This is a genomic window from Sphingobium sp. (assembly GCF_049304695.1).
Classification (GTDB): Bacteria; Pseudomonadota; Alphaproteobacteria; order Sphingomonadales; family Sphingomonadaceae; genus Sphingobium.
Genome location: NZ_JBAQOK010000087.1, coordinates 1 through 56,294, shown reverse-complemented (window position 1 = coordinate 56,294; position 56,294 = coordinate 1). Strand labels below are relative to the sequence as shown.

The 56,294-nt window shown below is 62.4% G+C and carries 54 protein-coding genes and 2 tRNA genes (1 of these 56 running past the window's edge); 26 read left to right on the top strand and 30 right to left on the bottom strand.

The annotated features are described in order from the left end of the window. From astD (WA070_RS16505) to WA070_RS16495, 3 genes are all read right to left on the bottom strand, one after another. Nucleotides 1–306 carry the 5' end (the start) of a succinylglutamate-semialdehyde dehydrogenase gene (gene astD / locus WA070_RS16505; RefSeq protein ID WP_422635016.1) on the bottom strand. 1,128 nt of this gene lie to the left of the window's left edge, so 306 of the gene's 1,434 nt are visible here — the first part of the coding sequence; its start codon is at nt 304–306; the stop codon falls past the left edge of the window. A gap of 71 nt (nt 307–377) precedes the next feature. Continuing rightward, entirely contained in the window at nt 378–755 is a 378-nt protein-coding gene (locus WA070_RS16500) for a hypothetical protein (protein ID WP_422635015.1), read from the bottom strand. Nucleotides 756–852: 97 nt separating this feature from the next. Continuing rightward, nucleotides 853–2,250 (bottom strand): protein adenylyltransferase SelO, encoded by a 1,398-nt coding sequence (locus WA070_RS16495; RefSeq protein WP_422635014.1) that lies wholly within the window; start codon nt 2,248–2,250, stop codon nt 853–855. Nucleotides 2,251–2,287: 37 nt separating this feature from the next. On the opposite strand from WA070_RS16495, the gene WA070_RS16490 reads away from it, so the two are divergent. From WA070_RS16490 to WA070_RS16470, 5 genes are all read left to right on the top strand, one after another. Continuing rightward, nucleotides 2,288–3,169, top strand: a complete 882-nt coding sequence (locus WA070_RS16490) for an alpha/beta fold hydrolase (RefSeq protein WP_422635013.1) — start codon at nt 2,288–2,290, stop codon at nt 3,167–3,169. Beyond that, on the top strand, nt 3,129–4,313 hold the full coding sequence (locus tag WA070_RS16485; RefSeq protein WP_422635012.1) for a glycosyltransferase: 1,185 nt from the start codon (nt 3,129–3,131) through the stop codon (nt 4,311–4,313). The genes WA070_RS16490 and WA070_RS16485 overlap by 41 nt, the downstream gene beginning before the upstream one ends. Nucleotides 4,314–4,405: 92 nt before the next feature. Then, nucleotides 4,406–5,809, top strand: coding sequence for an NAD(P)H-dependent flavin oxidoreductase (locus WA070_RS16480; protein WP_422635011.1), 1,404 nt, complete (start codon nt 4,406–4,408; stop codon nt 5,807–5,809). After that, nucleotides 5,809–6,021, top strand: a complete 213-nt coding sequence (locus tag WA070_RS16475; RefSeq protein ID WP_422635010.1) for a DUF2093 domain-containing protein — start codon at nt 5,809–5,811, stop codon at nt 6,019–6,021. Before WA070_RS16480 ends, WA070_RS16475 begins: the two co-directional genes overlap by 1 nt. A 449-nt stretch (nt 6,022–6,470) precedes the next feature. After that, the gene (locus WA070_RS16470; RefSeq protein WP_422635009.1) at nt 6,471–6,620 is read left to right on the top strand and encodes a hypothetical protein; all 150 of its coding nucleotides are present in this window, start codon (nt 6,471–6,473) and stop codon (nt 6,618–6,620) included. Between the two features lie 7 nt (nt 6,621–6,627). On the opposite strand, the gene astD (WA070_RS16465) is transcribed toward WA070_RS16470, so the two are convergent. From astD (WA070_RS16465) to WA070_RS16455, 3 genes are all read right to left on the bottom strand, one after another. Beyond that, nucleotides 6,628–8,034: a succinylglutamate-semialdehyde dehydrogenase gene (astD, locus tag WA070_RS16465; protein WP_422635008.1), complete on the bottom strand. Its 1,407-nt coding sequence runs from the start codon at nt 8,032–8,034 to the stop codon at nt 6,628–6,630. Beyond that, nucleotides 8,031–9,047, bottom strand: a complete 1,017-nt coding sequence (locus tag WA070_RS16460) for a 2-oxoadipate dioxygenase/decarboxylase family protein (RefSeq protein ID WP_422635007.1) — start codon at nt 9,045–9,047, stop codon at nt 8,031–8,033. Before WA070_RS16460 ends, astD (WA070_RS16465) begins: the two co-directional genes overlap by 4 nt. A 97-nt stretch (nt 9,048–9,144) precedes the next feature. Beyond that, nucleotides 9,145–10,125: an SPOR domain-containing protein gene (locus WA070_RS16455; RefSeq protein WP_422635006.1), complete on the bottom strand. Its 981-nt coding sequence runs from the start codon at nt 10,123–10,125 to the stop codon at nt 9,145–9,147. 192 nt (nt 10,126–10,317) lie between these two features. Between WA070_RS16455 and WA070_RS16450 the strand changes: the two genes are divergently transcribed. From WA070_RS16450 to WA070_RS16440, 3 genes are read left to right on the top strand one after another with little or no spacing between them, the layout of a single operon-like run. Continuing rightward, a complete protein-coding gene (locus tag WA070_RS16450; RefSeq protein WP_422635005.1) occupies nt 10,318–11,037 on the top strand; it encodes an AAA family ATPase in 720 nt (239 codons plus the stop codon). Nucleotides 11,038–11,052: 15 nt separating this feature from the next. Beyond that, nucleotides 11,053–11,541 carry a hypothetical protein gene (locus tag WA070_RS16445; RefSeq protein WP_422635004.1) on the top strand — a complete coding sequence of 163 codons (489 nt, stop codon included), beginning with the start codon at nt 11,053–11,055 and terminating at the stop codon, nt 11,539–11,541. A 16-nt stretch (nt 11,542–11,557) separates the two neighbouring features. Beyond that, complete coding sequence (locus WA070_RS16440) at nt 11,558–12,868, top strand: tetratricopeptide repeat protein (protein ID WP_422635003.1); 1,311 nt, start codon at nt 11,558–11,560, stop codon at nt 12,866–12,868. A gap of 64 nt (nt 12,869–12,932) precedes the next feature. On the opposite strand, the gene nhaA is transcribed toward WA070_RS16440, so the two are convergent. Both nhaA and WA070_RS16430 read right to left on the bottom strand, forming a co-directional pair. Next, nucleotides 12,933–14,096, bottom strand: a complete 1,164-nt coding sequence (gene nhaA / locus WA070_RS16435; protein WP_422635002.1) for a Na+/H+ antiporter NhaA — start codon at nt 14,094–14,096, stop codon at nt 12,933–12,935. After that, on the bottom strand, nt 14,093–16,147 hold the full coding sequence (locus tag WA070_RS16430; protein WP_422635001.1) for a transglycosylase domain-containing protein: 2,055 nt from the start codon (nt 16,145–16,147) through the stop codon (nt 14,093–14,095). The genes nhaA and WA070_RS16430 overlap by 4 nt, the downstream gene beginning before the upstream one ends. A 108-nt stretch (nt 16,148–16,255) precedes the next feature. On the opposite strand from WA070_RS16430, the gene WA070_RS16425 reads away from it, so the two are divergent. After that, the gene (locus WA070_RS16425) at nt 16,256–16,453 is read left to right on the top strand and encodes a hypothetical protein (RefSeq protein WP_422635000.1); all 198 of its coding nucleotides are present in this window, start codon (nt 16,256–16,258) and stop codon (nt 16,451–16,453) included. A gap of 20 nt (nt 16,454–16,473) precedes the next feature. Here WA070_RS16425 and WA070_RS16420 read toward each other — a convergent pair whose 3' ends face one another. Then, a complete protein-coding gene (locus WA070_RS16420; protein WP_422634999.1) occupies nt 16,474–17,784 on the bottom strand; it encodes an MFS transporter in 1,311 nt (436 codons plus the stop codon). Nucleotides 17,785–17,938: 154 nt separating this feature from the next. Here WA070_RS16420 and pgsA point away from each other — a divergent pair, with 154 nt between their 5' ends. From pgsA to WA070_RS16405, 3 genes are read left to right on the top strand one after another with little or no spacing between them, the layout of a single operon-like run. Further along, complete coding sequence (gene pgsA / locus WA070_RS16415) at nt 17,939–18,502, top strand: CDP-diacylglycerol--glycerol-3-phosphate 3-phosphatidyltransferase (protein ID WP_422635070.1); 564 nt, start codon at nt 17,939–17,941, stop codon at nt 18,500–18,502. Nucleotides 18,503–18,506: 4 nt separating this feature from the next. Further along, nucleotides 18,507–18,779, top strand: a complete 273-nt coding sequence (locus WA070_RS16410) for a MoaD/ThiS family protein (protein ID WP_422634998.1) — start codon at nt 18,507–18,509, stop codon at nt 18,777–18,779. Next, nucleotides 18,776–19,219, top strand: coding sequence for a molybdenum cofactor biosynthesis protein MoaE (locus tag WA070_RS16405; protein WP_422634997.1), 444 nt, complete (start codon nt 18,776–18,778; stop codon nt 19,217–19,219). Before WA070_RS16410 ends, WA070_RS16405 begins: the two co-directional genes overlap by 4 nt. 13 nt (nt 19,220–19,232) lie before the next feature. Here the strand turns inward: WA070_RS16405 and WA070_RS16400 are convergent, their stop codons facing one another. Both WA070_RS16400 and WA070_RS16395 read right to left on the bottom strand, forming a co-directional pair. Next, the gene (locus WA070_RS16400) at nt 19,233–20,159 is read right to left on the bottom strand and encodes a hydrogen peroxide-inducible genes activator (protein ID WP_422634996.1); all 927 of its coding nucleotides are present in this window, start codon (nt 20,157–20,159) and stop codon (nt 19,233–19,235) included. A 39-nt stretch (nt 20,160–20,198) separates the two neighbouring features. Beyond that, nucleotides 20,199–20,972 carry a sulfite exporter TauE/SafE family protein gene (locus WA070_RS16395; RefSeq protein ID WP_422634995.1) on the bottom strand — a complete coding sequence of 258 codons (774 nt, stop codon included), beginning with the start codon at nt 20,970–20,972 and terminating at the stop codon, nt 20,199–20,201. A gap of 185 nt (nt 20,973–21,157) precedes the next feature. Here WA070_RS16395 and epsC point away from each other — a divergent pair, with 185 nt between their 5' ends. Beyond that, entirely contained in the window at nt 21,158–21,874 is a 717-nt protein-coding gene (gene epsC / locus WA070_RS16390) for a serine O-acetyltransferase EpsC (protein WP_422634994.1), read from the top strand. Then, nucleotides 21,874–22,212, top strand: coding sequence for a DUF2794 domain-containing protein (locus WA070_RS16385; RefSeq protein ID WP_422634993.1), 339 nt, complete (start codon nt 21,874–21,876; stop codon nt 22,210–22,212). The genes epsC and WA070_RS16385 overlap by 1 nt, the downstream gene beginning before the upstream one ends. A gap of 128 nt (nt 22,213–22,340) precedes the next feature. On the opposite strand, the gene WA070_RS16380 is transcribed toward WA070_RS16385, so the two are convergent. After that, nucleotides 22,341–23,399, bottom strand: coding sequence for a hypothetical protein (locus WA070_RS16380; protein WP_422634992.1), 1,059 nt, complete (start codon nt 23,397–23,399; stop codon nt 22,341–22,343). A gap of 138 nt (nt 23,400–23,537) precedes the next feature. On the opposite strand from WA070_RS16380, the gene WA070_RS16375 reads away from it, so the two are divergent. After that, nucleotides 23,538–24,470 (top strand): NAD(P)H-dependent flavin oxidoreductase, encoded by a 933-nt coding sequence (locus tag WA070_RS16375; RefSeq protein WP_422634991.1) that lies wholly within the window; start codon nt 23,538–23,540, stop codon nt 24,468–24,470. A 112-nt stretch (nt 24,471–24,582) separates the two neighbouring features. Here WA070_RS16375 and WA070_RS16370 read toward each other — a convergent pair whose 3' ends face one another. Both WA070_RS16370 and WA070_RS16365 read right to left on the bottom strand, forming a co-directional pair. Next, on the bottom strand, nt 24,583–25,464 hold the full coding sequence (locus tag WA070_RS16370) for an alpha/beta fold hydrolase (protein WP_422634990.1): 882 nt from the start codon (nt 25,462–25,464) through the stop codon (nt 24,583–24,585). A gap of 144 nt (nt 25,465–25,608) precedes the next feature. After that, nucleotides 25,609–27,189, bottom strand: coding sequence for an ATP-binding protein (locus tag WA070_RS16365; RefSeq protein WP_422634989.1), 1,581 nt, complete (start codon nt 27,187–27,189; stop codon nt 25,609–25,611). A 164-nt stretch (nt 27,190–27,353) separates the two neighbouring features. Between WA070_RS16365 and WA070_RS16360 the strand changes: the two genes are divergently transcribed. Further along, nucleotides 27,354–28,268: a sugar kinase gene (locus WA070_RS16360; protein ID WP_422634988.1), complete on the top strand. Its 915-nt coding sequence runs from the start codon at nt 27,354–27,356 to the stop codon at nt 28,266–28,268. A gap of 12 nt (nt 28,269–28,280) precedes the next feature. Here WA070_RS16360 and WA070_RS16355 read toward each other — a convergent pair. The 8 genes from WA070_RS16355 to cyoA all read right to left on the bottom strand — a co-directional run bounded on the left by WA070_RS16355 (nt 28,281) and on the right by cyoA (nt 35,310). After that, nucleotides 28,281–28,354, bottom strand: a tRNA-Gly gene (locus WA070_RS16355). A 34-nt stretch (nt 28,355–28,388) separates the two neighbouring features. Beyond that, nucleotides 28,389–28,922, bottom strand: coding sequence for a response regulator transcription factor (locus tag WA070_RS16350; RefSeq protein ID WP_422634987.1), 534 nt, complete (start codon nt 28,920–28,922; stop codon nt 28,389–28,391). Beyond that, entirely contained in the window at nt 28,915–30,237 is a 1,323-nt protein-coding gene (locus WA070_RS16345) for an ATP-binding protein (RefSeq protein ID WP_422634986.1), read from the bottom strand. The genes WA070_RS16350 and WA070_RS16345 overlap by 8 nt, the downstream gene beginning before the upstream one ends. Then, nucleotides 30,234–30,944 carry an SURF1 family protein gene (locus tag WA070_RS16340; protein WP_422634985.1) on the bottom strand — a complete coding sequence of 237 codons (711 nt, stop codon included), beginning with the start codon at nt 30,942–30,944 and terminating at the stop codon, nt 30,234–30,236. The genes WA070_RS16345 and WA070_RS16340 overlap by 4 nt, the downstream gene beginning before the upstream one ends. After that, on the bottom strand, nt 30,941–31,378 hold the full coding sequence (gene cyoD, locus WA070_RS16335) for a cytochrome o ubiquinol oxidase subunit IV (RefSeq protein ID WP_422634984.1): 438 nt from the start codon (nt 31,376–31,378) through the stop codon (nt 30,941–30,943). Before cyoD ends, WA070_RS16340 begins: the two co-directional genes overlap by 4 nt. After that, nucleotides 31,375–32,019, bottom strand: coding sequence for a cytochrome o ubiquinol oxidase subunit III (cyoC, locus tag WA070_RS16330; protein WP_422634983.1), 645 nt, complete (start codon nt 32,017–32,019; stop codon nt 31,375–31,377). The genes cyoD and cyoC overlap by 4 nt, the downstream gene beginning before the upstream one ends. 6 nt (nt 32,020–32,025) lie before the next feature. Continuing rightward, entirely contained in the window at nt 32,026–34,056 is a 2,031-nt protein-coding gene (gene cyoB / locus WA070_RS16325; RefSeq protein ID WP_422634982.1) for a cytochrome o ubiquinol oxidase subunit I, read from the bottom strand. 123 nt (nt 34,057–34,179) lie between these two features. Then, nucleotides 34,180–35,310 (bottom strand): ubiquinol oxidase subunit II, encoded by a 1,131-nt coding sequence (gene cyoA / locus WA070_RS16320; RefSeq protein ID WP_422634981.1) that lies wholly within the window; start codon nt 35,308–35,310, stop codon nt 34,180–34,182. 164 nt (nt 35,311–35,474) lie between these two features. Between cyoA and WA070_RS16315 the strand changes: the two genes are divergently transcribed. Beyond that, nucleotides 35,475–36,827 carry an MFS transporter gene (locus tag WA070_RS16315; protein ID WP_422634980.1) on the top strand — a complete coding sequence of 451 codons (1,353 nt, stop codon included), beginning with the start codon at nt 35,475–35,477 and terminating at the stop codon, nt 36,825–36,827. Here WA070_RS16315 and WA070_RS16310 read toward each other — a convergent pair. Continuing rightward, nucleotides 36,824–37,669 (bottom strand): glycosyltransferase, encoded by an 846-nt coding sequence (locus WA070_RS16310; protein ID WP_422634979.1) that lies wholly within the window; start codon nt 37,667–37,669, stop codon nt 36,824–36,826. The genes WA070_RS16315 and WA070_RS16310 overlap by 4 nt on opposite strands. A gap of 5 nt (nt 37,670–37,674) precedes the next feature. Continuing rightward, on the bottom strand, nt 37,675–38,946 hold the full coding sequence (locus WA070_RS16305) for an ammonium transporter (RefSeq protein WP_422634978.1): 1,272 nt from the start codon (nt 38,944–38,946) through the stop codon (nt 37,675–37,677). A 1,321-nt stretch (nt 38,947–40,267) separates the two neighbouring features. On the opposite strand from WA070_RS16305, the gene WA070_RS16300 reads away from it, so the two are divergent. Further along, complete coding sequence (locus WA070_RS16300) at nt 40,268–40,969, top strand: NAD-dependent deacylase (protein WP_422634977.1); 702 nt, start codon at nt 40,268–40,270, stop codon at nt 40,967–40,969. Between the two features lie 3 nt (nt 40,970–40,972). Here WA070_RS16300 and WA070_RS16295 read toward each other — a convergent pair whose 3' ends face one another. The 3 genes from WA070_RS16295 to WA070_RS16285 form a co-directional block, all read right to left on the bottom strand. Beyond that, nucleotides 40,973–42,001, bottom strand: a complete 1,029-nt coding sequence (locus tag WA070_RS16295) for a FecR family protein (protein ID WP_422634976.1) — start codon at nt 41,999–42,001, stop codon at nt 40,973–40,975. Further along, a complete protein-coding gene (locus WA070_RS16290; protein WP_422634975.1) occupies nt 41,919–42,524 on the bottom strand; it encodes an RNA polymerase sigma factor in 606 nt (201 codons plus the stop codon). The genes WA070_RS16295 and WA070_RS16290 overlap by 83 nt, the downstream gene beginning before the upstream one ends. A 199-nt stretch (nt 42,525–42,723) precedes the next feature. Beyond that, nucleotides 42,724–42,915 carry a hypothetical protein gene (locus WA070_RS16285; protein WP_422634974.1) on the bottom strand — a complete coding sequence of 64 codons (192 nt, stop codon included), beginning with the start codon at nt 42,913–42,915 and terminating at the stop codon, nt 42,724–42,726. Nucleotides 42,916–43,038: 123 nt separating this feature from the next. Between WA070_RS16285 and WA070_RS16280 the strand changes: the two genes are divergently transcribed. The 6 genes from WA070_RS16280 (at nt 43,039) to WA070_RS16255 (ending at nt 52,099) form a co-directional block, all read left to right on the top strand. Then, nucleotides 43,039–43,123, top strand: a tRNA-Leu gene (locus WA070_RS16280). Nucleotides 43,124–43,182: 59 nt separating this feature from the next. Continuing rightward, nucleotides 43,183–44,799: a trigger factor gene (gene tig, locus WA070_RS16275; RefSeq protein WP_422634973.1), complete on the top strand. Its 1,617-nt coding sequence runs from the start codon at nt 43,183–43,185 to the stop codon at nt 44,797–44,799. A gap of 137 nt (nt 44,800–44,936) precedes the next feature. Further along, nucleotides 44,937–45,914, top strand: coding sequence for a glycosyltransferase family 2 protein (locus WA070_RS16270; protein ID WP_422635069.1), 978 nt, complete (start codon nt 44,937–44,939; stop codon nt 45,912–45,914). 88 nt (nt 45,915–46,002) lie between these two features. Continuing rightward, the gene (gene clpP / locus WA070_RS16265; protein WP_422634972.1) at nt 46,003–46,635 is read left to right on the top strand and encodes an ATP-dependent Clp endopeptidase proteolytic subunit ClpP; all 633 of its coding nucleotides are present in this window, start codon (nt 46,003–46,005) and stop codon (nt 46,633–46,635) included. A gap of 497 nt (nt 46,636–47,132) precedes the next feature. After that, entirely contained in the window at nt 47,133–48,401 is a 1,269-nt protein-coding gene (clpX, locus tag WA070_RS16260) for an ATP-dependent Clp protease ATP-binding subunit ClpX (RefSeq protein WP_422634971.1), read from the top strand. A 356-nt stretch (nt 48,402–48,757) separates the two neighbouring features. Continuing rightward, nucleotides 48,758–52,099, top strand: a complete 3,342-nt coding sequence (locus tag WA070_RS16255; RefSeq protein WP_422634970.1) for a TonB-dependent receptor — start codon at nt 48,758–48,760, stop codon at nt 52,097–52,099. 76 nt (nt 52,100–52,175) lie between these two features. Here the strand turns inward: WA070_RS16255 and mtgA are convergent, their stop codons facing one another. From mtgA to WA070_RS16240, 3 genes are all read right to left on the bottom strand, one after another. Further along, entirely contained in the window at nt 52,176–52,874 is a 699-nt protein-coding gene (gene mtgA, locus WA070_RS16250; RefSeq protein ID WP_422634969.1) for a monofunctional biosynthetic peptidoglycan transglycosylase, read from the bottom strand. A gap of 274 nt (nt 52,875–53,148) precedes the next feature. After that, a complete protein-coding gene (gene rpoH, locus WA070_RS16245; protein WP_422634968.1) occupies nt 53,149–54,063 on the bottom strand; it encodes an RNA polymerase sigma factor RpoH in 915 nt (304 codons plus the stop codon). Between the two features lie 77 nt (nt 54,064–54,140). Continuing rightward, complete coding sequence (locus WA070_RS16240; RefSeq protein ID WP_422634967.1) at nt 54,141–55,097, bottom strand: RluA family pseudouridine synthase; 957 nt, start codon at nt 55,095–55,097, stop codon at nt 54,141–54,143. 17 nt (nt 55,098–55,114) lie between these two features. Between WA070_RS16240 and WA070_RS16235 the strand changes: the two genes are divergently transcribed. After that, nucleotides 55,115–55,522, top strand: a complete 408-nt coding sequence (locus tag WA070_RS16235; protein ID WP_422634966.1) for a M67 family metallopeptidase — start codon at nt 55,115–55,117, stop codon at nt 55,520–55,522. Nucleotides 55,523–55,622: 100 nt separating this feature from the next. Continuing rightward, nucleotides 55,623–56,270: a histidine phosphotransferase family protein gene (locus WA070_RS16230; protein ID WP_422634965.1), complete on the top strand. Its 648-nt coding sequence runs from the start codon at nt 55,623–55,625 to the stop codon at nt 56,268–56,270. Nucleotides 56,271–56,294 lie beyond the last annotated feature (24 nt).

Sequence of the window (56,294 nt, the reverse complement as noted above, 5' to 3'; positions counted from 1 at the left end):
CCCCGTGCGTTCGGAATAGGCGGCGACGGATATGTCCACCTTGGCCATCACGCCCGCCACTTCCGCGCGTGCGTCCCATAATGGCTTGCCGGTTTCGCGCGCGATCAGATCGACCAGCGCATCTTCATGCCGCCGCACGACATTGACGAAGCGGCGCAGCGTTTCGATACGATAGGCGATCGGTTGCGCTGCCCATCGCGGCCAGGCCGCCTTGGCCAGCGCGACTTCCGCGTCGACGTCGCCAGCCTCGCCCTGCCAGAGCAGCGCGCCGGTGGCCGGTTCATGGGACGTCAGGGGAGCGGACATAGCGCTGTGATATGAAGAAAAAAGGTTAAGAAAGCCAGAGGCATGACAGGATGACCAACATGCCGCTACCGTCAGCGCGGGGGCGGCAGTCCGTCCGCCATCAACCACATTTCGGCGGGCAATCGGGATGAAAAGGCTGCGATATTAAAATCCTGCAACATCGCCCGCACCACCATTTTTACGTTTTCATTGGCGGTCAACATCGCGACCCGATCCTCGGGTCTATATGTCCGGCGAAACTGCGCCAGGATCAGCGCCCCCGTGCCCGCATCCTGCTCGCCAGCACCGGTTACGTCGGACAGGACGCGAATCTGTTCACCGGCCTGCCGCTTCTGCGCGATGATGGCGCGCAGCGCATCGAAATGCGCGTTTAATTCTGCTTCGGTCCAGCGATTGGTGGAAGTCACCGTAATGATGCCATCCGCGTCGGTCAGGTCACGCTCGATCATGTCACTACCGCCGACTAGTTGAATCCATCGACCGGGGTCGGCCTGTGTCCTGTTACCTGCGAAAAGCCCCATTCATCAATATAATTAACTATTCTATTCACGCAGCGGCGATGCATTCGCTATGCGCCGCCCCCATGCGCCGGATCGCTGCGACCTTGGCATGCAAAGGCGCCCAATCGTCGTCGGTGTCGATCGCGCTCCAGATCGCCTCGACCTCCTCAATGTGCATGGAGCAGGGGGCGGCATCCGTCCAATAGTCATGGCGTCTTGCATCCTCCACGCCTGCAAACCCCGCAATCGCGCCACGAAACGCGTCCCACGCCGCATCATCATAATCATGCCCCTCGCGCGCGACGCCGCCACGCCAGTCATGGAAAAACCGGTCGATCCCGGTCCCGCTCATGGCCATGCCCCGTACCGCCGCCGCGATCATCGCATCCGCCCCGTCGCCCGGCACCACGCCCAGCCGCCAGCAGAAACGCCGCGCCATCGCCTGCGCATAGAGCGCGGGAAACCGCTCCAACTGCTCGATCAACGGCGCCGCCTCCACCAATGCGCGCAGCGACACCGCCAGTTGCGCGACGTCCCAATGGATCGCCTCGGCCTGCCGCCCGAACGCATATAGCCCCTGATGATCGAAATAGGCGGCGGTGAAATTTGCGTCCCACAATGGCGTGAACCGCCACGGCCCATAATCGAAACTCTCACCCGTCACATTGATATTGTCGCTGTTCAACACGCCATGCACGAATCCCGCCACCATATAGCTGGCGGCCAGATCGGCGGTGCGCTCCACCACCCGGCCCAGCAATTGCGCAGGCGGATTATCCCCCGGCACCTCGCCGTACAGATGCGTCAGCGCATAGTCGGTCAGCTTTTCCAGCAGCGCCCTGTCCTCCAGAAACGCCGCTCGCTGGAACGATCCGATGCGGATATGCGAATGCGACAGGCGCACCATCGCCGCGCCGCGTGTGGGTGAAGGCTCGTCATTGCGCTCCAATGCCTCGCCGGTTTCGATGATCGACAGGGTCTTGCTCGTGTTGACGCCCAATGCCTCCAGCATCTCGGTCGCCAAAATCTCGCGCACCCCGCCTTTCAGCGTCAACCGCCCGTCGCCAAAGCGGCTATAGGGTGTCTGGCCTGAACCCTTGGTGCCCAGGTCCATCAATCGCCCATCGGAATCGCGCATCTGCGCGAACAGGAACCCGCGCCCATCGCCGATGTCGGGATTATAATGGCGGAACTGATGGCCATGATAGCGCAGCGCCAAAGGGCGGGGCAGGGTGCCGGGCAAGGGTTCGAACCGCCCGAAATGCGCGATCCACGCCTCGTCGCTCAGGCTGTCCAGCCCCACGCTGGCCGCTGCCCGGTCGTTGCGGAACCGCAGGATCGTCTGCGGAAAATCCGCCGCATCGACCGGCGCGGCGATGTCCGGCATCAATGCGTCGATTTGTGCGACGGGGCTGTAAATGGCGGCTTGCGGCGTCTGGTTCATACGGCGATATGGGGGACGCAGACCCAAAGGATCAAGCGTGAGCGGTTATAGCGACGGATATTGGTGGTCACCTGATGGGCTGCGGCTCCATTATCGGGACTATGCGGGTGGGGATGATGGTCGTCCGCCCTTGCTGTGCCTGCCGGGCCTGACGCGCAATGCGCGCGATTTCGAACCGCTCGCCGCGCGCCTGGCCGGGCAATGGCGTCTCATCTGTCCCGATATGCGGGGCCGGGCCGAAAGCGCCTATGCCAAGGATGCGATGACCTATGTGCCGCTGACCTATCTTCAGGATATCGGTCGCCTGCTCACCGATCTCGCGATCCCGCGCTTCGTCGCGATCGGCACCTCGCTGGGCGGCATCATCACCATGTTGATCGCCGCGACGCATCGCGAATGGCTCTCAGGGGCGCTGCTCAACGATGTCGGTCCGGTGGTGGACGACGCCGGCATGGCGCGCATCCGTTCTTATGTGGGCGTGGGCCAGTCGCACCCCAGTTGGGTCCATGCCGCCCGCTCCCTGTGCGAAGCCAATGGTGACGTCTATCCCGGCTATGATCTGGAAGCCTGGCTGGCGATGGCCAAGCGTTTGTATCGCCTGAACAATGCGGGCCGGATCGTCCTTGATTATGACATGCGTATCGCCGAACCCATCCGCGCCATGGCGCAGGACGGCGCGAGCGAAGCGGGCGTCGACATGTGGCCGGTCATGGCTGCCTTCCGCGACATTCCCACGCTGATCCTGCGTGGCGCGCAATCCGACATATTAAGCGCCCCGACCGCGCAGCGCATGGTCGCCGACATCGGCGACAGCGCGCAACTCGTCACCGTGCCGGACGTCGGCCACGCGCCCGTGCTGGACGAACCGACCAGCGCCGATGCGATCGACCGGCTGCTTGAAAGCGTGCTGCGTGGCTGACTCGGCCCGGTCCGCCCATCGACCCCATATCCTCCACGTCCATGGCAGCTTCACTCTGGGGGGCAAGGAAGCCCGCGCCGTACGCCTGATGAACCTGTGGGGCGATCGCGCCCGCCACAGCATCGTCAGTGCCGACCCGGTCGCGCTGGGCGCACGGGACGCCATCGACCCCCAGATCGACGTCGATTTCCCCGACAGCCCCTCCTTTGCCGGGAAACCGGGGCTTGTCCGCTATTGGGAAATAGCTAAGTTCCTGAAAAGGTTCGATTTAATACTGACCTACAATTGGGGCGCCATGGATGCGACGATGGCGCATCATGTCTATGTCTCACTCTGGAAATTACCCCCCCCCCTCATTCATCACGAAGACGGCTTCAACGCCGACGAAACCGCAGGTCTCAAAACCAAACGCAACCTCTTCCGCCGCGTCGCCCTGCGCAGCGCCCACGCCCTTGTCGTGCCCTCCGTCCGCCTCGAAACGATCGCCAGTCAGGTCTGGAAACAGCCCGCCAGCAAAATCCACCTGATCCGCAACGGCATCGACATCGCCCGCTATCAGGCCGCCCCCGAACCCGACGCCATCCCCAACCTGATCCGCTCCCCCGGCAAGCTGCTGGTCGGCACGCTGGCGGGCCTTCGCGGCGTCAAGAATATCCCCCGCCTCGTCCGCGCCGTCGCCGCCCATCGGGACCGGCTGCAACTGGTGGTCGTGGGGGAGGGGCCGGAACGCGACGCCATCCTCGCCGAAGCTGCCGCCCATGGCCTCGACGACCTCTGCATGGCAGGCTTCATGGACCGCCCATGGCGCTTCATCGGCCTGTTCGACATCTTCGCTTTGTCCTCGGACAGCGAACAATTCCCCATCTCCCTTGTCGAGGCGATGGCCGCTGGCTTGCCGGTCGCCTCGATGGATGTGGGCGACATCGCCAACATGGTCGCCCCCGCCAACCGCCCCTTCGTCGTCGCTGACGAAGGGGGCCTTGCCCAAGCCCTCGGCACGCTCGCCGACTCCTCCGAATTACGCGCCTCGCTGGGTGCCGCCAACCGCCAGCGCGCCAATCAGGATTTTGGCGAAGCGGCCATGGTCGATGCCTATGCCGCATTATATGGGCAGGCTATGGCCAGCCCATATATTTTGCGCTAGGGGGCGCGTCATTCGTCAACCAAGTCGAAAGCTGGTATAAGACGGCTTTCGTCTGGTCCGGGAAGGCCAGTGCTATTTTGCAGGAGACGTCGTTGTTCAAGGGGTTGAAGCCCATCGTCTATGGTGGCCGCGAAGTGTGGCCACTGGTCGAAGGCGGCAAGGGTGTTGCCGTGTCCAACCACGCCAGCTCAGGCGCCTGGGCGGCGGCTGGCGGCATCGGCACCATCTCGGCGGTGAACGCCGACAGCTATGACAGCTTCGGCAATGTCATCCCCCAAATCTATCATGGCCGCACCCGCCGCGACCGGCACGAAGAACTGGTCGCCTACGCCATCGACGGCGCGGTCGAACAGGTCAAACGCGCTTACGAAATCGCGGATGGCAAAGGCGCGATCAACATCAACGTCCTGTGGGAAATGGGCGGGGCGCAACGCGTTCTCCATGGCGTCCTTGAAAAGACCAAGGGCATGGTATCGGGCGTCACCTGCGGCGCTGGTATGCCCTACAAGCTGTCCGAAATCGCGGCCTCCTACAACGTCAGCTATCTGCCGATCGTCAGCTCCGGCCGCGCCTTCCGCGCGCTGTGGAAGCGCGCCTATTCCAAGGCATCGGAATGGCTGTCCGCCGTCGTCTATGAAGACCCCTGGCTGGCGGGTGGCCATAACGGCCTGTCCAATGCCGAAGACCCCCGCGTGCCGCAGGACCCCTATCCCCGTGTCAAAGCCTTGCGCGACACGATGCGCGAAGGCGGCATTTCCGATGAAGTCCCCATCGTCATGGCCGGCGGCGTCTGGGCGCTCAAGGACTGGAACGACTGGATCGACAATCCAGAACTCGGCACCATCGCCTTCCAGTTCGGCACCCGTCCGCTCCTGACGCAGGAAAGCCCCATTCCGCAGGAATGGAAAGATCGCCTGACGCAGATCAATCCCGGCGACATCCTGCTCCACAAATTCTCGCCTACTGGTTTCTACAGCTCGGCAGTACGCAATCCCTTCCTGCGCAGCCTGGAGGCGCGTTCGGAACGGCAGATCCCCTTCAGCACCGAACAGGCGGGCGACCACACCCACCGGCTCGACGTCGGCGTAAAGGGCAAGAATTTCTGGGTCACGCTGGGCGACCTCAACCGCGCTCGCGAATGGGTGGGCCTCGGCTTCACCGCCGCGCTCAAGACGCCCGACAACACGCTGGTGTTTGTCGGTGAGGAAGAAAAGGGCGTCATCCGCAAGGACCAGACGGACTGCATGGGCTGCCTTAGCCAATGTTCCTTCTCGTCCTGGATGGACAGCGAAACCAATTCGACCGGACGTCTGGCCGACCCGCGCAGCTTCTGCATCCAAAAGGCGTTGCAGGAAGCGGTCCATGGCGGCGACCTCGACCAGAATCTGCTCTTCGCGGGCCACGGCGCCTATAAGTTCAAGCAGGACCCTTTCTATTCGAACGGGTTCGTGCCGACCGTGAAGCAACTGGTCGACCGCATACTGACGGGCGACTGATGGCGGATATTCCGGGCCTGGCCGAACTGCGGTACGATACGCCACATTTCGACGTCGTGCGCATGGGCGAATTTGTCCTGTGCGCCATATCCGGCGCGCGCATCGCGCTGGAAGACCTGAAATATTGGAGTGCCGAATTTCAGGAGGCCTATAGCGGCCCGGAGGAGGCGACTCGCGCATTCCTCCAGCATCGCGGCGCAGATTTTCGTTAAAGCGGGCACGGCCGAGGAAATCCTGCCGAAATTTGCGCAGGTTGCTTCATAAATCGGTAACCTTGCAATTTTCTTGTTCCGATATGACGAAGGGTGATGTAATCTTACCCCAGAGAGCGGCCAAGATCGCTCCTTTGGGAAAGGATGTATATCATGTCGCGTATCGACATTTTTGGTGATCGAATTTGCATCGTGTCGAGCCTGCTGATAGTTGGCTGGTTCTTGTATAGCTCGATCTTCTAAACCCGGTTGACGGCTGCGCAAAGCGCGCCTCTCTAGCTTTCAAGCAAAGCTATATCGACAATCCCGACTGGAGGGATCAATAAAGTCGCGAGCGGAAACGCTCCGCGGCTTTTGAAGGATGTCAGCTTGCTCCGCGTCACCAACGGCTAAAGCGCACGGTGCTGAGGCGACCACGCCAGGTTTCGTGTTCCCGTAAGGAGAAGACGATGACCAAAAAACCCGTTCGTTCACAACAGGCGCGACGCGAAGCCCTGTTGCCGCCCATTCCCCATTCATCCTGGTCGCGCCCGGACCGGACACGCGGTCGCAGCGTCATCATAGGGCCTGACGACTTCTGGTTACGGCTGGGACTCTAACGCTGGGTCAGGCGAGGCCCGTCACCGGCACGGCATGGACCTCGCCTGCCTCGAAACTGGCGATGGGATAGGCGCAGTAATCGGCTGCATAATAGGCGCTGGGCCGATGATTGCCCGACGCACCCAATCCGCCAAAGGGCATATTGCCCGCAGCGCCGGTGGTGGGCCGGTTCCGGTTGACCACGCCAGCGCGACTTTCCTCCACGACCCGTGTCCAAAGCGCCTCATCCGATGAAATGAGGCCCGCCGACAACCCGAAAGCAGTCGCATTGGCGGCGCATATTGCCGCATCGAAATCGGGGACTCGTATGATCGTCAGCGCCGGCGCGAAAATCTCCGTGTCCGGCACATCGACGCCCGTAACGTCCAGCAGGGCGGGGGTGACAAATGCTGCACTTCGTCCATCGACGCCAGTAAAAGGCCGCACAATCCGCGCGCCCTGGGCGATCAGCTTGCCGACGGCCTGATGCGCGGCGGCGGCGGCTGCATCGGACACCAGTGGTCCCATGAAGGCGTCGCCCGGTTCATCCCATGCCGCAATCGGCAAACGCGCCGCCATAGCCTCGACCGCCTCCACGATCGCATCACCTGTCCTGCCTGTCGGCACGATCAGCCGTCGTGCGCACGAACAGCGCTGGCCCGTGGTGATAAAGGCGGAATTGACGATGATGGACGCCGCCTCATCCGGGCTGTCCCACGCGATCAGCGGATTGTTGCCACCCAGTTCGAGCGCCATGACGACATGCGGGCGATCGACCAGCGCCCGGCGCAGCGCCGCGCCAGCCCCCGCCGATCCCGTAAACAGCAGGCCGTCAATGTCGCCTGCGACCAGTGCCTCTCCGGTCGTCCGTCCGCCCTGCACAACGGACAGCACGCCGTCTGGTAATCCGGCCGCCGCCCATGCCTCATCCATCGCCGCGCCTGTTGCGGGCGCGATCTCGGATGGTTTGAACACCACCACATTGCCCGCGATCAGCGCTGGGACGATATGTCCGTTGGGCAGGTGGCCGGGGAAATTATAGGGACCAAGCACCGCCATGACGCCATGGCCACGATGGCGCAGCACCGCGCGCCCGAACGGCATATCGTTGGCGCGTTCGCCTGTGCGCTCGGCATGGGCGGCGATCGACACCTCCACTTTCGCGATCATCGAACCGATTTCCGCGTCGCTTTCCCACAAAAGTTTCCCGGTCTCCCGCGAAATCAGCGTGGCGAGCGCAACCCGGCGCTCGGCCAGAACCTGCGCATAGCGGCGCACGATGCCGATGCGATCCTCCACTGCCAGCACGCGCCAGCCGGGCAGGGCAGCGCGAGCGGTGGCGATCGCCCGATCACAGGCGGCGGCGTCGGCCACCGGCCCTTCCCAGACAAGCGCGCCCGATGCGGGATCGAAGGATTGCAGCGTTTCGGTCATGCCCCGGCGCTCGTCATCGCAAAAATGCCGGTCGCATTGCCTGTGTCGAAGGCCAGGTCGATGCGACCCGTCGCCGGATCGACATCCCGGCTGATGAATTCATAGAAGGAGCCGGGCACCTGGCGCACCGCGCCATCGGCAAAGCGCCGCTCGACGGAATCGGCCCTAAACGCTGTCTGACGCACACGGCCCGTTGCCGAAATTTCCAGCCTGTCCTTCATCGGCTGGCCATCCGCCTTCAGCCGGTCGGCCAGTGCCGCAACATCCGCCACCCGATCGGTCGCGTGGTTGAAGGCATTGCCCTCCGTCGCGATCCACGCCGCTTCGTTGGATCGCGACAGCAGTAGCTGGTAATCGTCAAAGTCGGGCACATCATGCTGACGATCGAAGGCGGCAACGATTGTCGGCAGGGCGTTTGCCGCAACGGCAAACGGCACGGTGTCTCCGGCAGCATAACGTGCCAGCACATCCTTTGCCGCATCGGTCAGCGGATCGCGCGACGTGCCGAACACCCTTGCCGCACAGTCGGCGAAGTCTGCGTCGAAGCGATCGACATGCAATTCGGACAGGAAGAATTGCGGCACCGCTTCGGGCCAGTCCGTATGGACATAGGCGCGTCCAGTCATACGCAGGCGGTCGAGCGGATAGAGCGCCGCCATCGTGTAACCCAGCGGCAAAAGGATGCGGGTAAAGGCATCTTCTCCCGCAGGCAGGGCGCCAGTCGGCCCGTCAGGAAAGCGAATTGTGCGCAATGCGCCATGATCGAACGTCACCCGCCCACCGCGCGACAGGGTGTCGGCGACATAATGCGCTCCACTGTAAACCCGTTCGAGCAAATCGTGAAACAGCACGACATTCATCGCCATCGCGAATGCGCCGCGCGATACGGTTTCGCCGCGCTGGTCCAGCAAAGCCGGATCGATCGCCAGTGCATCGAGCGCCTCTCGCCCGTCCGCCGCACCCAGCGCTGCAATGGTCAGCGCACCGACATGGCCGTCATTCTCAATCGACATCAACTGCTCCCATGATCGCGCCACTATCCCAGCCTGAGCCAGGAAAATCAAATGGTGCGGTCGATCATGGTCGTAGCAATGTCGGCGGGTGCCCCAACTACATTTTCTTGGGGATGCAGTCCGCGCCCGCCGCCTTGATCCGGCCGCACAGGCGGTTGGCCTCGTCGCTGCTGGCGACCGGGCCGGCCTGCAGGCGCGTCACCGCGCCCGCTTTGATCATATAGGGCTGGTAGGCAGACAGTCCGCTCACCCTGCCTTTAAGCTGCGCCCAAAGGCTGCGCGCGCGACCATCTTCGCCAAAAGCGCCCAACTGGACGCGCCATCCGCCCGATGCGGCAGGGACCGGGGCGGTCGCGGTGGGACGCGGCGCGGGCTTGGGCCGCGCCACGGCGACCTGTGGCGCTGGCTTTGGCGTTACTTCTGCGGGAGGCGTGCTAACACGGCTCGGAGTCGGCTGACGCACGGGCGCGGGGCGTGTCGGCGTGGCACTGGCCGATGCCAACTGCGGACGCTGCTGCGACTGCTCCAGATTCGCCGCCATCGCCAGACCCTGCTTGCGCTGGTCTTCGGGGATATATTTGTCCATCTGTTCCAGGCTGGCGGACGCCTGAGTCAGGCCCGATGCGGATGCGCGGGTCATCAATCCATAGGCGCGCACCCAATCCTTGCCGATCATGTCGCCGTTGAACAGTGCCGTGCCGATGATATACTGCGCACGCGGTTCGCCACGCGTGGCGGCGCGATCGAGATAGGGCATCGCTCCGGCGCGGTCGCCCTGCTGGAACATCAACAGCCCCAGATTATCTTCGGCCCGCAAATGCCCCTGCACCGCTGCCCGGCGATACCAGTCCATCGCGACGGTCAGGTCGCTCTGCACGCCCCGGCCCAGCTTATAGGCCTGCCCCATGTTGAACTGCGCGTCGGGATCGCCCTTCTGCGCCAGAGGACGCCATTCGTTGATTGCCCTGGCGTAATCGCCCTGCTGCCATGCATCGACGCCTGTCTTGACGTCGGCCAGCGCGGGAATGGCGATGCCCAGCAACGCCCCGGCCACGAGGGCACCCCATATCTGCTTCATGAAATGTCGGCTCCTGCACGAACGATTTTGAGGTTGTTATGGGGAAACAAGGTTAAACTCTTCTTAGCATAAGGTGTCAGGAAGACGAGATACTGTCGATGGATGCTCCCCGAACGAAAGGGCCGGTTAATCATTTTTTAGGCGTATCTGTGGCAATCCCTACCGCAACTGGATTTTCGTTAGGGAATTGGCGTGCGGATTTTGGCATTGGCGTCGCAGAAGGGTGGATCGGGCAAGACGACCTTGTCCGGCCATCTGGCCGTGCAGGCGGAGATGACCGGCGCCGGTCCCGTCGTCATCATCGATATCGATCCGCAAGGGTCGCTGTCGGACTGGTGGAACGAGCGGGCGGCTGAGTTTCCCGCCTTTGCACAGACCACCGTTGCGCGACTGGCCGCAGACCTTGAAATCCTGCGGCAACAGGGGTTCAAGCTGGCCGTCATCGACACACCGCCCGCCATCACCATGGCGATACAGAGCGTTATCTCCGTCGCCGAACTCATCATCGTGCCGACCCGGCCCAGCCCCCATGACCTGCGCGCCGTGGGTGCCACCGTCGATTTGTGCGAACGGGCTGGCAAGCCGCTGATCTTCGTCGTCAACGCCGCTACGCCCAAAGCGCGGATCACGTCCGAAGCTGCCGTTGCTTTGTCACAACATGGCACGGTCGCCCCTGTCACCCTTCACCACCGCACGGATTTCGCGGCGTCGATGATCGATGGCCGTACCGTGATGGAGGTCGATGCCAAAAGCCGCTCCGCTGCCGAAGTCGCCCAGCTATGGACCTATGTGTCCGATCGGCTCGAAAAGAATTTCCGCCGCACGGTTTTTTCCGTGCCGCAGGGCAGCAATGGCGTCGTTGGCACCGCCCGTCCGGTCGGCGGGGGCTTTGGCCGCCGCGTGATCCAGTAAGGGGGGCGCATAATCATGGCAGAACCCAAACCACTCGCCGCGCTGACATCCGGTCTGCTGGCGCGCAAAGGCATGGCCCAACCCGCCATGCGCCGCGCCTCGTTGGGCATAGCGCAGGACGATCTGGGCTGGAACGACATGGGCTTCGATGTCCATCCCGCGCCGCAGCCGGTGGAGGAGTTGCAGGCCGTCGTCGGACTGACGCCGATGGCCGTTCCAGACTCTGCACCGCCGGTGCCGCAGGTGGTCATCGATCGAGAACATCTGCTCGAACGACTGAGCGGGGAGGTGCAAAGCGTCATTGCTCCCGCTGCTGGACGCAAGACTGCTTTTACGCTGCGGCTGAACGCGGACAGGCATGTCCGGCTGCGACTGGCGTGCGCCGTGCATGGTCGTTCCGCGCAGCAGATCGTCACACAGGCGCTCGACACATATCTCGACAGCCTGCCGGAGATCGATCGGCTGGCCCGACAGTTGCCGCATAAGCGCGGCGAGAATGAATGAAGGGGTGGGTAAACATATGAAACGCACGACATTTGGAAAGGCGGCCTTGGCCTCGCTACTCGTCGCCACGACGATGGTGGGCTGTACCGGCGCCGCATTCCGCACCACGGCGACCGCCGTCCATCCGACGGGCGACGCCGCGAAATTCGCGACCGCCGCTGAAAAAGCGCTGGCAGGCCGCAACGGCGCGCAGGCGATCGCCTCAGCCGAAGCCGCCGTTCGCCTTGCGCCCGACAACGCGACCTATCGTCAGTTGCTTGGCCGTGCCTATGTGCAGTTGGGCCGGTTCGCATCGGCGGAAACGGCCCTGTCCGACGCCGTGACATTGGGCAGCAGCGACGCGCGCACCATCGTCAGCCTTGCGCTGGTGCAGGTCGCGCAAGGCCGCGCCGATGCCGCGCGCAGCTTGCTGACCGCTCATGCCGATACGGTCCCTGCCAGCGATTATGGTCTGGCCATGGCGATGGCTGGCGACACGGCCGAAGGCGTTCGCATCCTGTCTGAAGCGATCCAGGATCCATCAGCCAATGTCCGCACGCGTCAAAATCTGGCTTATGCCTATGCGCTCGCCGGGCGCTGGAAAGATGCGCGGATGGTGGTCGGCATGGACATGGACTCGCTCGCTGCGAACAAGCGTATCACCGATTGGGCGCAGGTCGCCGAACCCTCCTTGGCGCCGCAACGCGTCGCTGCGCTGATGGGTGTGGCCATTGACGGTGCGGATGCAGGACTGCCGGTCGCTCTGGCGCTCGCCCCAACCGGCGCGGCTGTGCCGGTGGAAATGGCCGCCGCCGCGCCCGAACCTGTCGAAGCATTGCAACCCGAAGCGCCGGTTGAAGTCGCTATCGTTGAACCGGCGCCAGTCGCGCCGACGGTCCAGCCTGCGCGCGTAGCCTTCGTACGGGAACATCGGGCCGCACCTGCCCCGGTCAAAGTTGCAAAGGCCCGTCTGGCCCCCGCAAGCGCGCCGGTCGCGCAGATGCGTCCGGCCGCCTTCATCAAGCCGGTAGGTGTCGGCGCAAGCAATTGGGTCGTTCAGTTGGGCGCCTTCGAAAGCGCCGCCGTCGCCAAGGACAAATGGATGAAGATGGCGGGGCGCAACGGTGCGATCGCCGCTTTTCCGGTCCTGACCAGCGAAGCCACCATCAAGGGTCGGGTCTATCATCGCCTTGCCATCAGCGGCTTTGCCAAGCGGGCCGACGCGATGACGGCATGCCATGCGATCAAGGCGAAAAGCGGCCAGTGCTTCGTGCGTGAAAGCGCGCCAGGCGCCACGCCGCAGCGCTGGGCCATCGCGACCCGTGGGCGTCAGTTCGCCTCGCGCTAACCTGCTACCCCCTTCTCCCAGAGCCTTGAGCGCGTGCGATCCTCCCCGGATCGCACGCGCTTTTTTATGCAGGCTCTGGACTGGTTCGTAGAATAAGATAGCCCACGACAGCCGACAGGATCGACCCGCCCAGCACGCCGATCTTCACCTCATCCACAAGCAGCGGATCGGTAAAGGCCAGCCCGCCGATGAACAGACTCATGGTAAAGCCGATGCCGCATAACATGCACACGCCGTAGATCTGCCGCCATGTCGCAGCAGCCGGTCTGGCGCTGATGCCCAGTTTGACGCAAAGCCACAGCGCGCCAAGAACGCCCGTCTGCTTGCCCAGGAACAGCCCCGCCGCAATGCCCAGTGGCAGCGGCGCGATCAGATGCTGGACGCCAATGCCGGCGAAGGACACGCCGGCATTGGCAAAGCCGAACAGCGGCACGATGAGAAACGCCACCCAGCCATGCAGGCCATGTTCCAGCCGATGAAGCGGCGATTGCACACTGTCTGGCGCACCGGGCGTCACGGTGATGGGGATCAAAGTTGCCGCCAGTACGCCAGCGATCGTGGCATGGACGCCCGATAACAATACGGCCAGCCACAGCAGTGCCGCCAGCAGGAGATAGGGCCACAGCCGCTTTACCCCGGCCCGGTTGAGCGCGAACATGATGCCCATGATGACAGCCGCCGCCAGCAGGGCCAGGCCCGCAATCTGGCTGGTATAGGCCAGCGCGATGATGGCGACAGCGCCCATGTCGTCCACGATCGCAACGGTCGTCAGGAACAGTTTGAGCGACGTCGGCACCCGCTTGCCCAGCAGCGCCATGACGCCGATGGCGAAGGCGATGTCGGTGGCGGCGGGGATCGCCCAGCCACGCGCCAGCCCCGGCGTCGATCCGGCGACGAACAGATAGACCATCGCGGGGATTGCCATGCCGCCCGCTGCCGCGATCATCGGCAGGGCGCGATCGGTCCAGCTCGACAAATGACCATCGACAAATTCGCGCTTTATTTCCAGCCCGACGAGCAGGAAGAAAATCGCCATCAGCCCGTCGTTGATCCAGTGCAGGAGCGACATCGGGCCGACCGGCATGTGCAGCCCGGCGAAATAGGCGCTGGCCAGAGGGCTGTTGGCGACCAGCATGGCGAGAGCGGCGGCCAGCATCAGCAGGATGCCGCCAGCAGCCTCGCTATGCAGGAATGCCCGAAGCGCCGATGGTGGGGGGCGTGTTGTCATGGTCCATTGTCCGGTTCGGTCTGCGTTGGTGCTATGCGAGGGGGCGGGACGTCCTGCGGCTGGTCTGGCGTCTGCGGATCGACGGGCAGGCGGATCTGATTGCCGCCGATATTCACCGTCAGCCCGTCTTCATTCATGCCCACACCGATATTGCCAATCCCGGTTTCGACCGAGACATTGGCGATGGCGTTGACCAGATCGGCGTCCTGTGTTTCCACTGGGGCGTCCTCGACCGCTTCGTTGATCGCGCCGCTCATGAAATTACGCCATATGCGCGCGGGAATGCCGCCGCCCGCCGCGCCGCCGGGCAGGGGGGCGTTATTGTCGTTGCCGATCCACACCGCTGTCACCAGCCCGCCCGCATAACCCACGAAGATCGCGTCGCGGCTGTCCTGCGTCGTGCCGGTCTTGCCAAATGTACTGGTGCGCAAGGCGGCGGCGCTGCCGGTGCCGCGATTGGCGGCGGAGGAAAGCAGATCGCGCATCATGTCGAGTTCGTCGATGTTGAACGACCGCTGGCGCTTCATCAGCCGCTCCAGCCAGCCCTGTTCTTCCGGCGGCAGGCCATGGGCGGTCACGGGGTAAGACCCCGCCGCGATCGACGCATAGGCTTCGGCCAGTTCGTACAGCGGGATTTCCGACGTGCCGAGCGCCAGGCTGAGGTCTTCCGTCAACGGAGCGGTGATGCCCAGATCGCGGGCGACCTTGATGACATTGTCGACGCCGACCTTTTGCGTCAGGCGGACAGCGGCGACATTGCTGGATGCGGCGAAGGCCTGGCGCAAGGAAATGCGGCCGCGATATTTGCCGCCATGATTGGCCGGACGGTAGGTGCCGGTGGTGATCGGCGTGTCGTCGATCATGTCGTCGGGCGTCATGCCCGCGCGGAAGGCGGCGAGATAGACGAACAGTTTGAAGGTCGATCCGGGCTGGCGTTTGGCCTGCACCGCGCGGTTGAAGGCGCTGTTCTGGTAATTTTTGCCACCGACCATCGCCACCACGCTGCCGTCGGGCTTCATCGCCACCAGCGCGACCTGCGCGCCGCCCAAGGGCGCGCGGCGGATAGCGGCTTCGGCCAGACGCTGGATGCGCCAGTCGAGTGTCGTGCGGACTTCCTGCGCGCCATAAACCGCGCCAGCACGCTCGCGCGCTTCGGGCAGCACCCAGTCGGCGAAATAGGTGCCGGTCGTGGCGTCCGGGGTCGCATGGACGTTGAGGCGGACCGGCGGCAGGGCGTTGCGTTCGGCCTGTGTAATATAGCCTGCATCCACCATCGCCTGCGTCACCAGCGCGGCGCGGGTGCGTGCGCCCTTCAGGTTGCTGGTGGGGGCGAGGCGTGAAGGGGCCTTGAGCAATCCCGCCAGCATCGCCGCCTGCCCGGTCGTCAGCCTTTCAGGCGACCGGTCGAAATAATGCCGGGCCGCCGCGCGCAGGCCATAGACGTTGTCGCCGAAATAGACGTTCGACAGATAGCGTTCCATGATCTGGTCTTTGGTCAGCCATGCCTCCAGCCACAGGGCGATCAGCGCCTCGCGCGCCTTGCGGCCGAAGGTGCGGTCGCTCGACAGGAACACGCCCTTGGCCAGTTGCTGCGTGATCGTGCTGCCGCCCTGCGACGATCCGTCCGACCGGATATTATGCCACATGGCGCGGGCGATGCCGCGCGGGTCGATACCCCAGTGGCTTTGAAAACGGCGGTCCTCGATCGCCATGAAGGCTTGGGGGACATGGGCGGGGAGTTCGCGCATGGTCACGGGCCGGTCGATCACCGCGCCGCGCCGCGCGATCAGATGACCGTCCGCCGACATCAGGCTGACGCTGGGCGGGGCGATGGGTTTGAGCGAGCGGGAAAGTGGCGCGGTGATCGCCAGCCAGGCGATGATTCCCATAGTGAGAGCCAGACATGCTGCAACTATCCAACCGACGACCTGTAGCCGTCGCCGCCAGGGCGTGGGCGGTGAAAAGGCGCTGGGCGGGCCTGCGCCGAAAGGGCGCGGGGACAGGGTTGCCGGGTCGGCGGGACTGGCGGAATCGTTCATGGGCACATTCATGCTGTATTATTCATATCATACAGTCAAGCCTGTCCCACGGCGGGACAGGGAATTGTTAACCATCTTTGCCGATGGGCCAAATAGTAAATTTTGCGTTAACACCTGACTATGCGAACACGACCCCTTGTCCTCACCACCGAATCCGCGCGCCATCCCTTTCGGCAGCGGCTGCCCGCTCATGTCCTGCGCGTCGTTGACGCCGTGCCTGCTGCCAGGCGGCGCATGACCGATGACGATAATGACTGGAAATTGTTCGGGCTGAGCTTCGCGGCCTTCTTCACGGCGTTTTACAGCTTCATTTTCTAAGCGCGCTATCGACGTGCCGATCAGTGGCACAGCGGGCCGTCGCATGCCTTGTGCAATTTCCACGCGAGCCACGCGCAGGGCAGCGTCAGGAAGGCGACGAGCAGCAATTGCATCACCACCGTCACGCCGATGATGCTAAGTCCGATTGCCAGCACTGACCCGATCACCATAGCGCCCGAGTTCACGATATTATTGGCCGCGACTGTCCGTGCCGCTTCGCATTTTTCGACGGTGGTGGTGAGGAAGGCGTAGAGCGGTACGACGAACATGCCGCCAAAGGTTGCGACGCCCAGTAAGCAGGCCGACAGCGCCAGCGCCATAGGATGCGCCAGAAAATCGCCCAGCAACAGCATCCGCCCGCCCGGAGCCGGGGTCCACAGACCGCACACGATGTGGAACGCGACGATGCACAGGCCCATGCCGATCACCGACGCGGGCGCATATTTCGCCGACACATGCCCCTGCAACAGGCGGTTGATCGCGATCGATCCGATGGCGATGCCGATCGAGAAGATTGCCAGAAACAGGCTGGCGACCGACTTGTCCGCCGTCAGCACATTCTTCACCAGCGGCGGGAATTGAATGAACAGTATCGATCCTACCGCCCAGAACAGGCTGATCGACATGATCGCCAGAAAAAGGCGGCGGATGTGCATCGTACCGCGCACCAGCTTCACCGAAGATCGGATGATGTGGTAATCGATCGGCTGCGCTTCGAGCATCGATGGCGCGGAGGGGACGGCGCGACCGGCGATATAGCCGATGATGGCGGTTATCACGATGCCGATCGCCGCGATTTCAACGGGGATCAGGCCGGCCAGGATCGTTCCGGCCAGAATCGCGATATAAGTGCCTGCTTCGACAAGGCCGGTGCCGCCCAGCACTTCGTCGTCATGCAAGTGCTGCGGCAGGATCGCATATTTGATCGGGCCAAAGAAGGTGGAGTGGATGCCCATCGCGAACAGCGCGACCAGCAGCAGGGGGATCGCCAGCGTATGGACCGCAATGCCGCTCCAGATCAGGCCAAGCCCCACTGCGCCCACGGCCATGATCGCGATTTCGGCCGCTTTTACGCATCGGATGATGACGGCCTTGTCCCGTTGGTCGGCCAACTGGCCTGACAGGGCAGACAGCAGAAAGAAGGGCAGGATGAACACGCCCGTCGCCAGTGCGCTGAACCATGTTTCCGACCGTTCGTCATTATAGACCTGATACACGACGAACAGGACCATCGCGTTCTTGAACAGGTTATCGTTGAACGCGCCGAGCAACTGGGTGACGAAAAGCGGCAGGAACCGCCGCTTGCTCAGTAGCCTGAGAGAGGCTTGCATAAGATGATGCGTCTTCTTTCCCGTTGGCGACCGGGGCGGGGTCTAGCGGTTGGCGGCGTCTGTGTCCAATGGGTTAGGGGCATGGGCAGGCCCGGTGCGGGACTGCTGCACGGGGATGCTTGTGCGCCGCGCCGGACTGTGGCAGTTCGCGGCGATGCTGACGCTGCCCAATCTGCTGACGCTTTCGCGTATCCTGACCGTGCCGCTGCTTGTCGCGCTGCTTTGGCCAGCGGACGCGGGTGCGCGCTGGACCACCGGTTATTCGCTGGCATTTGGTCTTTATTGCCTGATGGGCATCACCGATTATTTCGACGGCTATCTGGCGCGAGCGCAGGGGACCGTATCGAAACTGGGCGTGTTTCTGGACCCCATTGCCGACAAGATCATGGTCGGCGCCGTCATCCTGATGCTGGCGGCGACGCGCGATATTCACGGGCCGCATATCATTGCGGCGATGATTATCCTGCTGCGCGAAATCGCGGTGTCGGGCTTGCGGGAATTTCTGGCCGCGTTGCAGGTGTCCGTTCCGGTGTCGCGACTGGCAAAGTGGAAGACCACTTTTCAGATCATCGCGCTGGGCGCATTGATTCTGGCAGGTGCGGTCCCGCAATTCCCCTTCGTCCAGATGGTCGGGATCGTGACCCTGTGGGCCGCCGCGCTGCTGACGCTGATTACCGGATGGGATTATCTGCGCGTCGGCATCAAGCATATGGATTGATGCGATGGCCGACCTGACCCCGCATCTGACGATCGTCTATTTCGCCTGGGTGCGTGAAATGATCGGCCTGGACGAGGAGCGTGTTGCGCGCCCGGACGCCGACATGACGATCGCTGCATTGGTTGATGATCTGGCAAGGCGCGGCGGCGGTCATGCGCAGGCGATGGCCGATCCGTCCCGGTTGCGCGCGGCGCTGGACCAGCAGTTCGTGCCGCTGGACACCGTCATTGGCGATGCGCGCGAACTGGCGCTGTTCCCGCCGGTGACGGGCGGATGAAGCGCATCGCCGTCCAGACCGGCGATTTCGATGTTGCCGCCGAACTGGCTGCGCTGGAAGCGCTGGGCGGGGGTGGCGTGGCCAGCTTTACCGGGATCGTGCGGGGCGATGATGGTCTGACCGCGCTGGAACTGGAACATTATCCCGCCATGACGCAGGCGCAGATGGATCGCATCGCGCAGGACGCCACGGCGCGCTGGCCGCTGCTGGGCCTGACGCTGATCCATCGGGTCGGGCGGCTGGAACCGGGCGCGCGGATCGTGTTCGTGGGAACGGCTTCGCGCCATCGGGCTGCGGCGCTGGAAAGCTGCGCCTTCCTGATCGACTGGCTCAAATCCCATGCGCCTTTCTGGAAGAAGGAGCATTTTGCGCAGGGTAGCCCCCGCTGGGTCGCCGCGCGCGCGGAGGATGAGGCCAAGGCGCGGGGCTGGACCGCCTGATCCATTGGGCCGGTCAGGCCGGTTGGGTCAGATGATTCTCTGCCGCCGCGCTGCGCAATATGTCCGCGAGCAGATGAAATTCCTTCTCACGCGGGCTGTTCTTGCGCCAGACCAGCGCAATGTCGCGCCACGCCCGTTCGGATCGCAACGGACGCGCGGTGATGTTCGTATGCTCCAATATACCCCCGGCAATCGCCATTTCCGGCACCATGGTGACGCCCAGACCATTGTCGACCATCTGGATCAGCGTGTGCAGCGACGTGCCCATCATCGTCGTGCTGGCGCGCAGGTCGGGGCGATTGCAGGCGGCCAGCGCATGATCCTTCAGGCAATGGCCATCCTCCAGCAGCAGCAGCTTGCTTTCGTCGATCATGTCCGGGCCGATCCATTCGGGCGGATCGCGCGGGTCGTCGCGCGGAAAGGCGACATAGAGCCGGTCCTGAAACAGGATTTCGCTATCCAGTTCGCCGACTGGAAAGGGCAGGGCGAGGAGCACGCAATCGACATTGCCATGGCGCAGCGATTCGATGCCCGCCTGCGTCATTTCTTCCCGCAGATAGAGTTTGAGTTCGGGCCGGTCGGCGCGCAGCCGGGGCAACATGCGGGGCAGCAGGAAAGGGGCGATGGTGGGAATGACGCTCATGCGCAATTCGCCGGTCAGCGGCTTGCCCGATGCTTCGGCGATCGCGACCAGTTCCTCCGCCTCGCGCAGCACGCGGTGCGCCTTGTCCACGATGCGGTCGCCCAGCGCCGTGAAGCGGACGACGCGGCGGGTGCGCTCGACCAGCGTGACGCCGATCAGCGATTCCAGTTCGCGGATGCCAGCCGACAGGGTGGATTGGGTGACGTAACAACTGTCGGCCGCCTTGCCGAAATGGCCCTGTTCTTTCAGCGCCACCAGATATTGCAATTGTTTGAGCGTGGGCAGATAGCTGGACATTCATCGCCTTCTTCGATCAGAAAGGCAAATATAAGCGGCCTATCCGATAAATCCAAGCCATTTGACGACCCCGAACAGCGATGTCAGCGTCAGGATGATACCGACGGCGGTGAAAAGGACACGGGGGGCGACCCGCCGCGCCAACATTGCACCGAATTGGGCGGCGACCACGCCGCCGATCAGCAGGCCCACCGTGTAGGTCGTAAATGCCTGCCAGCCCAGATGGAGGAGGAAGGTCAGGCTGATCGCCATGGTCAGGATGAATTCGACGGTGTTGACCGTGCCGATCGTGTGGCGCGGGCTGGACCCCTGCAACAACAGGTTGGAGGTCACGACCGGACCCCAGCCACCACCGCCGGTCGCATCCATGAAGCCGCCGACAAGGCCCAAAGGCGTGACCCATTTGGGATCGCGCGGCTTGGGCGGCAGGTGGAAACCGCGCCAGATCAGATACAGGCCGATGGACGCGAGGTAGACCTGCACGAAGGGCTTGATGATGGCACCGTCGATGTTGGACAGCAGATAGGCACCGGTCACGCCGCCGATGACGCCGGGAATGATGAGTCTGGAAAAGAGTTTCCAGTCCACATTGCGATGCAGGATGTGGCTGATCGCGGACACGCCGGTGGTGAAGGTTTCGGCGACATGGACGCTGGCCGACGCGCGACTGGGCGGTACGCCGAGCGCCAGCAGCAGCGTGCTGGAGATGACGCCATAAGCCATGCCGAGCGCACCGTCGATCATCTGCGCGCCAAAGCCGATGAGGATGAAGGGCATGATTGCGCCGAAATTGGCGATAAAAGCGTCGATCATCCACGGCCTCTCATTGCATTCTCTACCGCCATGATTGGAATATCCGTCGTCGCCAAGCAAGTTTCTGTTTCGCCGATGGAAGGGCAGATAGCGCCCGGCTCTGGAAAAACCGGGCTTTTGCACTTATGTTGCGAGCATCAGGAAAAAGGTGCGCGGCAAGAGCGGCCTAGTTCAGGGACGTTTCGATGCTGCGTGATCTCATGGCCTATCTCGATTCGATCAGGGCGCGCGATCCTGCGCCGCGATCGCGTGCGGAAATCCTGCTCTATCCGGGGCTGTGGTCGCTGGCCTTTCACCGGGTCGCGCATCGCCTGTATCGTGCAAGGCTGTTTTTTCTGGCGCGGGCGGTCAATCATCTGTCGCGCTTCCTGACTGGCAACGACATTCATCCGGGCGCGCGGATTGGCCGCCGCTTCTTCATCGATCATGGGTTTACGGTGATTGGCGAGACGGCGGAGATTGGCGACGACGTGACGCTGTATCAGAATGTGACGCTGGGGGGTACGGATCCGGCGAACGGGATTGCGGGCAAGCGGCATCCCACTTTGGCCGACGGGGTGATCGTCGGATCAGGCGCGCAGGTGCTGGGGCCGATCCATGTCGGGGCGCGGGCGCGGGTCGGCGCAAACGCTGTCGTGACGAAGGACGTGGCCGATGGCGCGACCATGGTGGGGATTCCTGCGCGGGCGATGCTGGTCGATGTGACCGCCTATCAGCGCGATTTCATGCCCTATGGCACGCCCTGCACCGATTGCCCGGACCCTGAAAAACAGAAGCTGGAAGCGCTTCAGGGCGAGGTCGAGCGGCTGCAAAAGCGGCTGGCGGAGCTGATTGCGGAACGGGCGGCTCCTTCGCCGACGCCCGAAGATAGCGCGTTGTTCAGGGAGCGCGACCGGGCCTGATGTCGAACGTCACGCCGTTTCCTGCGCATGGTGTCATGCAGGTCGGGTTCGACCGGCTGGAACTGCAACGGATCATGGATTTATACGGGCGCATGGTGTCGGCGGGTCACTGGCGCGACTATGCGATGGATATGGGGCGGGACGCCGCGATATTCAGCGCATTCCGCCGCGCCGCCGAGCGCCCCGAATATCGTATCGAGAAGCGCCCGGCGCTGCGCCAGCGTCAGGGCATGTGGGCGCTGGTCGGCGAAGCGGGGCAGGTGCTCAAACGTGGGCAGGACCTGGCAGGCGTGCTGGCCCCCGTCGAGCGCAAGCTGCTGCGTATCGTCGAGGATTAGGGCGTGATCCCATCATACTAACCCGTTCGCTTCGAGCGAAGTCGAGAAGCCGATAGCGCTGTGCTTGGTTTCTCGACTTCGCTCGAAACGAACGGCGTAAGGTGTGAATAAGCGTCAGGACGTCAGAGTTAAGCCACGACCCGGTCCAGATAGGGCAGCCGGTCGGTCAGCGCCGGGGGCAGGCCGCCGACCACCATCGCGCGGGCGTGGTGCCACAGGGCGGAGAGCAGCAGCAGCGCCGACCCGATCACCAGTGCGGTGAAGGCGGCGGACAGTTCGACCGCGCCCGCCTGTTTGAACAGGGCGTAAAGCGCGAACAGCACATAGGCGAGGCTGGACACCAGCAGCGCGCGGCGATCGATGGCCAGTGCCACCACACCGAACACCATATAGAGCGCGATCACCACCACGGCCTTGACCACGGAAATCTCGCCGCCATCGAATACGCCCAGCAGGTGGAACAGCGAATGGGCGATCATCGGCGCGGCGGTCAGGTGCAGCCAGAAGGCGACGTCGGACCGGCGCGTCGTGCGGCTGCGGTCGCTGGTGTCCCAGCGCATGGCGAGCAGGAAGATGGCGATGCCGCCAGCCAGCAAGAGCAGATAGGGCAGGCGCTCGCTGTTCGGGAAAGCCGCCAGCACCAGTCCCGCCACCACGCCAGCCGCCGTCGCTGCGCCCGCAGCCACGGTGATCGGCACCATGAAGCGCCGCCAGTGCATGTAGGTCAGAAGCGTGCTGATCGCTGCGACGCCGGACAGGATCAGCGATCCGGCCTGTCCGCCAGCGTTCGGAAAAAGCTGCGACGCACAGGCGAACAGCGCGAAGGCGACACCGCCGACAAAGCCGCAGAGCAGCAGGATGGAGGGCAGGGCCATGCGGCGTTGCCGGGTGAAATATTCGGCCAGCCCCCAACTGGCGGCGGCGACCAGCAGGCCCGACATCAGCGAGGGTTGATGCGGGTTCGCGCCGAATCGGATGCTGTTGCCCAGCCAGCCGACCGCCACCAGCAGGATGATGCTGGCGATCGCGACGAAGATGTCGTTGAATCCGCTGAGCAGGCGAAAATGTTCTTCGTCCACCATCGGGGTGGCGCGCAGTCCTGCGACATGGTCGCGCAACGCCTGCGCGGCCTGCGGGGTCAGGACGCCAGCCGTTACGGCATCCTGCAAATCGCTCTCGCTATACATATGGTCTGCTCCGCAGGCGGGTTTATCGGGCCGTCATAGCACCACTGTATTATACTATCAATACAGCGCATATTGCCGCTTTGTCTGCGCGCAGAGCGATGATAGCGCGGGGAGGATAGAAGAGAGGATGATCCGCCCATGACCATGCCGCCACTGCTCGAAGGTCGCCTGACCCTGCCGCTGATCGCGTCGCCGATGTTCATCATATCGCAGCTCGATCTGGTGATGGCGCAGTGCCGCGCGGGAATCGTGGGCGCATTTCCCTCGCTCAATGCCCGCGCGCCGGGGCTGTTCGAAAACTGGCTGCAAAGGCTGGGCGCGGAACTGACGGAGGCGGACGCCCCCTTTGCCGTCAACCTGATCGTTCACCGGTCCAACAGTCGGCTGGACGAGGATCTGGCGCTGTGCGTCCAGTATCGCGTGCCCATCATCATCACCTCGCTGGGCGCGCAGGAACGAGTCAATGAGGCGGTGCATAGTTATGGCGGCATCGTGCTGCACGACATCATCAACGATCGCTTCGCGCGCAAGGCGATCGAGAAGGGCGCCGATGGCCTGATCGCCGTGGCGGCGGGAGCGGGCGGCCATGCGGGGACGTTGTCGCCCTTTGCGCTGGTGCAGGAAATCCGCCAATGGTTCGACGGGCCGCTCGCCCTGTCCGGGTCGATCGCAACGGGCCGGTCGATCGCTGCCGCGCGCATGATGGGTGCGGATCTGGCCTATATGGGGTCGCCCTTCATCGCGACGCGCGAAGCCCATGCGGACGCGGCCTATAAGCAGATGATCGTCGATAGCGGGGCCAGCGATATCGTCTATTCCGACGTATTCACCGGCGTCCATGGCAATTATCTGCGCCCAAGCATCGTCGCGGCAGGGATGGACCCGGATCATCTGCCCGAAGTGCAGGCGATGGATTTCGCCAGCGCGACCGGCGGCGACAAAAAAGCCTGGCGAGACATCTGGGGATGCGGGCAAGGCATTGGTGCGATCGAGCAGGTGCAGCCTGCCGGTGATTTCATTGCGCAGTTGAAGGCGGAGTATGGTGCGGCGGTGAGCGGGTTCAGGCCGTGATGGCCTAAAACGGATTTACACCCCATCCGTTCGTTTCGAGCCTGTCGAGAAACTTAGCGCCCCGCTGTCGGCTTCTCGACTTCGCTCGAAGAGAACGGCGAGGGGAGTGCTCTTAACCTAGAAAGCCGCGCAACTCGGTGATGAACCGATCGAACTGGTCATGGTGCAGCCAGTGGCCGGCATCGGCAAATTCCACGAGCCGCGCATCGCGGAAATGCGCCATGCGTCCATCTTTCTGCGGATTGGATGCCCAACTGTCGAGGCCGAGGCACAGAAGCGCGGGGCAGGTGATCCGCTCCCAAAACTCCGGCAGATCCATGTCTGTCGTGGTCTGGGGCGCCTCGCTCTTGAGATGCGGGTCGAATTTCCAGCTATAGCTGCCGTCTTCGTTCCGGTTCACGCCATGAACGGTCAGGTGCAGCGCCTGTTCGAGCGTGAGATGTTCGTTGCGTTCGCGCATCCGGCCGATCGCCGCCTCTATCGTCGGATAGCGGCTTTGCGTGCGCGCGGCGCGCGCACGGCGTTGTTCGATCCATGTGCGCCAGACGTCGGGCGCTGGCTCCGATGCCGTCTGGTTCAGTCGATCGGGCGACAGGCCCAATCCCTCGATCGCGACGATCCTGGCGACTTTTTCCGGGAAGATGCCAGCATAACGCAGGCTGATCGCGCCGCCGAGCGAATGGCCCACGATCGTCACGGGCGACCGGTCGAGCAGTTCGACCAGTTGCGCCAGATCATAGACGAAATTGTTCATCATATAGCTGCTGTCGGTCGACCAGCCGCTGTCGCCATGGCCGCGCAGGTCCGGCACCACGACATGAAAATCCTGCGCCAGTGCGCGCGCCGTCCAGTCCCAGCTATGCCCATGATCGAACCCGCCATGGATCAGGATCAGCAACGGCGCCGAACTGTTACCCCAATCGAGATAATGAAGGCGGGTTCGTAACGACGTGAAGAAATGGGAAGTGGGCGTGCGCGCGGCGAGCGTATCCATGCGATCCTGCGTGCTGGAATGAGGTCGCAGCCTCCTTGGCCAAGCCAGACCGCCTTGCCAAGCGCTTAACGGCCGTGAATTGCCGAATTTGCCGAATATATCCTAAAAAGGGGCTGTATGAGATCAACCGGGCAAAATCGGCGGCTATTTTGGATCGGGCAACGTGGTGATCTGGATCAGGTCGTCGGCGGGATGGCTGTGCATGACGTTAGATAACATGCGGGCCAGTTCGGCCTGACGGAATGGTTTGTCGAGCCGGGGACGGGCGCTGCTGTGCGAGGGCAGTTCGGCAAAACCGGTGGCGATGATGACGGGCAGGCCGGGCAGGCGCTGCTGGATGATGTCGGCGAGTTGCGCGCCTGTCATGCCGGGCATCGCATGATCGGTGACGACCAGATCGACGCGGCTTTCTTCCAGCATCTGTAGTGCGTCCGCCGCGCTCGACGCCTGGAATACCGTGTGGCCCAATTCCTCCAGCATGCCAGCGGTGTTCATCAGGACGAGGTCGTCATCGTCCACAGCGAGGATGACCAGTGGCAGGTCCGCCTGCACGGCCGGGCGTGCAGCCTGCTGTGGCGCATGACTTGCCAAGTCGGGTGGCGCGACAGGCAGCCAGAGCGAAACGACGGTGCCATGGCCCGGTTCGCTGCTGATCGTCAGCGATCCGCCGCATTGCTGTGCAAAGCCGTGGACCATCGACAGGCCCAGGCCAGTGCCCTTGCCCACGCCCTTGGTCGTAAAGAAAGGTTCGAGCGCGCGTTGCAACGTCGCGGTGTCCATCCCTTCACCTTCGTCCGTGACGGACAGGCGGATATAGCCGCCCGGCGACAGGTCGGGGCGCTCACCCGGCGCAATGCTGCTTTCCGTCGCGTCGATCAGGATGCGGCCGCCGTCGGGCATGGCATCGCGGGCATTGACGGCCAGATTGAGCACCGCGAGTTCCAGTTGTACGGGGTCGGCATGGACGAGCGAAAGCGTCAGCGGGAAATGCGTATTGATCGCCACGCCGCCGCCCAGCGTATTTTGCAGCATGTTCGCCATGTCGCCGACCAGCGCGATGCAATCGACGCTTTGCAGCTTCAATTCCTGTTTGCGCGCGAAAGCCAGCATCCGCTGCGTCAACATCGCGCCGCGCTCCGCCGCCGCCATGGCGTTGTCCAGATAGCGGGTAATGTCACCGCCATTGGCGATACGGTGCCGGGCAAGGTCCAGGCTGCCGACGATCACCGCCAGCAGGTTGTTGAAATCATGCGCGACGCCGCCGGTCAGTTTGCCGATGGCATCGATCTTCTGCGTCTGGATTACCGCTTCACGCGCTTCGTCCAGCGCGCGTTGGGCTTCGCGCCGTTCGGTCAGGTCGCGGGTGATCTTGGCAAAGCCGATCAGGCTGCCATCGGGCGCGCGGATCGGATCGATGACCGCATTGGCCCAGAACCGCGTGCCGTCCTTGCGGATGCGCCACCCTTCTGCTTCGAACCGGCCGTCCATCTGCGCAACGTGCAGCGCGCGGGATGGCAGGCCGGCGATCCGGTCTTCCTCGGAATAAAAGCGGGAAAAATTCTGTCCGACTATTTCGTCAGCCAGATAACCCTTGAACCGTTGCGCGCCCATGTTCCAACTGGTGATTGTGCCGACCGGATCGAGCATGTAGATGGCGTAATCGGTAACGCTTTGCACCAGTAGTTCGAAGCGATTATCAGTATAGTCGGATGCAACCCTGGTCATATTATTCCCGATCGGGGCTTTTCATACTTGCCCATTAGGGCAAAAACCCGTTCCCACCAATTTCGTTCCATATCAAACGGAAATGCTTTGCCGGTGGGGGACGGCGACTTGACTCAGCGGCCCGCGCTCAGCACGAAGCGGGGGCAACAGGAGCGGGATGCAGCATGAACAGGACGGCAGGCGCGGTGGTCACGGTCATCGGCGAAGCGATGCTGGAACTCAGTCGCGGGACGGGCGATGGCTGGAACCTGCGCTATGGCGGCGATGTCATCAACACCGCCGTGCATCTGGCCCGATCTGGCGATCATGTCCGTCTGGCCAGCGCGATGGGGACCGACCCGATGAGCGCGGACCTGTGCGATCGGTGGGAAAAGGAGGGGGTGGATACCAGCCTCGTCCTGCGGGCGGCAGACAGTCTGCCGGGCCTCTATGCCATCGAAACCGATGCGAGCGGCGAGCGCAGCTTTCATTATTGGCGCAGCGAGGCGGCGGCGCGGCGGATGTTCGCGCTGCCCGGCAGCGACGCCATGGTCGCGCAGGCTGCCCAGAGCGACCTGCTCTATTTCTCGCTCATCACGCTGGCGATCCTGCCTGATGAGGGGCGTGAGGCGCTGCTGTCATTGTGCGAACAGGTGCGGGCGCGGGGCGGGAAGGTCGCGTTCGATGGCAATTATCGCGCGCGGTTATGGCCCGACGCGGCGACTGCGCGCCACTGGCGCGACCGTGCGATTTTGCTCAGCGACATGGGCCTGCCGACGCTGGCCGACGAAGTGGAGATGGGCGAGGCGGACGATGCGCAGGACGCGGCAACCCGCTGGGGCGCGGGCGACGGACGCGAGGTCGTGGTGAAACTGGGCGGCGATGGCTGCATGGTCGATGGTCAGGTGGTGGCCATTCCGCAAAAGATCGCCGTGGTCGATTCCAGCGGCGCGGGGGATGCTTTCAATGGCGGTTATCTGCACGCACGGCTGGCGGGCGCGGCCCCGGTCGATGCGGCGCTGGCGGGGCATCGGCTGGCGGGATGGAATATCGGCCATCGCGGCGCTATCCCGGCACGGGACGCCGCTGCGCCTTATTGAAATGTCATGAAATGGAGCGGGTGAGGGGAATCGAACCCCCGTCGTCAGCTTGGGAAGCTGCTGCTCTACCATTGAGCTACACCCGCGTCGCGCCGCCAATGGCACGGTCGATTGAGTCCGTCAACCGACCTGCCGCTTGGCCAGTTTGCGCGCCAGCGTGCGGCGATGCATTCCCAGACGCCGGGCGGCTTCGGATATGTTGAACTCGCTGTCCTTGAGCACTTCGTGGATATGTTCCCATTCCAGCGTCTTGATCGACGTCGGGCGCGGGGCGAGGGGGGCGGCGACATTGCCGTCCGATCGGGCGAAGGCGGCTTCGATGTCGTCGGTGTTGGACGGTTTGGCCAGATAGTTGGTCGCGCCCAGCTTGATCGCCTCCACCGCCGTCGCGATGCTGGCGAAGCCGGTCAGCACGACGATAATCATGGCCGCGTCATGGGCGTGGAGCGTCTGAACGCAGACCAGCCCCGATTCCGGGCCGAGTTTCAGGTCCACGACTGCATGGGTCGGGCGATGGTCCGCCAGCACCGCCGTCACCGTGGCATGGCTGTCGGCCAGCAGCACGGTCCAGCCCCGCCGTTCGAACGAGCGTTTGAGCGTGCGCGCGAAATCCTGATCATCCTCGACCAGCAGCAACAGCCGTTCGTCACTCATCGTCGGGTTCCTCCAGCGCGACATTGCCCAGCGGCAGACGCAGCAGGATCATCGCCCCGCCATCGGCGCCATTGCTGGCGCTGACGCTGCCGCCCAGTTTGCGGACGACGTTGACCACCAGGAAGAGGCCCAGGCCGCCGCCCTGCCTGCCCTTGCTGGACCGATAAGGCTTGCCGAAATCCGCCAGCATATCTTCACTGAACCCGCCGCCATTGTCACGCACCGCAATGTTGAGCCACTGGCTGTCGCGTCCGGCGAGCAGGTCGATATAGGTCGCGCCCGCTTCGCGCGCATTGTCGAGCAGGTTGACGATCGCCTGCCGGATCACCGGGTCGGCGACGATGCGGGGATAATCATGAGGCCCGAAATCGCAGCGCAGCGGCATCCCTGGATTGGCGGCGCGCCAGTCGCGGGCGATGGCTTCGACGAAATCGCGCACGCTGGTGATCTGGGGCGCTTCGCCGCGCGCTTCGCCCGCCGACATCAATATGCCCGACAGGATGGTCTTGCAGCGGATGACCGCCGCCTGCATTTCGGCCACTTCTTCGACCAGTGCCGGGTGATCCTTGACCTCCGGCATGTGCCGCCAGTCGCCCAGCACGACCGCCAGTTGTGAAAGCGGCGTCCCCAGTTCATGCGCCGCGCCCGATGCGAGCAGGCCCATGCGCACGATATGCTCCTCCTCCGCCGCCTGTTGCCGCAGCCGGGCGAGATAGGCTTCGCGATCCTGCAGATTGCGGGTGATGCGCGTCATGAACAGCACCAGCAGCACCGCGATCATCGTAAAGCAGATCCATGTGCCCACGATATGCAGGTCGAACAATCGCCCCTCCAGCGCGCCGGTCAGGTCGAGCGGGCGATAGAAGAAGGTCAGCAGGGCGGTGCATAATACGGAAATGGCGACGATGCCCCATACGCTCCATCGGTGGAGCAGGACGGCACCCAGTGCCACCTGCACCAGATAGAGCGACACGAACGGGTTGGTCGCCCCGCCGCTCATGTACAGTTGCGCCGTCAGGGCGAGCACATCGAACAGCAGCGCCACGAACAGTTCGGCATGGCTGATGTCGGTGCGCCGCCGCAGGACGGACAGGCTGCCCAGATTCACCCCGATGGCGAGGCAGGCAACGACCAGCATGGATATGATGGGCAGGCGGATGCCCATGGCGAAATGGACGAGCAGGATGGTGGCGACCTGTCCTGCGATCGCGATCCAGCGCAACTGGATCAGCAGCGCCATATTCTTGCGACCGGCCGCGTCGGCGGGCCATTGGCTTGGCAGCCAGCGCGCGCTGATCGGCAATCGGGCCTTCATGACCGGCGGTCTTTCCCCATCTGGCGCATCGCGACGACATAGGCCCCCACGACCATCGCCGCCAGCGTAAACCAGGTTACGGCATATTGCAGATGGTTGTTGGGGAAGCGGATGACGGTCAGGCCGCCGACCGGCAGCGTGCCGGGGCGGGGGGCGGCCTGTGCGTCGATGAAATAGTTGGCGGCTGCGGGCAAGTCGCGCGTGGCGGCAATGGCGGCGACGTCGCGCGAATACCAGCGGTCGGCGGCGGGATCGTTGCTGCGCAGGAATCCGCCGTCCGGCTCGGTCAGGCGCAGCAGGCCAGTGACGCGGACCATGCCGATGGGGCGATCGTAGCGCGTTCTGGATTCGGGCGGGACGAAGCCGCGATTGATGAGGATGATGCGACCGTCGCTTTGCCGCAGTGGGGTCAGCACCCAATAGCCTGCGCCGCGCACGGTGGACGCCTGCACCAGTGCGCTGCGATCATGCAGGAAGGTGCCGGTCGCGGTGACGCGGCGATAGGCGTCGTCTTCGTGCGCGTTGGCGGGGGCAGCGACGGGCGCCGCATGAATGCGGGCATCGACGCGCGCGATCAGGTTGCGTTTCCACCCCAGCCGCTCGACCTGCCACACGCCCAGCGCGCACAGGCTGACGAACAGCGCCAGCGCCACCAGCGTGAGCGCAACCGGAAACCCCGCCCGAAAAGCGGGGCGGGGGTGGGTCACTGCATCCGGCTCATGTCATGAGTCATGCCGTTCATTGGGCCGTTCATCTGGTGATCCATCTGGCCGGGCATCTGGCCTTCGACCTGATCCTCCATCGCGGGCATCATATTGTGGTTCAGGTGATACATGACCCATGTCGAACCCGACAGGGTGATGACCACCAGCACCAGCGTGAACATCAGCGCCATCATCGACCAGCCACCCTCCGACCGGGTGTTCATGTGCAGGAAGTAGATCATGTGAACGACGATCTGCACCACGGCAAAGCCCATGATGATGAAGGCTGTGACCTGAGGATTGGCGATGACCTTCGTCATGACCAGCCAGAAGGGGATGGCCGTCAGGATCACTGACAGGCCGAACCCGATCATGTAGCTGCCCATGGTGCCATGCGCCCCGTCATGATGGCCATGGTCCGTGTCGTGCGCGCTCATCGCAGCATTCCCATCAGATAGACAAAGGTAAAGACGCCGATCCAGATGACGTCTAGAAAGTGCCAGAACATCGACAGGCACATCAACCGGCGCTGGTTGGCGGGGATCAGCCCCTTTTCCCCGACCTGCACCATCAACGTCACCAGCCAGATGATGCCGAAGGTGACGTGCAGCCCGTGCGTGCCGACCAGCGTGAAGAAGGCCGACAGGAAGCCCGACCGCATCGGCGTCGCGCCTTCATGGATCAGATGGGCGAACTCGTACATTTCGATGCTGAGGAAGGCGAGGCCGAACAGGCCGGTGATCGCCAGCCACATCTGAGTCGCGCCGACCCTGTTCTTTTCCATCGCCAGCATGGCAAAACCATAGGTGATGGAGGAAAAAAGCAGCATCGCGGTGTTGAGCGCGACCAGCGGCAGGTCGAACAGGTCGCGTGGCCCCGGTCCCGCCGCATAATTGCCGCCTAGAACTGCGTATGTTGCAAACAGGCAGGCGAAGATGAGGCAATCGCTCATCAGGTACATCCAGAAGCCCAGCATCGTGCTGGACCCTTCGGGATGATGCGGCTCATGCGCCAGATGGAACAGCGGATTGCCGTCCTTGTCGAGGAAGGCGGGGTCGATCGGAGATGCGCTTGCCATGATGGTTCAGCCCTGTGCCGAAAGATGTGGCGCGAGCAGCGCAGTGCGCTCGCCCTCGGTGCGCTCGACTACGTCCTTGGGGATATGGAAGTCGCGCTTATAGTTGAAGGTGTGGCCGATCGCGACGGCCAGGATGCCGACGAAGCTGAGACCCGCCAGCCACCACATGTACCAGATCATACCGACCGAAAAGGCGATGGACAGCCCCGCGATGATGATGCCGGTGCCGGTGTTGGACGGCATGTGAATGGCTTCGTAACCGGTCAGAGGACGCTGATAATGGCGCTTCTTCATATCCGCCCAGGCGTCGCCATCATGGATGACGGGCGTGAAGGCGAAATTATAGTCGGGCGGCGGCGAACTGGTCGCCCATTCCAGCGTGCGCCCGTCCCATGGATCGCCAGTGGTGTCGCGCAGCGCTTCGCGGTTCTTGATGCTGACGGCGAACTGGATGAACATGCAGGCGATACCCGCCGCGATCATCACCGCGCCAAAGGCTGCGATCTGGAACCAGATTTGCAGGGAAGGATCGTCGAACGCCCGCATCCGGCGCGTCACGCCCATCAGGCCTAGCACATAGAGCGGCATGAACGCGACCCAAAAGCCCACGACCCACAGCCAGAAGCTGCGCACGCCCCAGGTGCGATCCAGCTTGAAACCGAACGCCTTGGGCCACCAGTAGTTGATCGCCGCGAACAGGCCGAACAATACGCCGCCGATGATGACATTGTGGAAATGCGCGATCAGGAACAGCGAATTATGCAGCACGAAGTCGGCGGGCGGCACGGCAAGCAGTACGCCGGTCATGCCCCCGACCGTGAAGGTCAGCATGAAGGCCACGGTCCACATCATCGGCAATTCGAAGCGGATGCGCCCGCGATACATGGTGAACAGCCAGTTGAAGAGTTTCGCGCCCGTGGGAATGGAAATGACCATCGTCGTGATGCCGAAGAAGCTGTTGACGCTGGCGCCCGACCCCATGGTGAAGAAGTGGTGGAGCCAGACGAGATAGGACAACAGCGCGATGACGATCGTCGCATAGACCATCGACGAATAGCCGAACAATCGCTTGCTGGAGAAGGTGGAGGTGACTTCGCTGAACACGCCGAACAGCGGCAGGATGAGGATATAGACCTCCGGGTGGCCCCAGATCCAGATCAGGTTCACATACATCATGGGGTTGCCGCCCATGTCGTTGGTGAAGAAGGCGGTGCCGATGTAGCGGTCGAGGCTGAGCAGCGCCAATACGGCGGTGAGTACCGGGAAAGCCGCGACGATCAGCACGTTGGCGCACAGCGATGTCCAGGTGAAGATGGGCATCTTCATCATGCCCATGCCGGGCGCGCGCATCTTGACGATGGTGGCGATCAGGTTGACGCCCGACAGCAATGTGCCGATGCCCGCAACCTGCAAGCCCCAGATATAATAATCAACGCCGACGCCGGGTGAATAGGCGATGCCCGACAGTGGCGGATAGGCCAGCCAGCCGGTGCGTGCAAATTCCCCCACGAACAGCGACATCATGACGATGACAGCGCCTGCCGTGGTCATCCAGAAGCTGAAATTATTAAGGAATGGGAAGCTGACGTCGCGCGCGCCGATCTGCAGCGGGACGATATAATTCATGATCCCGGTGATCATCGGCATCGCGACGAAGAAGATCATGATGACGCCATGCGCCGTGAAAATCTGGTCATAATGATGCGCGTTCAGATAGCCTTCGGACCCGTTGAAGGCCATCGCCTGTTGCAGCCGCATCATCAGCGCGTCGGCAAAGCCGCGCACGAACATGATTAGCCCTAAGATCATATACATGATGCCGATGCGCTTATGATCGACGGTGGTGAACCAGTCGTTCCACAACATGCCCCACAGGCGATATTTGGTGATCCCGCCGACCACCACGAGACCACCGAGCACGACCATGAGGAAGGTGCCGACGACGATCGGTTCATGCAGCGGCAGTGAACTCCAGTCGAGACGACCGAAGATCAGTTTCCAGATGCCGCTATTTTCGGATGCGGGGGAGGGGGACATGAATGTTACCGCCTTGAAAGGGGTGAGTAGGTGGAGAATGATCCTCCCCTCGCAGGGGAGGTGGATGGCGTAGCCAGACGGAGGGGTGTCACCCTCTCGAAGCGGGCGCGCGCTAAAGCTGTATCAGTGGCCATGATGCCCATCCGCATCCTTTTGCCCCGGCGCTTGATTGCCCTGCGCGGCGGGCGTGCGTTTGGCCGCAGGGGTCATGCCGGCAGGCTGGGCGATTTCGCCCTTCATGCCCGGTTCGACCGGGGCATAGCCGCCCACGTCGATCGTGCCGTCATGGCGCAGCCCCTGCGTATCGCGCGCCGATTCCTTGCCCGCGCCGCCGCGCATGTCCGTCATCATGACGGCGTCCATGCATTTCTTGCCCGGTTGCGCGCACATGTTGAGCGCGGCATGGAACAGCCTGGGTTCGACCCCGCCGAAATACATCGGCGGCACTTTCTCGCTTGGCTGTTCCAGCTTCACATAGGCCGCGCGGTCCAGCGTCGTGCCGCTCGCCTTCACCTTGGCGACCCACTGGGCGAAACCGGCCTGATCCATCGCATGGAATTTGAAGCGCATATGGCTGAACCCGGCGCCGGAATAGTTGGCGGAAAATCCGTCGAACGTGCCGGGTCGATTGGCGATCGCGTGGAGAGTCGTCTGCATGCCCGGCATCGCATAAATCTGCCCCGCCAGCGCAGGCACGAAGAAGCTGTTCATGATCGATGAGGAGGTGATCTTGAATTCGATCGGCTGATCGACCGGCGCTGCCAGTTCGTTGACCGTCGCGATACCCAGTTCGGGGTAGATGAACATCCATTTCCAGTCCATCGCCACCACTTCGACCTGCAAGCGCTTGGCGGCCGGATCGATCTTGCGCGTCTTGTCCACACGCTCGATCGGGCGATAGGGGTCGAGCAGATGCGTGCTGCTCCACGTCACCGCGCCCAGCGCGATGATGATGAGCAAAGGCGCCGACCAGATCAGCAGTTCCAGGCTGGTCGAATGATCCCAGTCGGGATCATAATCCTGCGCCTTCGCCTTTTCCCGATATTTCCATGCGAAAAATACGGTCAGCGCCATCACCGGAATGATGATGAGCAGCATCAGCATCGTCGAAATCAGGATGAGGTCGCGTTGCTGCACTGCAACGTCACCGGCAGGCGACATGACCACCCAGTTGCATGCCCCCAGGGGCAGCAGCATGAAAGGGGCGGTCAGGCGCAGAATCGCGCGGGTGATGGGCAGTTGGCGAGCTGTCATGATGCCCGCATAATCCTGAAATCGGGGAATCGACATTGGACCTTTTGTCCTATCCCTGTGCGGCTGCAAAATAGGGCATTGCCGTAAATGACCACGGGGCGATTCGTCGTGCAACGATGTATGATAATCAATCGTTCCCGCAGTATGAAGGCCGGTGACACAGCATGACTTCCGCGACGACCACGCCCAACTCGACCGAGCCTAATTCGACTCAGGCGGAACGCGACGTGCGCGCGTTGCATGCCGCGCATAAGGGCAAGAAGATCGCGCCGGGCGAAATCGCCATCGGCGTCATCATCGGGCGGACATCGGAATTTTTCGACTTCTTCGTCTATGCCATCGCATCCTGCATCGTCTTTCCCGCGCATGTCTTTCCCTATCTGACGCCGTTGGCGGGCACGCTCTGGTCATTCGCCATTTTCGCACTCGCCTTCGTCACACGGCCAATCGGGTCTTTCATCTTCATGGCGGTGGACCGGCGTTTCGGGCGCGGCGTCAAGCTGACCATCGCCCTGTTCCTGCTAGGCGGATCGACGGCGGCCATCGCCTTCCTGCCGGGCTATGAGACGATTGGGCATTGGGCCGCGATTCTGCTGGCGCTGTTCCGCGCGGGACAGGGCGTGGCGCTGGGTGGCACATGGGACGGGCTGGCGTCGCTACTCTCGCTCAACGCGCCCAAGGAAAAGCGCGGCTGGTATGCGATGATGCCGCAACTGGGCGCGCCGCTGGCGTTGATCGTGACGGCGGGCCTGTTCGCCTTCTTCCTCAATACGCTCTCGCGCGCCGACTTCCTCGACTGGGGCTGGCGCTATCCCTTTTTCGTGGCCTTTGCTATCAACGTGGTGGCGCTGTTTGCCCGGCTGCGCATCGTCGTGACGGAGGAATTTGCGCGCCTGTACGAATCGCGCGAATTGCAGCCTTCGCCGGTGGTGGAAACCATTCGCTCCGAAGGGCGCAACATCGTCATCGGTGCGTTCGCACCGTTGGCCAGCTTCGCACTGTTCCACATGGTCACGGTATTCCCGCTGTCGTGGATCGCGCTCTACACCGACCAGCCGCTCGAACGCTTCCTGATGATCGAAGTGATCGGTGCGTTCGTGGGTGTGCTGGCGATCATCGTATCTGGCTTCGTCGCGGACATGGTAGGGCGGCGCACGCTGCTTGCCTACTCCGCCGTGGGCATCGCCATCTTCGCGGTTGCCGCCCCGCTGCTGCTGGATGGCGGCGACCTTGGCGAGGTCGCATTCATGGTGATCGGCTTCATCCTGCTGGGGCTGAGCTTTGGCCAGTCTTCAGGCGTGGTCGCGTCCAACTTCCGCTCGGCCACGCGCTATACCGGATCGGCGCTGACGTCGGACCTGGCATGGCTGGTGGGCGCGGGCTTTGCGCCTTTGGTCGCGCTGGCGATTTCCGCGCGGTTCGGGCTGATCGCTTCGGGCGCTTATCTGCTGTCGGGCGCGATCGTCACCGGCATCGCCCTGTTCGTGAACAAGGAACTGGGCGGGCGCGACCGTTAAGCAGCAGCGCGCATCTTCCGTAACGCCTTGCGGTCGAACCAGCCGGTCAGGCCGGGGCGGGGCGTAAAGCGTGGCAGCCAGTCGGCATAGAGGCTAGACAGACGCGGGGGCAGTCCATCAGGCCCCTTGCGTGTCATGATGTCCGACACGATGCGGTTCTGGAAAAAGCGCACCGAATAATTGGTCAGCCGCTTATATTGCATGATCCATGTGGAGGGACGCAGCAGGCTGACCTGTTCGCACAGGAACCCGGCGTCGTCGCAGACGATGACGCCAGCATCCCGCCACTGTCCGTCCGGTCCCAGATCGGTGTGCGCCCATGCCGCCACCAGCCCGTCGTCACCGATCAGGTCATCGGGCAAGCGCAACCCACGCGCACGGATCGCCCCCACGAACGTCCCCGACAGCGCATAAAGATCGCCGAACAGCCCGCCGTCGCGTTTGATGTCATCGCGATAGCTTTGTGCCATCCGCCCGTTCATCGGCATACCCGCGACGGCATTGGCATCGTCCTGCGCGCCCAGATCGGCAATCAGCGCATCGATGGACCCCGCCACGATCTGCGCATCGCCGTCCATGAAGACGACTGCGCTTTCCTGTCCGGTCAGCAGGGTGTGGACCATATGGTTCCAGGTGCGTGATTTTCCGCCCGCTGCGATGTCATGGACTATGACGTTCGCGCGCTCGCCTGCCACCTCCCGCGCCCGCGCTACCGTGGCATCGGTCGTGCCGTTGACCAATACATGAAACAGCGTTTCAGTCCGGTCGAGCGGCAGCGAAGCGAGGCAGGCGGCGATCCGCCGCTCCTCCTGATGGGCAAAGATGGCGACGGCGACTGACATCGCGCTTATCGGAAATCCCACGCCTGCTGGCCATGCACGCTGGCATCCTGTCCATCGCGTTCCTGCTGTGCATCGACGCGCATCGGCATGACGACGGACACGATCAGCGCGGCAATCGCGCTGCCCACCATCGCCCACAGCGCGACGACGACAAGGCCGATTGCCTGCGCCAGCAATGCGCTGTGCAAAGTGATATTGGTATCGAACCCCACGCCACCCATCAGCGGCAGGGCGAAAACGGGCAAAGCCATGATGCCGAGCGCGCCGCCGATGCCGTGGATGACGAACATGTCCGCGCTATCGTCCACGCGCGCGCGCACCAGCCCGGCGCACAGGCGGCAGACAAGCGCCGCCATCACCCCGATCATCATCGCGCCGCCAGTGCCGACCAGCGCGGCGGATGCCGAAATCGCGGCGATTCCCGCCAGCGCGCCGGTCAATATCCCGGTCGCGCGCGTCCGTGCGCCCAACAGCCGGTCGAGCAACGCCCAGACGAGCGCCGCCGCACAAGCCGCAAAATGATGGTTCAATATCGCCGTGGCCGCATCGTCCGTCGCGCCGAGCGCCCATCCGCCGACCGCTCCGGCCAGCCCAACCCACAACAGTCCGCCGCCGACGATGGTCAACAACGGCGCGTGACCCGGATCGGATGCCGCCGACCGCCGACCGGCGATGAGGGCCAGCGCCAGACCGGAAAAGCCTGCGGTCACATGGATCACCAAGCCACCGGCGAAATCCATGACGCCGATCGCCGCCAGCCAGCCGCCGCCCCACACCGCATGCGCGATCGGGGCATAGACCAGCAACAGCCACAAAGGCGCGAACGCGACGAACCAGCCGATCCGCGCGCGCTCTGCAACGGCCCCGACCAGCAGCCCGGCGGCAAACACCGCCAGCATCATCTGAAACAGGACGAAAGCGGATTCCGGCACGGTCAACCCGTCACGCAACTGCCCCAGATTGGCGAGCGACAGGTTCGCGCCGCCGCCCAGCCAGGGACTGCCGGGCGCAAAGGTCAGGCTATAGCCCGCCAGTCCCCATACAAGCGACACGACCGCCGCCACCGCGCCGCCCTGCGCCACGACCGCCAGCGCATTGCGCACATTGACCTGCCCCGCATGGCGCAGCGCCAGTCCCGGCAACGCCGCGAGCAACAACAGCAAAGCGCACACAATCATCCACGCCGTATCCCCACTATCCGCCACGGCAACCTGCGCCAGAGCAGGCTGGGGCAGGGCGAGCAGAGCGATGAAAGGCAGTGTCAGGGCAATGCGCATGGGGCAATCCGGCAATCGAAAGAGGGGGACGGTCTAGCCGGGCGGGGTAAACACTTCGATAAACAGGGAGGCTCGGCAAGCAAAGGCGGCCAAGCGCCCAAAAGCCGACTCCATCATCCTCCCCTTGCAGGGTAGGGCTATCGCATATGAACATATTCCGATTTCACTTCGTCATGCTGAACTTGTTTCAGCATCCATTGCGCGCCAAAAGCCTTCGCGTTTGAGGAGAAATGGACCCTGAGCCGCAGGCCAGCGCAGCTAAACGAGTTCAGGGTGACGCGTCGAGTCAGCCAATGTCATATGCGATAGCCCTGCGTTGCAGGGGGGGCGTTGCGAAATACGTTATTCACAAATTTTCACGTCATCCCCGCGCAGGCAGGGATCCATCTCCGGACCTAAAATCAAGACGATAAGGTGAGAGTATGGATTCCCGCCTGCGCGGGAATGACGATAATTCTTAATGGAATCCGTATTTCGCAACGGTCCCCCTGCAAGGGGAGGATGATGGGGGACGACCATTTGTTGTCATAACCGTCTGACGTCGCACTGCCCATTTGCGGACATTTAGAGCCTGTGCCATCATAAACTGCGGCAAAGGAACTTCGATGAAAGCGCGATCAAAATTGCGTGTAAAGGCATTGGGGAGGGGCTTATTTGGTTTTGTCCTTTGCGTCAGTCTCCTGTGGTTTATCGCGTTCTCAATCTGGTTCGCATCCCTTCTGTTCCAGCCATGTGGAATTGTTCTCTGGGATCGGCTTATTGGTGGCCTTGTTTCGACGAGATTGCCTCCGTCACAATGCGCGAAGACTGTTATCCGCGTTGATGCCGTCGGCACACTTACATTAGGTCTGGAGGTCACAGCCTTCGTGTCCGACGACAGGCGCGTAGTAGGCGATTCTTTCCGCCTAACCCCTAACGCCACAGATGACGCGTTGCGTATGCATTTCCATCGGCCGACCAATGCCGATGGATGGCCAAGTTACAAAGTTAGAGTGCGTGGACGCCTCTTCGATGACGGAAAACGAACAGAGTTAGTGGCGGAGCAGATTACGCAGGCCCAATGACGGGCGAGTAGAAATAGACGATAAAGCTCGATCACCATCTTCACGTCGCAACGTGAGCTACCTTTAATGGCAGCTCAAACCAGACAGTCCGCTCCCCACCCTACATTGTCATCCCCGCGAAGGCGGGCACCCATCTCCCCAATTCTCAAGATCAAAAGGTAAGAGATTCCTCCCCCGCCGTCGCGGGATGACGATGGAGTGATGGCATCTGCAATCTCCCCATTCCCGCCGCGCCAATCCACCGATATACCCACCCCATGACATCCCACACCCGCAACATCGTGATCCTCACCGGCGCTGGCATTTCCGCCGAAAGCGGCCTTGCGACCTTTCGCGGTCCGGATGGCCTGTGGGAGGGACATCGGGTGGAGGATGTCTGCACGCCCGAAGCGATCGCGCGCAATCCCGCGCTGGTGCATCGCTTTTATGACGAGCGCCGCGCAAAACTGGCGGACATCGCGCCCAACCCCGCGCATGCCGCATTGGCAACGCTGGATCAGTCGTGGGGCGGCGACTTGCTGATCGTCACCCAGAATGTCGATGACCTGCATGAACGGGCCGGAACCAAACGCCTCATCCATATGCATGGCGAACTGAAATCGGCGCTCTGCGCAGCGTGCGGCAAGGCGGTGGCGTGGGATGGTCCATTGCCGCCCGGCACGCCCTGTTCCGGTTGCGCCCGCCCGGCGCTGCGCCCCGACATCGTGTTTTTCGGCGAAATGCCCTATGCGATGGAAGAGATTTACGCCGCGATCGAGCAGGCCGATCTGTTCGTGTCGATCGGCACGTCGGGCGCAGTCTATCCTGCCGCCGGTTTCGTGGACGCCGCGCGGCGGGCAGGCGCACGCACGCTGGAACTCAATCTGGATCGTTCGGCGGGCAGCGATCTGTTCGATGAAACCCGGCTTGGCCCGGCCAGCGAGTTGGTGCCAGCCTTCGTCGCGGACCTGCTTGGCTGAACGTCAGAGCGACGCCGTATCCACCTGCGCGCCCGGTTCGTCATCGCGATAGAGCAGCATGACCGATCCATCCTCGCCATGCACGGCGCGGACGGGCAGGCTAAATTGCAGCGCGGTCAGGAATTCGCGGCTGTCCGTCACGCGAAAACGACCGCCGATGCGCAGGGCCGATATGCGCGTGTCGCCGATCAGGATCGGTGTGGTGCGATAGCGATTGAACTCGCCTGTCGCCTGCTCGATCGTTTCGCCGTTCAGCTCGACCATCTGGTCACGCCACGCGACGCGCTGGTCGACCAGCCGGGGATCGAGTCGGGTCAGCGCGACGCTGCGCGGTTGAATGACGGCACCCGCACCTGCGCGCACCTGCTGGCTGGCGTTATCGCCAGAATGGACCGCGACCGCACCCCTGGTGACGGTCAGTTCAACAAGTGAAGGACGAATCCGCACGTTGAAGGCCGTGCCGACGGCGCGGATGATGGCGGAGCGGACCTCCACATCGAACGGGCGGCTGGCGTCGTGGGCGACGTCGAACGATGCTTCGCCCTTCATCACGCGCACTTTGCGGCCATTGGCGGTAAAGCGAACTTCCGCCTCGCTATCGCTGTTCAGGCGCAGGGTGGATCCGTCCGAAAGAGCGATGCTGCGGATTTCGCCGATGGGCGTTGCATAGCGTTCCACCCCGCTGAACGTGCGGACAGTGACGATGGCGGCGATCAGGAACAGCATCACCGCGACGGCAGCGACGACCCATATATTGCGAGATAGACGGCGTTGTTGTTCTTCGCTGACGATCTGCGCCATCGGGGGCAGGGTGACATCGGCAGCGGCGCTCTTCAGGCGCTCGGCGGCTTCCCATGCTGCTTCGGCGTGGGCGAAGGCGACGCCGTGACGCGGATCAGCCTCGATCCACGCGCAAATTTCCGTTTCGTCCTGGGGACTGGGGTCGTTGTTAAGCCTGGCCAGCAGGCGCGCGGCTTCCGCCTCTATCGCTTGCCTGCTTGTGCAGCCTGTTTCTGGTCCCGACACCTGCACGTTCGAAGTCCGTTTCCTCACGTTCCGCCCATGCCCGCATAACTATTGCGATGGCTTTGGCCAGATGTTTTTCAACAGTAGAAACGGACAGGGACATCTCCTCCGCTATTTCCAGCATCGATTTTTCGTGAATTCTTCGCAGGATGAATACGCGGCGGCACTGGGTGGGCAGCGACTCGACGATCGCCTCTACCTCACGCAATGCTTCGCGGGCCTGCAATTGTGCTTCGATCGTGTTTTCGCCGCCCAGCAATTCCAGATCGGCGATCGTTTCGAAGCTGACGACCTTGTTGCGGCGGGCGGTGTCGATGACGAGGTTGCGGGCGATCGTGAACAGATAGGCGCGGCCAGTCGTCACATTTTCCCAATTGTCCGCTGCATAAGCGCGGGCCAGGACTTCGGCAACCATATCCTCCAGTTCGTGCGTGGACGGGAGTATCCGGCGCAGGCGACCACGCAGGGCGGCTTCCTGTGGCAGGATGACCGTCTTGAACCATTCCAGTTTTGCCCGAACCCTATGCACGTTGACCCCCTGATCTCGTCAGCCGCGCCTCTCCAGCATTTTTTAATGTTTCTTCTTTATGACGTGATCCAATCATGCTCGCAGGCACTTGTCCAGCGCGGGACACGGTAATTTTCAGGGATCGGGAAAAAAGTTCCCGCGCTGGTCAAATTCCTGTGGATAACTGTCTTAAACGCTCGATTATCCGCTTTCCGCTATATCAGTCGACCGGGATTTCCGGCGGAGTGCTGTCGGGCTGGTCATAATCTGGCCCAACGGGGACGATTTCGTCGGGTTCCGTCATCGGCAATTCGGCGGGTGAATTGGGCGGAACGATCTCATCGGGGGACTGTGGCTCGATGATGTCCGGTGCGGGAACCGCGTCTGGCGATGGATCGGGACGGCTGGCCATGAGAGTCTCTCCTGTGTAATTCACATGACCTACGTTTGGAGCGCAGAGCCGGTTCCAAAGCGACTCGACTATCCCTTGCCTACCGCACCGCTTTTCTCTATGCCGCGCCGACCGGCGACCTATGCGGGCGTGGCGAAATTGGTAGACGCACCAGATTTAGGTTCTGGCATTGCAAGATGTGGGGGTTCGAGTCCCTTCGCCCGCACCAGTGCGCCGATCGTGGGAACGCCACCGAAATTCAGCTGAAGAAAGCGTTTGAGAGAAGAGATGCAGACTGTCGAGACGTTGAACGAGGGCCTTAAGCGCGCCTACACTGTCACCATCACGTCGAAGGATATCGACGCCCGCGTGGAAAAGGAAGTGCAGACCATGGCGCCGCAAGTGCGGATGCCTGGCTTCCGTCCTGGCAAGGTGCCCGCCAATCTCGTCAAGAAGATGCATGGCGAAGCCTTGCAGCGCGACGCGCTCAACAATTCGATTCAGGACAGCATCCAGCGTCTGATCGCTGACCAAAAGCTGCGCCCCGCAATGCAGCCTTCGGTCGAACTGGACGAAGGGTTCGATTTCGGCAAGGATGCGGAAATCAAGGTCGCACTCGAAGTGTTGCCTGAAATCGCAGCGCCCAGCGTCGATGGCCTGAAGCTGGAACGGCTGACCGTCGAAGTCGCCGAAGCGCAGGTTGACGAGGCCGCTGGCCGCATCGCCGCGCAACAGGGCGCTCTGGAAGAACGCGCTGCCGATCATGCGGCGCAGGATGGCGACACGCTGACCATCGATTTCCTGGGCAAGGTTGACGGGGAAGCCTTTGAAGGCGGCGCGGCGCAGGACGTCAAGCTGACGATCGGCGCTGGCCAGTTCATCCCCGGCTTCGAAGAGCAGCTGACCGGCGCCAGGAAGGGCGACGAAAAGACGATCGAAGTCACCTTCCCCGAAGATTATGGCGCGGCCCATCTGGCCGGCAAGCTGGCGACCTTCGACATCACGGTGAAGTCCATCCTCGACGGTGACAAGCCCAAGCTGGACGACGAATTCGCCAAGTCCCTGGGTCTGGAAGGGCTGAGCCAGCTCAAGGATCTGCTCAAGGGCCAGATCGAGCAGGAACATAATGGCCTGACCCGCACCCATATGAAGCGCAAGCTGCTCGACCAACTGGCCGCGAGCCATGACTTCGACGTGCCGCCCAGCATGGTGGAAGCCGAGTTCAACCAGATCTGGTCGCAGCTTCAGCATGAAGCCGGTCATGAGGCAGACCCCGAAGCCGCGCTGGCCGAGATGGAAGCCGAGAAGGAAGACTATCGCGCCATTGCCGTGCGTCGCGTGCGTCTGGGCCTGCTGCTCTCCGAAATCGGCCAGGCCAATGGCGTGACTGTTTCCGATCAGGAAATGAACCGCCTGATCATGCAGGCCGCACAGCAATATGGCGCGCAGGATCGCGAACGCTTCATCCAATATGTCCGCCAGGACCCCATGGCCGCCGCGCAGCTTCGTGCGCCGCTCTATGAAGATAAGGTCGTCGACTTCCTGTTCGAAAAGGCAGAAGTCACCGATCGCGCGGTGACCAAGGAAGAGCTGGAAGCAGCGATCGAAGCCGAAGATGGCGACATCAAGCCCCACGTCCACGGTCCCGATTGCGGTCATGACCATGACGACAAGCCCAAGGCCAAGAAGGCTGCATCCAAGAAGAAGGCTGCCGAAGCCGAAGAGGCAGCGCCTGACGCCGACGCGCCAGCGGCCGAGGATGCGCCTGCCAAGAAGCCAGCCGCCAAGAAGGCTGCAGCCAAGAAGGACGAGGCTGTAGCCGCCGACGCGCCGGCCGATGCCGCAGCTGAGGAAAAGCCCAAGAAAAAGGCTGCTCCCAAAAAGGCCGCTGCCAAGGCTGAATAAGCCTGACGCCCGTCATGCAAAGCGCCCGCCTTCCTCGTGAAGCGCGGGCGCTTTTCATATCTGCCCCGCGTGACAGATGAAATATTAACCGCAAAAACGCATAATGGGGTGGCATCATGACGGGATTTGAGGGGGCGATGAAGGAATTTCCGGCGTTGGACAGCGACACGGCTCTGGCCATCCCGCGCATCGCGGTGATCCTGCCCTGCTATAATGAAGCGGGCGCGATCGTGCAGACGGTCGCCGATTTCCGCCGCGCGCTGCCCCATGCCGACATCTATGTCTTCGACAATAACAGCAGCGACGACAGCCGGGCGCTGGCCGCCGGGGCAGGGGCGATCGTCCGCCGCGTGCCGCAACAGGGCAAGGGCCATGTCGTGCGCCGCATGTTCGCCGACATCGACGCCGACATCTATATCATGGCGGATGGCGACGCGACCTACGAAGCCGCCGCTGCCCCCGCGATGGTCGCCGCCATGCTGGAAGATAATCTCGACATGGTCGTGGGGTGCCGCCGCAGCGCAGTGCAGGAAGCCTATCGCCCCGGCCACCGCATCGGCAACTGGGCGCTGACCGGCCTGCTCAAACAATTGTTCGGGCGCAGTTTCACTGACATCCTATCGGGTTACAGGGTTTTCTCACGACGCTTCGTCAAGAGTTTCCCGGTCCTGTCGGCGGGTTTTGAGATCGAGACGGAAATCAGCGTCCACGCCCTCGAACTCGCCATGCCGGTCGCCGAAGTCATGACCGCCTATGGCGCGCGGCCCGAAGGATCGGTCAGCAAACTGTCCACCTATCGCGACGGCTGGCGCATCCTGCGCACCATCATCACCCTGTATCGTATCGAGCGGCCGGTCCTCTTCTTCGGCATCATCGCGGCGTTTCTGGCGGCGCTGGGCTTTGGCCTCGCGGTGCCGCTGATCCTGACCTATATGAAGACCGGGCTGGTGCCGCGTGTGCCGACCGCCATTCTCGTCACGGGGCTGATGATATTGGCCACGCTGTCCGCCATGTGCGGCCTCATCCTCGACACCGTCGTGCGGGGACGGCGCGAAGTGCGACGGCTCGCCTATCTCACCTTCCGCGCGCCGTCCGACTTCGCCCGCCGCGACTGAACGTCCTCACCCGCATACGCCCCCTTGAACCATTCGCCGTTTGTGCCGATGTAGGGGGTGGGCAAAAGCACCAGACCGAAAGAGTATAATGACCAACATCATGCATGATCCCATGGCCGCGCTGGTTCCTATCGTCATCGAACAGTCGAACCGTGGCGAGCGCAGCTTCGACATCTTCTCGCGCCTGCTGCGCGAACGGATCATCTTCGTGACCGGCCAGGTGGAAGATCATATGGCCTCGCTGATCGTCGCCCAGCTTCTGTTCCTTGAATCGGAAAATCCGAAAAAGGACATCTGGATGTACATCAACTCGCCGGGCGGCGTAGTGACGGCGGGCATGGCGATCCACGATACCATGCAATATATCCGTCCGCAGGTCGGCACCGTGTGCATCGGTCAGGCTGCCTCGATGGGCAGCTTCCTGCTGGCCGCCGGTCAGCCGGGCAAGCGCATCGCGCTCGGCAACGCCCGCATCATGGTGCATCAGCCTTCGGGCGGGGCGCAGGGCATGGCCAGCGACATCGAGATTCAGGCCAAGGAAATCCTGCGTATCCGTCGTCGCCTGAATGACCTCTACGTCAAATATACCGGCCAGACGCTGGAAGCCGTCGAAAAGGCAATGGACCGCGACACCTTCCTGGAAGCCGACGAAGCCAAGGCCTTCGGTCTGGTCGACGAAGTGTTTGATCGCCGCCCTGTCGCGGAAACCACCGAAGACTGACTTCGCCAGAATGAACAGAAGGCGGGCGCCTGCCGATCCGATCGATCGACAGGTGCCCGCTTTATTTATGGACGGTCAGGGGCGATGAAAGTTCAGGCCACGCCTGCGCCGAGGGCGGCTCGCTCTTTGCGCTGGCGGACCCAGCCGCGCAACATCGCGATGTTCCCTCGCAGGCCCGGTTGGCTGCCTTGTGCCGAATCACCTTCGGCCATTCACCTTTAGCGTTTAGCTTGGACGCCGGGTGGATTTCTGGCCTTGAAACTGTTGCATGGCGAGACAATCTTAGGTCCATCTTTCCTTGCTCAGCCGTTGCTCTAACCCGGCAGGGCGTCGGCATTGCGCGCAAATGCGGGGAATCGACCTGGCCGTCTGCGGAATCGTCCAAAGAATGGCTACTTGTGTATTCCTTCATCACCGGTTTAGGATGAAGGACTAATATCGGTCATTCGGTTTCCATTGTCGCTGCAAGGGAAATGGGTGGCAGGAAAGAAGGCAAAATGACGAAATTGACCGGTTCCGATTCGAAAAGTACGCTCTACTGCTCCTTTTGCGGTAAATCGCAGCATGAGGTGCGTAAGCTGATTGCGGGGCCGACCGTATTCATCTGCGACGAATGCGTGGAGCTATGCAACGACATCATCCGCGAGGAGACCAAGGGCGGTCTCGTCGGCAAAAAGGATGGCGGCGTGCCGACCCCGCAGGAGATTTGCGATGTGCTCGACGATTACGTCATCGGCCAGAATCGTGCGAAGCGCGTTCTTTCCGTGGCGGTCCATAATCACTATAAGCGCCTGAACCACGGGTCGCGTCCGGGTGAGGTCGAACTGGCCAAGTCCAACATCCTGCTCGTCGGTCCGACCGGCTGTGGCAAGACGTTGCTGGCGCAGACGCTTGCCAAGACGTTCGACGTGCCCTTCACCATGGCCGACGCGACCACGCTGACCGAGGCGGGCTATGTCGGCGAGGATGTGGAAAACATCATCCTCAAGCTGCTCCAGGCATCCGACTATAATGTCGAAAAGGCGCAGCGCGGCATCGTTTACATCGACGAAATCGACAAGATCAGCCGTAAGGCCGAGAACCCGTCGATCACGCGCGACGTATCGGGCGAAGGCGTGCAGCAGGCACTGCTCAAGCTGATGGAAGGCACCACCGCCTCCGTGCCGCCGCAGGGCGGTCGCAAGCATCCGCAGCAGGAGTTTTTGCAGGTCGATACGACGAACATCCTGTTCATCTGCGGCGGCGCCTTTGCGGGCCTGGAAAAGATCATTGGCGATCGTCTGGAAGCCAAGTCGATCGGCTTCGGCGCTTATGTCTCTGCACCCGATGAGCGGCGTACCGGCGAACTGTTGCGCCAGAGCGAACCGGAAGATCTGCTGAAATTCGGCCTGATCCCCGAATTTGTCGGTCGCTTGCCCGTTATCGCGACGCTGGAGGATCTGGACGTGGCCGCACTGGTCAAGATTCTGGGCGAACCGAAGAACGCGCTGGTGAAGCAATATGGCAAGCTGTTCGACATGGAAAATGTGGAACTCAGCTTCACCGACGACGCACTGGTCGCGATCGCCAGAAAGGCGATCGAACGCAAGACCGGCGCGCGCGGGCTGCGCTCCATTATGGAAGCGATCCTGCTCGACACCATGTTCGACCTGCCATCGATGCAGGGCGTGGGCGAGGTCGTCGTCGATCGCGATGTGGTCGCAGGCAAGAAAGAACCGATTCGCGTATTCAGCGAAAAAGAAAAACGAGCCGAAGACGCGGCCTGATTTTCGCTTTTCCAATCGATCGAGACGGGGCCGGCGCGCAATCGCCGGCCCTTTTTTGTGCGCCGCAATATCGCGATGCGGAATTTTGTCGCACCGTTGCACTTTTACAATAGTGTAAAAGCCCCTTCATATTGTTAAATTCCCGTACGGAAATATAGGTTTTTTCGTTGCACCTGTCTCCCACGTCACATGAGCGTAACTGATATTGCACTTTGATGACATCATCCTGCGTGCGCTGTAACAATCCTGCAATCTGATGATCGCAAAGGGTTCGCTCATGGGGTCTGCTCAATTGAGCGGGTTTCGGTGACATCATGGGGCAGACGGACTGGGGCCGTCATCGCAGGGGAAACTGTATGAAGCATTTGAAGATTCTGCTGGCGGCTGGCGTCGCCTCCATAAGCATGTCGACCGTCATGGTTGCGCCTGCTCATGCGCAGGAAACGACGTCGTCGGTGCGCGGCACCGTCACGGCCGATGGCGCGCCTGTCGGCAACGCAGTTGTCACGGTCACTCATGTTCCCACCGGCACCGTCACAAACGCCACGTCGAGTGCCAATGGCACCTTTACGGCTACCGGCCTGCGCGTGGGCGGCCCTTTCACTGTTCGCGTGGTGGCCGATGGCTATCAAAGCACGGACGTGACCGACATCTTCACCGTCGTCGCACAACCCTATGATCTGCCGATCGCGCTGAACGCCGATGGCGATGCCATCATCGTCACGGCTTCCAGCGTCGTGGGTGCTGGCACAAAGGGGTCTGGCCCCACCACCGTCCTGACCGCTGCGGATATCGCGCAGGTCGCATCGGTGAACCGCGACATTCGCGACCTGATGCGCCGCGATCCCTTCGCGCGTCTCGACTATGCCGAAGGCTCAGGCCGCGCTGTATCGTTTGCCGGTCAGAACGCGCGCTTCAACCGCTTCACGATCGACGGCGTGCCAGTCACGGACAATTTCGGTCTGAATCCCGATGGCCTGCCGACCCGCCGCTCGCCTGTGCCGCTGGACGCGATCGGCCAGTTCCAGACACGCGTCGCGCCCTATGACGTGCGCGAAGGCAATTTCCAGGGTGGAACGATCAACGCCATTCTGAAAAACGGCACCAACGAATTTCATGGCACGGGCTTCTACTCCTACTCGTCGGATGAACTGACGGGCAAGAAGACCAAGGCTGGCCCTGGCGTCCCCACTGGTCGCGTTACCCTGCCGAACTTCAAATATGAAAATTACGGCGCGGAAATTTCCGGCCCGATCATCAAGGACAGGCTGTTCTTCATGGTAGCTGGCGAACGTATCCGCGCTGGCACGCCGATCGCCGAAGGCACGGCGGGCAACAATGCCGGTACGGTTGTCCCCAACATTACCGACGCGCAGGTGTCGCAGATTCAGGGAATCGCCCAGTCGCGCTATGGCTATGACACCGGCGGCGTGCTGAATAATTCCGATGATCGCGACGATCGTCTGGTGGCGCGTATCGACGCCAACCTGTCGGACACGCAGCGTGCATCGCTGACCTATATGTACACCAAGGATTCGATCCAGTTTAACCAGAACACTTTTGCGACCGGCAACCCTGGCCTAGGTCTGGAATCGAACGGCTATGTGTCGTCCAATCGCCTGCATACCGGCGTGTTCCAGCTGAACTCCGAATGGACCGACGAGTTCTCAACCGAAGTGCGTGCATTCTACAAGGATTATAAGCGCGGTCAGGATCCGATCATGGGTCGCGGCTTTGCCCAGTTCCAGGTCTGCACCGCACCGACTTCGGATCGTTCGGCACCCGGTTCCGCCGGGACCGGCGCTTCGACCGCTTGCCAGCCTGGTTATGGCACGGTCAGCTTCGGCCCCGACGTTTCGCGTCAATCCAACGCTCTTACCAGCAAGACCTATGGTGGCCTGGTGCAGGCGCGCCTGACGCAGAATGATCATGACCTGCGCGTGTTCGGCGAATTTTCGGATACGAAGATTTTCAACCTGTTCGTGCAGCGGACCGCCGGCGACTATTATTTCGACTCGATCGCCGATTTCCAGGCCGGTAATGCACAGCGTATGCGTTACACTAACGCGGTGCCGTCGCTCGATCCGAACGATGCCGCAGCGAAGTTCCGCTATCAGTCATACACCTTCGGTATTCAGGACAACTGGCGCATCAACGACAAGCTGACGCTATCCTATGGCGCGCGCTATGACATGTATGGTGGCGACAGCACGCCCGCGCTCAATCAGGCGTTCGTGAACCGCTACGGCTTTACCAACCAGGCCTATGTCGATGGTCGCGGTATCTTCCAGCCGCGCGTCGGCCTGGATTTCAAGCCGACCAGCGACCTGTCGATCCGCGCGGGCGGCGGTATCTTCTCGGGCGGTTCGCCGGACGTCTATGTCTCCAACAGCTTCTCGAACACCGGCTTTCTGTCGAACAATATCGACGTGCGCCGCAACAATGATGGCAGCGTTACCGGAGCTACCGCCGCTACGGGCGACGCGATCCTGAACAATGTAAACGGCACGACCATTCCAGCCGCCGCCAACACGCTGGTCTCTAGCGCCGCGTCCTCAGCGACGGCAACGACCAATGCGCTGGATCACAAGTTCAAGATCCCTTCGCAATGGCGCGGCACGATCTCGGCTGACTGGGCACCGCGTGACACGTTCCTGGGCAATGGCTGGAACTTTGGTGCCGACCTGTTCTACTCGGACGTCCGCAATCAGGTATTCTTCAGCGACCTGCGCGTAAGGCCGACCGCGCTGCGCACGCCAGATGGCCGTGTGCGTTATGCGTCGGTGACGACCTTTGCCGACACCAACAGCGACCTGTTCCTGACCAACACCACGAAGGGCCGTTCCTATGTCGCTGTCGCGCGGATAGACAAGCGTTTCGACTTCGGGCTGGAAATCGGTGCAAGCTATACGTGGCAGGACGTCAAGGATCAGGCTCCGGCCACATCCTCGACCGCTTCGTCCAACTATGGCAATGGCGCGTTCCTGGATGCCAACGGCGCGGCCTATGGTATTTCGAACGATCAGGTGAAGCACAACTTCAAATATCGCCTCAACTTCAGCCACGCGTTCTTCGGCGACTACAAGACGAACTTCGCGCTGTTCGGCGAAACCCGTATCGGCCGCCCGTACAGCTACACCATGCAGGACGTTTCGACCGGGCGTAGCGGTATCTTCGGCACGACAGGTTCAAACTCGCGCTATCTGCTGTATGTGCCTACCGGCCCGAACGATCCGTTGGTATCCTACGACAATGCCGCCACGCAAAGCTATGTGGAGGGTCTCGTCGCCAGCACTGGCCTTGGCAAATTCCGTGGCAAGATCGCGCCACGTAACGCCTTCAATGCCAAGTGGTTCACGAAAATCGATCTTCACGTCGATCAGGAAATTCCGACCGGCCTTGGCGGATCGCGCGTCACGCTGTTTGCCGACATCGAGAATTTCACGAACTTCCTGAACAAAAATTGGGGCCAGATTCGTGAATATGCCTTCCCGTACAATGTGATCGCGGTGCGTGCTCAGTGTCTGACGACACCGGTCGCCACGGGTGCAAACCCGACCGCGGCTCAGCAGACTGCCAACACGAGCCAGGCTTGTGCGCAGTACCGCTACACTTCGCCGACCAACGCGCCGACCGACACGATCTATTCGCGTCAGTCGCTCTACACCATTCGTGTCGGCGCGCGTTTCACCTTCTGATCGAACCGATCAACGAAACCAAAAAAAGGGCGCGGATCACTCCGCGCCCTTTTTCATGCCTTCGATTATGCTCCGCTCACCGCAAGCACCGATCCAACCCATCCCGCTGCACCACGCCGATCCGCGCAGCGATGGTGTTGCCGTATCGGCGGGTGAAGCCGCCCGGCGCAACGGCGGCGCGCTTTTTGGGCAGCGGCAATACGGCGGCGATGCGGCCGGCTTCCGCGCGGGTCAGCCTGCCTGCGCCATGGTGGAAATAGCGGATCGCGCCAGCCTGCACCCCATAGGTGCCGATGCCGGTCTCCGCGACGTTCAGATAGACTTCCATGATCCGCTGCTTGCCCCAGATCGCCTCGATCAACATGGTGAACCATGCCTCCAGCCCCTTGCGCACGAATCCGCCGCCTTGCCACAGAAACACATTCTTGGCGGTCTGCTGGCTGATGGTCGATCCGCCGCGTATGCGTCCGCCGCTGGCATTGTGGATTGCGGCCCTGGCGATGGCGTCGACGTCGAAGCCATGGTGGGAGCAGAATTTGCTGTCCTCTCCGGCGATTGCGGCGCGCGCCATGTCCGGGTCGATCGCGTCCAGGCTGGTCCAGTCCTTGGTGATGCCATTGGGGTCAAACAGCATCGTCAGCGTGACCGGCGGCGGCACGAAACGATAGATCGCCACCATGATGAGCGAGGCAAGGACAAAGCCGACAATGATTTTGACGAGAAAGCCGATCCAGCGGAAACGGCGGCGCGGGGAGGGCGAGGATTTTGAGATCATGCGCCCGTCGTAGCGCGAGCGCAGGGACGACTTCAAGCGCGCGGGGTGTTTGATCGCATTTGCGGTTGCGCGATGGCCTTTCTCCCGTCCGTTCGCTTCGAGCGAAGCCGAGAAGCCGATAGGGCTATGTTTCCGTTTCTCGACTGCGCTCGAAACGAACGGAGGTGGTGTAAGTCCGCCCCGTCCCAACCGAAGGAGCGCGTCCCATAACCTTCGCTACAAAAAAAGGCTCCGAGTCGCCCCGGAGCCTCCTTCAAAACAAAATCAGCGCCAATCAGGCTGCGGCAAAGCGCGCAATCTGCGTCAATCGATCGCCAGCAATCCGCATCATCGCCTTTTGCAGCTTCTCGAACGCGCGCACTTCGATCTGCCGAACCCGCTCACGCGATACGCCATAGACCTGCGACAATTCTTCCAGCGTCTTGGGGTCTTCGGCCAGGCGGCGTTCAGCCAGGATATGCTTTTCGCGATCGTTGAGATCGGTCATCGCCTCTTCCAGCATCTCGTGACGCATGGTTTTTTCCTGCTCGTCCGCGACGCGCTCGTCCTGCAACGGGTCATGGTCCTGCAACCAATCCTGCCACTGGCCTTCGCCATCCTCGCGCATGGGGACGTTGAGCGACGTATCGCCGCCCATCGCCATGCGACGGTTCATGGAAATCACATCCTGTTCGGATACGCCCAGATCGGTGGCGATCTTGGTCACATCCTCGGGACGCAGATCGCCATCCTCGAACGCTTCGATATTATTCTTCATCCGGCGCAGGTTGAAGAACAGCTTCTTCTGCGCGGCGGTGGTGCCCATCTTGACGAGGCTCCAAGAGCGCAGGATGAATTCCTGGATCGAGGCGCGGATCCACCACATCGCATAGGTCGCGAGCCGGAAGCCACGTTCCGCCTCGAACTTCTTCACGCCCTGCATCAGGCCGATATTGCCTTCCGAAATCAGCTCGCTGACCGGCAGGCCATAGCCGCGATATCCCATCGCGATCTTCGCCACCAGGCGCAGATGCGACGTTACCAGCTGGGCTGCTGCTTCGGGATCCTGATGTTCCTCATACCTCTTGGCGAGCATATATTCCTGCTCCGGGGTGAGCAGGGGGAACTTGCGAATCTCCGAAAGATAGCGGTTGAGGCTGGCTTCACCGCCCAGCGCCGGAACCGCAGGGACATTGCTCTTGTTGGCCATGTCGCTTCACCTTTCCCTTTCATGCGAGGCCGGACCCAGAAGAGGCGTCCGAAAGACCGTCGCAAACTTGTCGAACATTATACGATGAGCAGGCTTAACAGTTCCTGCATATCGGCAGGCAGTGTACTTTCGAACATAAGCCGATCGCCCGATACCGGATGTATGAACCCCAGGCTTTTGGCGTGCAATGCCTGCCTTTTGAAACTCAGCGTTTCCAGTATTGATTTGAAACCTTTTTTGTCTCTACTGTAAACCGGGTCGCCGATCAAGGGGTGTCCGATATGGCCCATATGCACGCGGACCTGATGCGTGCGCCCGGTTTCCAACCGACATTCGATCATCGCTGCGTCGCCCAGTCGTTGCACGGTGCGATAGTGGGTGACGGCATGTTTGCCGCGTCCTTCTCGCTGAACCGCCATTTTTTTTCGATCAGCGTCGGATCGGCCGATCCACGCATCAACCTTGCCACTGGACGGCAGGGGGACGCCATAGACGATCGCGGCATAGAGCCGTTCGATGCTATGATCCTTGAACTGCTTGGCCAGCCCCTCATGCGCCTTGTCGGATTTGGCGACGACCAGCAGGCCTGACGTGTCTTTATCGATGCGATGGACGATGCCGGGCCGCGCCACACCGCCGATGCCCGATAATTGCCCCCGGCAATGATGCAGCAGAGCATTGACCAACGTCCCGTCCAGATTGCCTGCCGCCGGGTGGACGACAAGGCCCGCAGGCTTGTCCACTACGATCAGGTCGGCATCTTCATACATGATAGTCAGCGGAATATCCTGCGCCACCGTATCGAGCGGGGCGGGGGCGGGCAGGGTGATGGCGAAATGCTGGCCCATGGCGACCTTGGCCGAGATAGTGATCTTCGCGGCCGGGTCAGGCGATTGGACATGACCTTCGCCGATCAGCGCCTTCAACCGTTCGCGCGACAGGTCGGGCAGCAGATCGGCCAGCGCCCGGTCCAGCCGCATTCCCGCCTGAGCGGTGCCGATCGTGACATCGATGATGGAAACCCCCGAACCCATTGTCTAGGGATGTAGGGATGAAGGTCCATATTGCAAGATCGCTGCTCGACCATATTCATGCGCTTTGCGCAGTGGACAGCGGGGAGGTGTGCGGCTTGCTGCTGGGTGCGGCGGGCGCGGACCGAATCGACGCGATCCTGCCCGCTGCCAATGTCGCGCCCGATCCGGCCCGTCACTTTGAATTGGATCCAATAACCCTGTTCGCGGCCCACCGCGCGGCCCGCTCTGGCGGCCCCGCGATCCTGGGCCATTATCACTCCCACCCCTCCGGCATCGCCACCCCGTCCGCCACCGACCTGGCCAGCGCAGCACCCGACGGGTCGCTATGGCTGATCGTCGCGGGTGCGCATTCTACCCTATGGGTCACTCTGGAAATCGCAGCGGGCCAGGTGGCTTTCGCTCCGGCGACGCTGTGCATCGGGTGAGCGAAAGGCAGCGCTGTGGGCTTGCATCGCCGGTCGGGGCAGCGCATGAGCCAGACAGGCCATCTTTCCCGTTTCACTATCCGGCAGCATAGACCTCTCCATGACTCATCCGATCGACAGCATCGAATTCGCCAGCCTGCTTTGCTCGCGCCTCTGCCATGATTTGCTCAGCCCCGTCGGCGCGCTCAACAACGGGCTGGAACTGATGGCGGACGAAACCGACCCGGACATGCGCCAGCGCTGCATGGATCTGCTGGGCGACAGCGCGCGGACATCCGCCAACAAGCTGAAATTCTTCCGCCTCGCTTTCGGCTCTGCTGGCGGGTTCGGCGACTCCGTCCCACCGCACGAAGCCAAGGTCGCGATCGAAGGCATGTACGCTGGCACTGGCCGGGTCAAGATCGGCTGGATGGTCGAAGAACAGATGCTCGGCAAATTGCCGGTCAAGGTTCTGCTCAACCTCGCGCTGATCGTCGGCGATGCGCTGGTGCGTGGCGGGCAACTCGACATCGGCGCGGAAAAGCGCCCCGGCGTGACGGAGATCGTCGTGCGGGGCGAAGGGCCAAAGGTCGTTCTGGACCCCGACCTGCGCGCGGCTCTGGCCGGAACCCTGCCGCCTGAGGGGCTGGCGTCGCGGACGGCTGCTGCCTGGATGGTGCGCGCTCTTGTGACTGGTGCGGGTGGTGAGATTGCCCTGTCTGCGCCGGGCGAACCGATGCTGCTGTTCGGCGCGTCCATCCCCGATTAAGGGGTGGGCGTCGTTGGGCCGCGT

Excerpts from the sequence above, each read along its gene's own strand:
- WA070_RS16285 (WP_422634974.1), bottom strand. The coding sequence starts at position 42,915 with ATGGCCAGCCGTCCCGATCCATCGCCAGACGCGGTTCCCGCACCGGAC.
- cyoD (WP_422634984.1), bottom strand. The coding sequence starts at position 31,378 with ATGAGCGCGCACGACACGGACCATGGCCATCATGACGGGGCGCATGGC.
- WA070_RS16305 (WP_422634978.1), bottom strand. The coding sequence starts at position 38,946 with ATGCGCATTGCCCTGACACTGCCTTTCATCGCTCTGCTCGCCCTGCCC.
- WA070_RS16270 (WP_422635069.1), top strand. The coding sequence starts at position 44,937 with ATGAAGGAATTTCCGGCGTTGGACAGCGACACGGCTCTGGCCATCCCG.
- WA070_RS16425 (WP_422635000.1), top strand. The coding sequence starts at position 16,256 with ATGCGAACACGACCCCTTGTCCTCACCACCGAATCCGCGCGCCATCCC.
- WA070_RS16485 (WP_422635012.1), top strand. The coding sequence starts at position 3,129 with ATGCGATCGACCGGCTGCTTGAAAGCGTGCTGCGTGGCTGACTCGGCC.
- WA070_RS16240 (WP_422634967.1), bottom strand. The coding sequence starts at position 55,097 with ATGGGTTCGGGGGTTTCCATCATCGATGTCACGATCGGCACCGCTCAG.
- rpoH (WP_422634968.1), bottom strand. The coding sequence starts at position 54,063 with ATGGCCAACAAGAGCAATGTCCCTGCGGTTCCGGCGCTGGGCGGTGAA.
- cyoC (WP_422634983.1), bottom strand. The coding sequence starts at position 32,019 with ATGGCAAGCGCATCTCCGATCGACCCCGCCTTCCTCGACAAGGACGGC.
- WA070_RS16230 (WP_422634965.1), top strand. The coding sequence starts at position 55,623 with ATGACTCATCCGATCGACAGCATCGAATTCGCCAGCCTGCTTTGCTCG.
- WA070_RS16410 (WP_422634998.1), top strand. The coding sequence starts at position 18,507 with ATGGCCGACCTGACCCCGCATCTGACGATCGTCTATTTCGCCTGGGTG.
- clpX (WP_422634971.1), top strand. The coding sequence starts at position 47,133 with ATGACGAAATTGACCGGTTCCGATTCGAAAAGTACGCTCTACTGCTCC.
- WA070_RS16350 (WP_422634987.1), bottom strand. The coding sequence starts at position 28,922 with ATGAGTGACGAACGGCTGTTGCTGCTGGTCGAGGATGATCAGGATTTC.
- WA070_RS16360 (WP_422634988.1), top strand. The coding sequence starts at position 27,354 with ATGAACAGGACGGCAGGCGCGGTGGTCACGGTCATCGGCGAAGCGATG.
- WA070_RS16500 (WP_422635015.1), bottom strand. The coding sequence starts at position 755 with ATGATCGAGCGTGACCTGACCGACGCGGATGGCATCATTACGGTGACT.
- WA070_RS16380 (WP_422634992.1), bottom strand. The coding sequence starts at position 23,399 with ATGTATAGCGAGAGCGATTTGCAGGATGCCGTAACGGCTGGCGTCCTG.
- epsC (WP_422634994.1), top strand. The coding sequence starts at position 21,158 with ATGCTGCGTGATCTCATGGCCTATCTCGATTCGATCAGGGCGCGCGAT.
- cyoA (WP_422634981.1), bottom strand. The coding sequence starts at position 35,310 with ATGACAGCTCGCCAACTGCCCATCACCCGCGCGATTCTGCGCCTGACC.
- WA070_RS16440 (WP_422635003.1), top strand. The coding sequence starts at position 11,558 with ATGAAACGCACGACATTTGGAAAGGCGGCCTTGGCCTCGCTACTCGTC.
- mtgA (WP_422634969.1), bottom strand. The coding sequence starts at position 52,874 with ATGATCTCAAAATCCTCGCCCTCCCCGCGCCGCCGTTTCCGCTGGATC.
- clpP (WP_422634972.1), top strand. The coding sequence starts at position 46,003 with ATGACCAACATCATGCATGATCCCATGGCCGCGCTGGTTCCTATCGTC.
- WA070_RS16475 (WP_422635010.1), top strand. The coding sequence starts at position 5,809 with ATGGCGGATATTCCGGGCCTGGCCGAACTGCGGTACGATACGCCACAT.
- WA070_RS16455 (WP_422635006.1), bottom strand. The coding sequence starts at position 10,125 with ATGAAGCAGATATGGGGTGCCCTCGTGGCCGGGGCGTTGCTGGGCATC.
- WA070_RS16255 (WP_422634970.1), top strand. The coding sequence starts at position 48,758 with ATGAAGCATTTGAAGATTCTGCTGGCGGCTGGCGTCGCCTCCATAAGC.
- WA070_RS16300 (WP_422634977.1), top strand. The coding sequence starts at position 40,268 with ATGACATCCCACACCCGCAACATCGTGATCCTCACCGGCGCTGGCATT.
- WA070_RS16430 (WP_422635001.1), bottom strand. The coding sequence starts at position 16,147 with ATGAATGTGCCCATGAACGATTCCGCCAGTCCCGCCGACCCGGCAACC.
- WA070_RS16385 (WP_422634993.1), top strand. The coding sequence starts at position 21,874 with ATGTCGAACGTCACGCCGTTTCCTGCGCATGGTGTCATGCAGGTCGGG.
- WA070_RS16370 (WP_422634990.1), bottom strand. The coding sequence starts at position 25,464 with ATGGATACGCTCGCCGCGCGCACGCCCACTTCCCATTTCTTCACGTCG.
- pgsA (WP_422635070.1), top strand. The coding sequence starts at position 17,939 with ATGCTGACGCTGCCCAATCTGCTGACGCTTTCGCGTATCCTGACCGTG.
- WA070_RS16445 (WP_422635004.1), top strand. The coding sequence starts at position 11,053 with ATGGCAGAACCCAAACCACTCGCCGCGCTGACATCCGGTCTGCTGGCG.
- WA070_RS16395 (WP_422634995.1), bottom strand. The coding sequence starts at position 20,972 with ATGATCGACGCTTTTATCGCCAATTTCGGCGCAATCATGCCCTTCATC.
- WA070_RS16420 (WP_422634999.1), bottom strand. The coding sequence starts at position 17,784 with ATGCAAGCCTCTCTCAGGCTACTGAGCAAGCGGCGGTTCCTGCCGCTT.
- WA070_RS16315 (WP_422634980.1), top strand. The coding sequence starts at position 35,475 with ATGACTTCCGCGACGACCACGCCCAACTCGACCGAGCCTAATTCGACT.
- WA070_RS16345 (WP_422634986.1), bottom strand. The coding sequence starts at position 30,237 with ATGAAGGCCCGATTGCCGATCAGCGCGCGCTGGCTGCCAAGCCAATGG.
- WA070_RS16375 (WP_422634991.1), top strand. The coding sequence starts at position 23,538 with ATGACCATGCCGCCACTGCTCGAAGGTCGCCTGACCCTGCCGCTGATC.
- WA070_RS16400 (WP_422634996.1), bottom strand. The coding sequence starts at position 20,159 with ATGTCCAGCTATCTGCCCACGCTCAAACAATTGCAATATCTGGTGGCG.
- WA070_RS16235 (WP_422634966.1), top strand. The coding sequence starts at position 55,115 with ATGAAGGTCCATATTGCAAGATCGCTGCTCGACCATATTCATGCGCTT.
- astD (WP_422635008.1), bottom strand. The coding sequence starts at position 8,034 with ATGACCGAAACGCTGCAATCCTTCGATCCCGCATCGGGCGCGCTTGTC.
- WA070_RS16460 (WP_422635007.1), bottom strand. The coding sequence starts at position 9,047 with ATGTCGATTGAGAATGACGGCCATGTCGGTGCGCTGACCATTGCAGCG.
- nhaA (WP_422635002.1), bottom strand. The coding sequence starts at position 14,096 with ATGACAACACGCCCCCCACCATCGGCGCTTCGGGCATTCCTGCATAGC.
- WA070_RS16405 (WP_422634997.1), top strand. The coding sequence starts at position 18,776 with ATGAAGCGCATCGCCGTCCAGACCGGCGATTTCGATGTTGCCGCCGAA.
- WA070_RS16495 (WP_422635014.1), bottom strand. The coding sequence starts at position 2,250 with ATGAACCAGACGCCGCAAGCCGCCATTTACAGCCCCGTCGCACAAATC.
- WA070_RS16470 (WP_422635009.1), top strand. The coding sequence starts at position 6,471 with ATGACCAAAAAACCCGTTCGTTCACAACAGGCGCGACGCGAAGCCCTG.
- cyoB (WP_422634982.1), bottom strand. The coding sequence starts at position 34,056 with ATGTCCCCCTCCCCCGCATCCGAAAATAGCGGCATCTGGAAACTGATC.
- tig (WP_422634973.1), top strand. The coding sequence starts at position 43,183 with ATGCAGACTGTCGAGACGTTGAACGAGGGCCTTAAGCGCGCCTACACT.
- WA070_RS16365 (WP_422634989.1), bottom strand. The coding sequence starts at position 27,189 with ATGACCAGGGTTGCATCCGACTATACTGATAATCGCTTCGAACTACTG.
- WA070_RS16310 (WP_422634979.1), bottom strand. The coding sequence starts at position 37,669 with ATGTCAGTCGCCGTCGCCATCTTTGCCCATCAGGAGGAGCGGCGGATC.